This is a genomic window from Streptomyces changchenzhani, from assembly GCF_039766235.1.
Taxonomy (GTDB): domain Bacteria; phylum Actinomycetota; class Actinomycetes; order Streptomycetales; family Streptomycetaceae; genus Streptomyces.
Genome location: NZ_JBDHNH010000004.1, coordinates 515,488 through 572,324, shown reverse-complemented (window position 1 = coordinate 572,324; position 56,837 = coordinate 515,488). Strand labels below are relative to the sequence as shown.

Sequence of the window (56,837 nt, the reverse complement as noted above, 5' to 3'; positions counted from 1 at the left end):
CAGTGCCACGGCGAGCAGCAGCGAGGCGATGATGCCCGCGCTGGCCAGGACGGCGAAGACGGACTGTCCGCGGTGAGCCCGGAGGTCAGCGTGCGCCCAGCGCAGTGTGGCCCGCACGCTCAGTCCTTCAGTTCGAGCACGCCGGAGACTCCACGGCCGGTGGGGCGCTGCCCCTCGCCGAGTGAGGCGTCGTCGGCTATCCGCCCGTCGAAGAAGCTGATGACCCGGTCGGCCGCACTGGCCATCCGAGCGTCATGGGTGACCAGCAGGATCGTTTGGCCGCGCTGGTGGAAGCGGGAGAGCAGCCGGAGTACCTCCCGGGTGCCCTTGCTGTCGAGGCTGCCGGCCGGTTCGTCGGCGAGCAGCAGCGCGGGATGGTTCACCAGGGCCCTGGCCAGGGCGACGCGCTGCTGTTCGCCGCCGGAGAGTTCGCCCGGCATGGAACGTTCCCTGCCTTCGAGGCCGAGGTCGGCGAGCAGTTCGGCCCGGCTTTCGCGGGCTGCCTTGGGTGAGGCGCCCGCGAGCAGCGCGGGCAGTTCGACGTTGTCGGCGACGGTGAGGTCCGAGACCAGGTTGAAGAACTGGAAGACGATGCCGATACTGCGGCGGCGCAGCACCGCCCAGCGGGCCTCGCGGTACGCGTCCACCCGGTGGCCGTCGAGCCAGAGGCTGCCGCTGTCGGACCGCTGGAGGCCGCCGATCAGGTGGAGCAGAGTGGACTTGCCGGCGCCGGAGGGGCCGGTGATGGCAACGAACTCCCCGGGCTGGACGGTCAGATCCACTCCGCGTACGGCGTGTACGGGCGTGCCTTCGCCGTGATGGGTCTTGGTCAGTTTCTCGGCGCGCACGATTGGCACCGGGTCGCCCTGCACGGGAGTGCTCGGCGCGGCAGGAGCGGTGTCGTCGCTCATTCCAGCTCCTCCTGACAGCGTTCCAGCCACTCGAGGTCGGCCTGCAAGTGCAGCATCGCGCCCTCGATCAGCAGCTGGGAGACCCTGTTGTCCCGGTCCTCTGCGGCGGCCAGTTTCGACAGGTCACGCATGGTGTTCAGATACTGCCGTCGCTGTTTGTTGATCAGCGTGATCGGGTCGGCCAGCCCGGACTCAGGTGCCAGGGCCATCTTCATGAAGAACTCGTCGCGGACCCGCGGCTCGTCCGTGGTCTCGTCGAACCAGGCCAGTACGGCCTCACGCCCGGCGTCAGTGAGCCGGTAGGTGCGCTTGTTGGGTCTGTCCAACTGCTCGACGTCCTCGCCGCCGATCAGACCGGCCTTTTCCAGCCGTCCGAGGGTGACATAGATCTGGCCGACGTTGGGCTGAGGGTACGCGGCGCCCAGGAGCTTCTCAAGGCCCTGCTTGAGTTCGTATCCGTGCGCCGGGCCACGGGTGAGGAGTGCCAGGAGCGGCAGCCGCACGCGCTCTCTCCCTCCCCGGTCCCATTAGTTTCTTGTTCGGCTCGGGTACTGGTTGTGGCTTGCGCCACCAGTGCTCTCCGCCTCGACGTCTAGTATCGCCCATGCCTAACAGGTATACATAGGCCGCAGCGGTCGGCGGCGTGGCCGGATCGGTGCACCGGGAGGAACCTATGCGGTGGATACATGCCGCGGGTAGAGGGCTCCTCGTCGTCGCGGTGCTGCTCACGGGATACACGGGATTCGCCGCCCCGCCCGGGACCGCCCCCACAGGACGCGGCCCCATGACGCTGGTGACGGCGGGCGATCTGACCGATTATCTCGGCCCGCTGCTCGACGACTGGAACCGCAGCCGTCCCGACGAGCGGGTCACCGTCGTGGAGCTGCCCGACTCCGCGGACGAGACCCGCGCCCAGATGATCAGTGAACTGCGCTCCGGCAGCGACCGGTTCGACGTGCTGAACATCGATGTGGCCTGGACTTCTGAGTTCGCGGCGGCGGGCTGGATCTCCCCGTTGCGGCGGGACCGGTTCCCGCTGGACGCCTTCCTGGCGCCGGTGGTGGACACGGCCACCTTTGACGGGCAGTTGTATGCCGTCCCGTATGTCACCAACGCGGGGCTGCTCTACTACCGCAAGGACATCCTGGACCGGGCCGGCGAACGGCCGCCGCGCACCTGGGCCGAGCTGGCCCGGCAGGCCCGGACCATCGCTCCCCGGTACGGCATGGACGGCTATGCCGGCCAGTTCCTGCCGTACGAGGGACTGACGGTCAATGCCACCGAGGCAGTGCATTCGGCGGGCGGCTCGATCCTGCGGGACGACGGCTCACGGGTCACGGTGGACTCGGCCGCCGCCCGGGCCGGGCTGGAGTTCCTGGCCGGCGGTGTACGGCAGGGCTGGATCTCCCCCAAGGCGCTCGGCTACAAGGAGGAGGAGTCCCGGCAGGCCTTCCAGGACGGCCGGCTGCTCTTTTTGCGGAACTGGCCCTATGTCTACTCGGCGGCCAACGCACCGGGTTCAAAGGTGGCCGGCAAGTTCGGTGCGGTGCCGCTCCCGGGCCCGTCCGGGCCGGGCACGAGCGTGCTGGGCGGCTCCAACCTCGCGGTCAGCAGACACTCCCGGCACCCGGAGTCGGCGGCCGATCTGATCACCTATCTCACCAGCGAGCGTGTCCAGCGGCAGGTGCTCACCCAGGGGTCGCTGCCACCGGTGCGGGCCGCGCTCTACGAGGACCCCGCGCTGATCCGGGCCTACCCGTATCTGCCGACGCTGCGGCAGAGCGTGCTGGCGGCCGAGCCGCGCCCCAAGAGCCCCCGCTACGAGCAGGTGAGCCTCGTCGTGCAGGCCGTCGTGCAGGCCGTCCTGGCGCTGCGGCAGACGCCGCAGGAGGCCGTGGCACGGCTCTCGCGCGAGCTGGGAGCCATCGCCCGCAAGGGCTGAATTCACTGCCGTACACCACAGCCCCCTACTTACACGTTAAGTAGGGGGCTGTGGTGTACACCGTCACACATAGGGACAAACTCGGGCCACTTTGCGCACCTTCATTGACACCTGCTGGTTACTCCTACTTAACATGCATGCATAACAGCGCACCCGCTCTGGGGGCGCTCTCGCATCCAGCAGGAACAGGTCACCGCGAGATGCTCACAACCCTTCCGGCCGCCCTCGGCCCCGCCTCCCGCACAGCCACCGCATGGTGGCGCAATGCGGTGATCTACCAGGTGTACGTCCGCAGCTTCCTCGACAGCACCGGTGACGGCATCGGAGATCTGGCCGGCGTCCGCGCCGGACTTCCGTACCTCAGGAAGCTCGGCGTCGACGGCATCTGGCTCAGCCCGTTCTACCCCTCCCCCCAGCACGACCATGGTTACGACGTCGCCGACTACTGCGACGTCGACCCCGTCTACGGCGACCTGGCCGAGTTCGACCTGCTGACGGCTGACGCCCGCCGGCTCGGGCTGAAACTGCTCCTGGACATCGTCCCCAACCACTGCTCCAGCGAGCACCCGTGGTTCCGCGAAGCACTCGGCGCCGCACCAGGCGGCGGGGCTCGCACGCGGTTCCACTTCGCCGACGGCCGCGGCCCGGACGGGGCAGAGCCCCCCAACAACTGGCGGGCGATGTTCGGCGGCCCCGCCTGGAGCCGGATCACCGAATCCGACGGCACCCCCGGACAGTGGTATCTGCACCTGTTCACACCAGAGCAGCCCGACCTGAACTGGCGCAACCCCGAGGTCGGCGACTCCTTCGAGCGGGTGCTCCGGTTCTGGCTGGACCGTGGCGTGGACGGCTTTCGCATCGATGTCGCAGCCGGCCTCTTCAAACACCCGGAGCTGCCCGACTCGGCCGACCCGGAGGCCGACGAGCGCTCCCGCGATTCGGTCAACCCGCTGGCATGGAACCAGTTGGAAGTCCATGACGTGTGGCGACGCTGGCGGTCGGTGTGCGAGGAGTACGCAGCCGCGGACGGCACGCAGCGGCTGCTGGTCGGCGAGGTCTCCGTGCCGACCATGCGGGAACACGCCCTGTACGTACGGCCCGACGAGTTGCACCAGGCGTTCTTCTTCGACCTGCTCAGCGCGCCCTGGGACGCCGAGGCCTTCCGGGCGACCATCACCGGGGCGATACGCGACATCGCCGGGACCGGGTCCACCGTCACCTGGGTGCTCAACAACCACGACCAGGTGCGCGCGGTCACCCGGTACGCGGGCGAGCCCGGCGTCGAGGCCAGCGGAGTCGGTGCGGCCCGTGCCCGCGCGGCCGCCCTCCTGATGCTGGCGCTGCCCGGAGCCGCGTACATCTACCAGGGCGAGGAGCTCGGCCTCCCCGAGGTTCTGGACCTGCCGGACGAGGTGCTCACCGACCCGATCTTCCACCGCACCGGCAGTCGCGCGCGCATCCGGGACGGCTGCCGGGTGCCGTTGCCCTGGTCCGGACACACCTCGCCCTTCGGCTTCAGCCAGGGGGCGGCCGCCGCACGGCCGTGGCTGCCGCAGCCCGAGTGGTTCGCCGAGCACGCCACCGACCGGGCGCTGGCCGACACCCGCTCCTTCTGGCACCTCTACCGCGATGGGCTTCAACTGCGGCGCAGTCTGCCCCAGTTGGGCGAGGGAAGCCTGCGCTGGCTGGAGACTCCCCCGCAGGTCCTGGCCATGGTCCGCGGCGACGGGCTGATCTGCGCCGTCAACTTCGGCACCGACCCCGTGGCCGCCCCGGTCACCGGCACTCCGCTCCTCTCCAGCGGCCCCTGCCCGGACGGGGTGCTCCCCGGAGCGACCGCCGCCTGGTGGACCGGCGGCTCCCTCACCCCCTGCCCCCCGCCCCTCTCCTAGAAGGACTCCCAACATGCGACGACCCATCACCACCCGACGGACCACGGCGGCCGCATCGGCCGCGATAGCCCTCGCCCTCGGCGCGACGGCCTGCGGCGGCTCCTCCCCCGGTGCGGAAAGCGGCCAGGAACTCAGCGGCCAGACCGTGGCCGTGGCCGGAGTCTGGACCGGCAGCGAGCAGAAAAACTTCCGCAAGGTGCTGGACGCCTTCACCGAGCAGACCGGCGCCAAGACGGTCTTCGTGCCCAGCGGCGACAACGTCTCCACCTACATCGGCAGCAAGATCGAGGGCGGCAATGCCCCGGACGTGGTGATGGTGCCCCAGGTCGGCGTGCTCCAGCAGTTCGCCAAGGAGGGCTGGCTCGCCCCGCTGTCGAAGAAGACCGCAACGACCGCCGGGGCCAACCTCGCCGACGTCTGGAAGAACTACGGCACCGTCGGCAAGACGTACTACGGCCTCTACTTCAAGGCGGCCCACAAGTCGACCGTCTGGTACAGCCCGAGCGCCTTCGAGCAGGCCGGCGCGGTGGAGCCCAAGACGTATGCCGACATGCTCAAGACGGGCCGCACACTCGCCGACTCGGGGCTGCCGGCCTTCTCCGTCGCCGGTGAGGACGGCTGGACTCTCACCGACTGGTTCGAGAACATCTATCTCTCCCAGGCCGGACCCGAGAAGTACGACCAGCTCGCCGCTCACACCCTGCCCTGGACCGACGCCAGTGTGGTCAGGGCGCTGACCACACTCGGCGAGGTATTCAAGGACAAGCAGCTCGTCGCCGGAGGCTCCGCCGCCGCGCTGCGCACCGACTTTCCGGGCTCGATCGCGCAGGTCTTCGGGCCCGAGCCCAAGGCCGCCATGGTCTACGAGGGCGACTTCGTCGGCGGCATGGCCAAGGACGACTTCGGCAAGAAGCTCGGCGAGGACGCCAAGTTCTTCCCGTTCCCCCCCGTCGGCAACGGCAAGGCGCCGGTGGTCAGCGGCGGTGACGCGGCCGTAGTGCTCAAGGAAGGCAAGAACCAGAAGGCGGCCCAGCGGCTGCTGGAGTTCCTGGCCACCCCCGAAGCGGCCTCGGTGTGGGCCGGTGCGGGCGGCTTCCTCTCCCCCAACAAGGACGTTGAGCTCTCCTCGTACGCCGACGACACCACCCGCACCACGGCCAAGTCGCTCGTGAATGCCGGTGACACGGTCCGCTTCGACATGTCCGACCAGGCCCCGGCCGCGTTCGGCGGCACCAAGGGCGCTGGCGAGTGGAAGCTCCTCCAGGACTTCCTGCGCGACGCCTCGGACCCCAGGGCCACCGCGGCCAAGCTCGAAACCGCGGCCGCCAAGGCGTACAAGAACTGAGGCCGCACACCATGGCTGTCACCACATCCGCCGCTGCCACCAATCCGCGGCAGCGGGAACGACGCAGGCGGCGGAACATCGCGCTGCTTTTTGTCCTGCCCGCCCTACTGCTGCTCGGCGCCCTGGTCGTCTACCCGGTGGTGTTCTCCGCCGGCCGCAGCCTCTTCGACGCGAGCGGCGAACGCTTCGTCGGCGGCGAGAACTACAGCGAGATATTCCGCGATCCCGCAACACTCAAAGCGATCCGCAACAGCACCATCTGGGTGGTCGTGGCCCCGCTGCTACTCACCGGCCTCGGCCTGGTGCTCGCAGTGCTCACCGAGAAGGTGCGCTGGGCGACCGCCTTCAAACTGGTGCTCTTCCTCCCCATGGCGGTGTCGTTCCTCGCCGCCGGCATCATCTTCCGGCTCACCTACGAGGAGGACCCGAACCGCGGCGTGCTCAACGCGGTGGCCGTCGGAGTCCATGACACCTTCGACGACCGGTCCGCCTACCCCACCGCCCGGGCCCGCGACGGCCAGGGCCTGACCGAACAACCCGGTGGCGCCTACGGTACGACCGACACCGTCACCCCCGGCACATCGGTCAGCCTCGGCTTCGTGGGCGTGGCACCGGACAAGATGCCGTCCGGGGCCCGGCCCGCGCAGGCCGCTGCCTCGACCGCGGCAGCCGACGACGAGGTCAGGGGTGTGGTCTACCTCGACTTCACGCCCGGCGGAGGCGGCAAGCCGGGCACGGTCGACCCGGCCGAGAAGGGCCTGCCAGGAATATCGGTCGAGGCGGTACGCGACGGACAGGTGGCCGCGAAGGCCACCACCGCGGCGAACGGATCGTTCAACATCTCCCAACTGCCGGCCGGTTCCTACACCATCCGACTCCCGGCCGAGAACTTCGCGGCCCCCTACCAGGGCATCTCCTGGCTCGGCCCCGCTCTGGTCACTCCGGCGATCATCGGCGCCTACCTGTGGATCTGGACCGGCTTCTCGATGGTGCTGATCGGGGCAGGACTTGCCGCCCTCCCCCGGGATGTCCTTGAGGCAGCCCGGATGGACGGCGCGACCGAGCTGCAGATCTTCCGGAAGATCACAGTGCCGCTGCTCGCCCCGGTCCTGACCGTGGTCTTCGTGACCCTGGTGATCAATGTGATGAAGGTCTTCGACCTCGTCTACATCATCGCGCCGGGACCGGTCCAGGAAGAAGCCGGCGTCCTGGCGACCCGGATGTGGCTGGTGTCCTTCGGCGGCGGCAACAACCAGGGACTCGGCAGCGCGCTGAGCATGCTGCTGCTGCTACTGGTCGTACCCGCCATGATCTTCAACGTCCGGCGTTTCCGAAGGAGCGGAGCATGAGCAGTCACAGCACCATCGAGCGCAGCCCGTCCCGGCCAGTCGCCAAGGCCCCCGTGCCGGTCCGGGCGCCACGCCCGCGTCGCGGAGGCCGCCTGGCCAAGTGGCTGGGCAACGGGCTGGTCCAGGCCGTCCTGATCGTCGTCGCACTCGTCTGGATCACACCGCTGGCCGGGCTGCTGCTGTCGTCGATGCGCGCCGAGCGGGACAACGCGTCCGAAGGCTGGTGGACAGCACTCACGGATCCCGGGCAGCTGTCCCTGGACAACTACCTGGCGCTGTTCAAGGATTCCGGAATCACGCAGGCCTTCTGGAACACGGTCCTGATCTCGGTGCCCGCCACCGCGCTGGTCGTTGCCATCGCGGCCCTGGCCGCATACGCCTTCGCCTGGATGGAGTTCCCTGGCCGCGATGCCATCTTCCTGGTGGTCGTGGGGCTTCTGGTGGTTCCGGTACAGATCGGGCTGCTGCCCGTGGCCAAACTATTCGGCGCCGTCGGGCTATTCGGCACGATCCCGGGTGTGATCCTCTTCCATGTCTCCTACGGACTCCCGTTCGCGATCTTCCTGCTCCGCAACTACTTCGCGGAGATCCCCCGAGAGCTCCTGGAGGCCGCCCGGATGGACGGCGGCACAGAGTGGCGGATCTTCTCCCGCCTGGTGCTGCCCCTGGGCCGGCCGGCCCTGGCCAGCCTGGCCATCTTCCAGTTCCTCTGGGTGTGGAACGACATGCTGGTCGCGCTGCTCTTCGCCGACAGCGAGGCCCAGCCGCTCACTGTCGCCCTCCAGTCGGAAATGCGGCAGTTCGGCAGCAACATCGAGGTGCTGGCCCCGGGCGCCTTCCTCTCCCTGGTGGTACCGCTGGTCGTATTCCTCGCCTTCCAGCGGCACTTCGTCCAGGGGGTAATGGCAGGCTCTGTCAAATAGCCGGGCAGCCCACCCCAAAAGCGCAGGCCGCCACATCGCCGCCGCCAACTCGCCCACCGCCGACCCGCACCAGACCCTGTCGGTGCCGGTCGGCTGCGGCGCGACCTTGGTCACCAACCATGCCGGCTGCGCACCGCATTCGGCTTCCGCGTTTCCTAGGCCGGGTTGTGCGGCATCAGCCACACCCGGCCGGCCTCGCACCGCAGTCGTTTCACCGTGGCCTCACCGTCCAGCAGAGCAGCCACATTCTATGGGGTTCCCGAAGGTGTGGCGTGACGTGGTGCGAGTCCTCTTCGTTGGTGTGAAGACGCTCGTACTCGGGGGGTGTGGCTCTGTGGCGGGTTGTTGCATTTAGCCGTCAGAGCACCGGAGAGAGACATGCGGGCATTTCCCGTGACCCTGCCCTCGGGCACGCGCTACTGGACCGTCGTGGATGACGAGCTCCAAGTCGTCCCTGTCGCCGATCAGTGGGCGCGGTACCAGCGCTTCGGCAAGAGCCGCGCCGAACTCACCACGAGGACGAACGCCGGCGGGGCGGCGCTCTATCTGCGTTGGTGCCGTGCGACGGCGCGGGACTGGCGCAAGGCGCCCCGCGACCTGGGCCTGTTCATGGTCTGGCTGAAGCATGTTCCCTCACGGCCGGACAGTCGCGGCGCTCTCGTCAGCGGCCCGGGGGGTAAGCCGGTGCGGCAGGAGCGCAGGATCAACGTCGTGCTGTCGGCCACCCGCGGGCTCCTGTCGTACGCGGTCTCGGTGGACGAGGCGCCGCGGAGCGTGCTGGGGCAGATCTATGAGCTGGCCGACAGCCGGGACCTGCCGGTGGAGGCCCAGGGGGAGGACTCCGGGCTCTCGTACCGGCTTCGGGGCCCGCCACCGCGCCCAGGAGCCGGAGTCGGTGGTGGACCGCGCTTCTGACGACGAGCTCGTCAGCATGTTCCTGGAGTGCCGCTGCGCGCGGGACCGGCTCGTCGTCGTACTGCTGGGGCGGGCGGGCCTCCGGCGGGGCCAGGCCGCAGGTCTTCGCCGGTCCGACTGCCACATGCTGCCGGACTCGCGCGCGCTCGGCTGCGACTACAAGGGGCCTCACCTGCACGTCCGGCGCCGCGACAACGCCAACGGCGCCTGGTCCAAGTCGCGCGCCGCGTGGATTCAGCCGGTGGACTTCCTGGTGGTGCAGGCGTTCGACCAGTACATCGACGAGCGCTACGAACTGCTGGGGGCCGGCGGCAGCGACTTCCTGCTGGTGAACCTCTTCCGGGGGGAGATCGGTGCGCCGATGAAGCCGGAGGCGATCTACGAGCTGTTCGAGCGGTTGACGCGGCGGGCGAAGCTGCCGCGGGCGGTGGTTCCGCACATGGCCCGTCGGGCGTTCGGGAGCAACGTGTCGGATGCCGGCGGTCGGCTGGACGAGGTGCAGGCCCTGCTCGGGCAGAAGAACCCGGAGTCGGCGCGGCCCTATGTGATTCCGGACCAGGCGCGGCTGCGCGAGGCGGTCGAGCGGGTTCCCTCCCCGCGGGAGTTGCACGGGCGTGGTGAGCGGTGATGGCGGCGATCGCTCTGCCGGTGCGGCCTGCGCAGCCGGACGCGAGGACGCTTGAGCTGGTCGGGGCCCTGGACCCGGAGTTCCTCGGCCTCGTCAGCTGGGACTGGGACTTGGGCGTCTTCTTCTACCCGCGGGTTCATCCGGTGATCGGGATGCAGGAGTGCCAGGTGGACGGGTGCGACAAGGGCTTCGAGCGCAGCGGGCCGCTGTGCTCAGGGTGCCGGTTGCGGTGGAACAAGTCGGGGCTGGGCATGGAGGAGTTCCTCGGGGCCGCGACGCGGTACAACGCCCAGCACGTAACCCAGTCGCTATGCCGTTTCCCGGCGTGCGGGCGGCCGTGGCGGAGCCCGACCGCGGCCTTGTGCCAGAACCACCACTACCAGCGGACACAGCGTCTGAAGGTCTCGCTGGAGGAGTTCCTGGTCCACCCGGTGCCGGTCCCGCTGCCTGGGTACAGAGGCTGCGAGGTCGCGGCGTGCCATCGCTATCGGGTCAGAGCGACGAGCCTGTACTGCGACGCTCACCGCCAGCGGCTGAGCAAGGCGAAGTTCTCGGGGACCTTCGACGGCGATGTGGAGGCGTGGCGGCTGACCACCGCGCCGGTCTCCATGAGCAACGAGGTCAGCATGCGGGGGCTGCCGCGGCGGCTCGTCGCCGAGCTGCTGTACTGCGTGCAGGCGCGGACGGCGAACGGGGTGAAGACGTACGGGTTCTGGCTGCGCACGTTGTGCGAGCGGCTGCGGGCTCTGCGGTGCGAGAGCCTCGACGGGCTCGGAGATCCACAGGCGGCGCGACTGCGCGGTCAGACGGCGACCCTGGTCCTGACTATGCGGAAGACCTTGAGCCGGCTCGGGGCGAGTCCGGAGGTGGAGGCCCGCAAGGATGTGTGGGACCTGGCCGTGTTCGGGTTCAGCGGCACGGCGAACTTCACGAAGATCCACCAGAGCGCCTTGCGGGAGGCGACGAAACTCTGGGCGGCCGATGACCTGCCCCGCCGCCGGGGAAAGGCCGGCGGCCGGGGGCCGCAGGGGAGGATCAACGCGGTCGCGGAGCTCTCGCAGAGCCTGCGGCTCCAGCGCGAGGACGGCGGCCACGTGGTGGCGCTCCTTGACCGCGGCGACATCACCGCGTTCTGCACCCGCCTCGCGTTCAAGGCGGAGGCCGGGCAGCTCAGCGTTCACCAGTGGCTGCGGATCGCGCGCACGGTCCGCACGGTGCTGAACCGGTGGCGGACCCTGGGGCTCACAGCCAGGGGCCAGGTCCTCGAAGGGCTCCGGGCGGACTTCGTGATGGGCGCCGAGGACATCCCGGACGAGCCCGAGGACAGCGAAGCTGGCAAGGACCTCCCCGACGAGGTGATGCGGGAACTCTGCGACAACCTGGACCTGCTCGAAGAGATGAGCGGGGTGGAGGTACGGGTCTGCACGGAGCTGCTGATCGACACGGGCCGCCGCCCCGACGAGGTCTGCCAGCTGCCCCTGGACTGCCTGGAGCGCGCCCCGGACGGCAGCCTCGTCCTGCTCTACGACAACCACAAGGCGTACCGTCTGGGCCGCCGTCTTCCGATCGCCAAGGCCACCGGGGCGGTGATCATCGCTCAACAGATCGGCGAGGTCGCCACCGCATACCGCGTCTGCAAGGAGCCTACGAACGTGGCCGCGGGAGGCCAGAGCTGCCCGCTGAGGTCCGCTGCCTGGGCTGCGAGCACTACACCACGGACATCTCCTACCTGCCGGACCTGGAGGCGTACCTCGCCGCCCTCCTACGCAGCCGCGAGAAGCTGATGTCGGCCTTCGAGGCGGACGACTGGGCGCGCAGCGAGGCCATGCCCTCGGAGGAGGAGATCCGCCGGGTCCGGCGGCTGATCAGCCGTGTCAGGGCGGACCTGGACGATCTGGGCGCGGAGGAGCGGGCCCAGATCGAGCAGGCCGTCTCGGTGGTGCGCCGCGGGCGCGGCGTGACGCTGGGCATGCCCGGCATGCCCCGGGTCGGTCAGCCCCTGCCCGATGTCCGGCCGAGGAGGACGGCGTGAGCGCGGCGATGAGCGACGGCCGCAAGGCCGACTCCGCCCGGCGCCGGCAGCGTGTGGTCAAGGCGATCAACGCCGCTGCCCAGGGCGCAGGCCGGATCAGCGTGTCCGCCATTGCCCGGCACGCCGGGGTGGACCGGACCTTCCTCTACCGGCATCCGGACCTCCTCGCGCTGGTCCACGCCGCCGAGGCGGAGCCGGCGCAACGGGGCTCGGGATCCGAAGCCGCGACGGTAAGCCGGGCATCACTGCAGGCCGACCTCGCGCACGCCCAGGCCCGGAACGCCCGGCTCGCCGCGCGGATCCAGCTCCTGGAGAAGCGGCTGTCCAGCGAGCTGGGCGAGCAGGCATGGCGGGAGTCAGGACTCGGCGTGCCCACCGACATCGACGACCTCCAGCGCCGGCTCACCGCCCTGGAGCAGCACAACCTCGAACTGGCCGCTGCTCTTGAGGAGTCCCAAGCGGACCTGGGCGCAGCCCGGGAAGCCAACCGCGATCTGACCCGGGCGCTCAACCAGCGTGGGTAGGCAGGCGCCGCAGAACCTGACCGTGAGCATGCCGGTTCTCCCGGGTGCCTGCGTCAGAGGGTGCGCATCACGGCGACGACCTTGCCCAGAATGACGGCGTCTCGGCCGCGACCGGGGCGAGCCTGTCGTTGTGCGGGACCAGCCAGGCGTGGCCGCATCGCGCGCGAACCGCTTGACTGTGGCCTCGCCGTCCAGCATGGCGGCGACGATGTCGCCGGGCTCGGCAGTTTGCTGCCGGCGGACGGTGACCACGTCGCCGTCGCAGATAGCCGCCTCCATCATGCTCTCCCCGACCACCTGAAACCGACGAGTTCGCCGAATCTCAGAGGACTCTGCCCGGGAACCGGCGGCGATTCTTCGCTTTCACGGCGAGTCCGGCGTGGGTTCGGCTCGGATGCCTGGGCGAAACCGGCGACCGCAAAGCACTGCCGGCTCAGGGAACCGGGCGCAGGCCGTCGAGGGTGACGGCGACCAGGCGGGTCATAGCGGCCTGGGAAGGCAGGGTGGCCGCCGCGGTCAGGGCGTGAAGGCAGTACTGGGCGAGCTCGGCGGGCGGGACGTCGCTACGCAGATCACCGGCTTCGGCTGCTTCGGCGAGGAGGTGCTGGAGCATGTCGTGCAGGTGCCGCTCGGCATGCGAGACGTGCTCGCCCTGGTGTAGGAGGGCGGCGAGCTCGCCGCCGTGCCGCTGCCGGGCGATGCCTGCGTACGCCTCCAGCACCGCCTTCAGGCGCTCCACGGCGGTGCCGGTCTGGTCGCGGATGCCCGCGAGCTCTTGGAGGTGGGCGGTGACCTGGCGCTCGCGCCAGGCCAGCAGGACGGCTTCGACGTCGGAGAAGTACTTGTAGAGCGTCGCGCGGCCGATGCCGGTCTGCTCGGCGATTTGCGACATGGTCACCGACCGCAGGCCGCTCTGGGCCACCAGCTTTGCGGTGGTGTCCAGGATCGCCTCGCGCACGGCGGCGCGGTGCGCGTCGATCGTCTCGTTCCACAGCTTCGGCACCCACCCAGGATACGGACGTCCACAGGGCATACACTCAGTTTCAGATAGAGACACAGTGTCTCGAAAAAATGGGAGGCGACATGGCAGGCTCACCGGACCGTCACGATGACAACGAGGCGGGGGCGCCGCGCTGGGTGAAGGTGTCCGCGATCGCCGTCATCCTGATCGTGGTGTTCGTGATCGTGCACCTAGCCGGCGGCGGCATGGCGGGGCACGCGCCGTGACCCCGTTCCCGCCGCGGCTGCGCAAGCTGACCCTCACGCTCCACGTCACCTCCTCGGTCGGCTGGCTGGGCGCGGTCGCGGCCTTCCTCGCCCTCGCCGTCGCCGGTCTGACCAGCACCTCACCCCAGACCGTGCGGGGCGCCTACCTGGCCATGGACGTGATCGGCTGGTACGTGATCGTCCCGTTCAGCGTCGCCTCCCTGCTGACCGGCCTGGTGCAGTCGCTCGGCACGGTGTGGGGGCTGCTGCGGCACTACTGGGTCATCGCGAAACTTCTGATCACCGTGGGCGCGACCGTTCTGCTGCTGGTCCACATGCAGCCGGTCGGCCACCTCGCCGACGCGGCCGCCCGGGCGGCGCTCGCCGACGGCGAGCTTCAGGGCATGCGCATCCAGCTGATCGCGGACGCGGCCGCCGCCTGCTGGTGCTGCTCACGGCGGCCGCCCTGTCGGTGTTCAAGCCGCGCGGGGTGACCCGCTACGGACGCCGCCGCCAGCGCGAGCAGGTCCCACAGCCGCGCTGACCCCCGCCGCCGGGCGCCTACATTGCCTGCGCGCAGCAATGCGGGCGCCGACAGGGCCGCCTCAGGTCTGGCAGCGGATCAATCCGCTCACCGACTGGTCAGACACTGGGGCTGCGCTGTCTCACACTGCCGGATTTCGTTCTGACTGTCTTCTGACGGCGGAGCACACTGGCTCAGTGCTGGTGTCCGTCGTCGTGCCCGGGCTCTTTGCTGGGGTGGGTGGCGTTCGGAGGGGCGGTGGGCTGGGAGGTCGGATTGGTGCTGTCGCTGCCGTGGCCGCCCTCCTTGCCTTCGTCGCTTCCCTTCTCGGGCACGACATCGCCGTGGCTATGTCCTCCGGACTCGGCCATGGTGGGAGCGATGTGGCGCAGGCCCAGGAAGGTAAGGGCCGTCACGACGAGAATTGCCAGGCCCATGAGGCCGAAGATGCGCCGCCATGGCCTCTTGGCCTCCTTCAGGAAGAAGGCGACGAAGGACAGGACGATGCCCAGCGGTATCAGCACGGCACAGCGTTCGGGCAGGTCTGCGAAGTGCTGCATACCGCCGCTGAGCATGCCCAGGCCGAACGAGAGCATCGTCGAGGTACCGAGCACGCGCAATATGCGTGACAGGGGCTGCCTCTCGGACGCCAGGATGATGTCGTTGAGGACGGTCGCGAGCAGGAAGACCAGTACGCCGGACGCGGCGATCATCGAGTAGCGGGCGGGGGCCATGGGGTGGTGGACAACCGCTCCGCTGATGAGGCCGGCACCCACGTAGTAGCCGACGTAGCCGAGATAGCGCCACGGGAGGGAGGCGCCTTCCCGTCTGCTGTTGGAGCGGCGTTGGCTGCGGGTCGGCTGCGACGGGGTCGGAGGCGGGGTCGTCGTGGCGAGACTGGGTGACGAAGACAAAGCGGACCCTTCAAGGGAAGTTCAGTGGAGGCCTGGGGCTCTCAACGAGGCAGGCGGGCAGGACGGGGCCGAAGATCGGACTCGCTGGGAACAGCGCAACGTGAGCTGGCCACGGCTCCGCGCCGCACGCCACCTCATGGCAGCCACAAGGCGCATCGCAAGGCATGGCCGAGCCGCCGCTGGTGCACTGGCGGAGATGGCTCACGGGTGTGCCCGACAGGTCGTCGACCGGTTGGCGGGCGTCAGGGCCTAGATGCGCAGGATCGCTGAGTCCGGCACGGGGGCAGATGCCAAGAGGGCCGTGACAGGTCGAGCGGCGCCGACTGCATATGCGTAAGGAGGCCGATGAATGACCTGGGCCTCACACGGGACGGGCAGCGCGGCGCCCTGTTGGGGCTGGCCGGACACACACTGGTGAGCCGCGTGATCGGGCTCGGGAGCATCCTGGTGGTTGGGGTGCCCCTGGCCGGAGTGCGGGTCGGGCGCCTCGTGACTGTGCCCGGCGGAACCCGGGTCCTGAGCGTTCAGGGCTGCCGTGTTGGTCGGCGCCCCGAGATGGGCGTGGCCCGCGGCGCTCTCCGCGCTGACACCGTGGCTGTACATCAGCGTCAGGAGAAGCACGGCGAGCACCCACGTTCGCCACGGGCCCGCTGCACGAGAGCGGGACCGCGGCGCGCTACGGGTCGCCCGGGCCACAACCATGCCGGGGAGCATAGCGTCACCTCGGCCGTGGACCTCCTGTGGGGCGTGTTTTCCCTCGGACGAGTGGGTCCGTGGCTCCCGACCTGCGGGCCGGGATTTCGACTTTCGACCGGAACGGATGACGGGGCGAGCGTCAGCCGAGCGCGCCGAGGAGTTCGTTGCACGCCTGCTCGCAGGAGCGGCAGGCTTCGGCGCAGATACGGCAGTGCTCGTGCATGTCCGCGTGCCGTCCGCATTCGTCGGCGCACGCCTTGCAGACCATGGCGCACGCCTTCAGGATCGCGGCGGTGATGTTGGCCTCGTAACCGGTATGCCGCGAGAGGACCGCGGCGGTGGCGGTGCAGATGTCGGCGCAGTCCATGTCGGTACGGATGCACTTGGCCAGGTCACCCACCATGTCCCTCGGACAGGCAGGCGTCCGCACACGCCGTACACGCCTGCGCACAGGTGATGCACTCCTCGATACAGGCGGTGAGCTTGGCCTGGTCGATGTCGCCGAGGTCGGCCGGGTAGGTGGCGAGCATGTCCTTGACGGTGCTGGACATCGTCGGTGCCTCCGTTCCCCGCGAGGCCGGCGGATCCGGGGCGGCCGCCATCGAAGCCCCCGGTACCTCCAGCTAACGCCCCTGGACGCGACGGCGCCCGGCAGCACCGTACGGGTGCGGCCGGGCGCGGTGCCGTACGGCTGGGTCAGTGGTAGGCGTGGACGACGGCGTGGCCCTTGCCGCGGCCGATCATCCACTTGTTCACCGGCGTCGTGATCACGAAGGCCACGGCAAAGCCCCCCAGCAGCGCCGTCCAGAACAGCGCGTCCGACAGATGGGCGTCCATCGCACCGGGTGTCAGGGCGATGATGCCGTTGTCGACGAGCTCCATCACCGCGATGGAGACGGTGTCGGCGGCCAGCGCCACCTTGATCGCGCTCTTCCAGTCCAGGCCGGCCCGGCGGACCGCGAACAGGGTGAAGGAGTAGCCGAACACGAATGCCAGGGTGATCGCCAGGATCATCGTCTGGACGTTGCCCCACATCAGGGCGGTACCGATCACCATGCCAAGGATCTCGCCGATCGCACATCCGGTCAGGCAGTGCAGCGTCGCCCTCGCTGCGGCCCCCCAGGTCACCGAGCCCATCTGGTGCCCGGCATGTCCGGCGTGCGCCTGGTGCGCAGTGTGGTCGTGAGCGGCGCTGGTGTGGTGTGCGCTGTGGTCCATGACCGTCATCCCCAATCCCGTCCAGTCTGATGCCGCTCCCGCGGACTCACACCACAACCGTATACCCCCCAGGGGTATTAAGGACTATTTCTGGTCGCTGCATCCCGGCGCCTGATGCGCCGCACCTCCTGATCAGTTCATTCGGCTTGGGCGCCCTGGGACACGTCCATGGAGGTACGGATCGCGTGCGGGTGTACGCCGGGATGGCGCGCCGGGGGAGTTGCGCGCCTGTTCCCTTTGCGTTCTGGCGCTCCGGTCCGACGGGGCGGCGAGGCCGAGGGCGGGGCCGACCTGGTAGGTGGTGTTGACGATTCCCGAGGCGAGGCTGGCCTGCTCCGGCGGGGCGGCGGACATGGCCTCCCGCCTCATACCCCGTAGGGGGTATGGCTTCGATTGCACCAGCAATATGCCCCCAGGGGTATTCTTCAACGGATAATCATCCCGGCCCTCGCCTCGCCGTCCGCGAACGAGTCCGCTTACGATGCGGACATGGACGAGCAGGTGAAGCGAGCGATGCAGCCCTTTGGGCTGCGCTCGTACCTGCTCCTCGTCCTCGCCGTGCTCACGGGCCTGGTGGCCATGCACGGCCTGGGACCGGGAGCCGCCGTCCCGGTCGGCGCACACGCAGCGGCCACTTCCCACCGCGCGTCGGCCGCCGGCCACGAGAAGGCGATCGCCTTCGATGCCCCGTGCCACGACGGGTGCATCCACGCCGACGATCCGTCCGACGGCGGACGTGGCGGGCACGCCGAGCATGCCGATGCGACCTGCGCCGCCGCCGGCACAGCAGGCGCCCCAGTCCTGCCAGCCCCCGCGGTCCTGCCCGGCCGTGCCGACACCCAGGCGATCCCCGCGCACGGGATCACCCCCGGCGCCACTGCCTGCGGACGGGCACCGCCGTCACTGAGCGAACTGCAACTCCTGCGCATATAGGGCAGCCCCGGCATGCCCGGCTCCCAGACGGCCGGCAAGCCCCTCGGCCCCGCCCTACTTCCGCACCAACGCGCGCGTGCCCCACAGCAGGAGTTGCACCATGACCACGAAGCGTTCCCTGATCCGTCGCGCCAGTGCCGTGGCCGCGGCCGCCACCGCCGCCCTCGTCCTCGCTGCCTGCGGCGGCAACGGCAATGACAGCGGCTCGGCCCACAACGGCCACGACACCGCCGCCTCGCCCTCCGCCAGCGCACCGGTCGCGCAGGACGACCACAACGCGGCCGACACCGCCTTCGCCCAGGGGATGATCCCCCACCACCGCCAGGCCATCGAGATGGCCGACCTCGCCGCGACCCGCGCCGAGTCCCCCGAGGTGAAGAAGCTCGCTGACGAGATCAAGAAGGCCCAGGACCCGGAGATCAAGACGCTCTCCGGTTGGCTGACGTCCTGGGGCGAGCAGGTTCCGTCCGAGGGCGAGGGCCACGGCGGGCACGACATGTCCGGGATGATGACGGCCGAGGAGATGAAGCAGCTGGAATCCTCCTCGGGCAAGGCGTTCGACACCGCCTTCCTCCAGCTGATGGTCAAGCACCACGAGGGCGCCGTCACCATGGCCAAGACCGAGCAGTCCGAGGGCACGTACCAGCCCGCCAAGGACATGGCCCAGGCGATCATCACCTCCCAGAGCTCCGAGATCGCCCGGATGAACACCCTCCTCGGCAAGAGCTGAGCTGCAACAACACACCCCGTGCGGGCAGCCGGCAACGGCTGCCCGCCCCCGGGCAGACCAGCCTCTCCTCTACGCCGCCGGACACCTCGGCGTTTCCGCCTCACCCCCACCGGCGCCGTACGGATCGCCGACCGCTACCAGGACACGATGGGCTTCACCGTCACCGGCCCGCGCACCTTCCTCGCCAGCGGCCGTCCCTCACCGGCCGACCCCACCGCGGCCTCACCTCATCTGGGCCTGATCCGCAGCACCGACGCCGGACAGATCTGAACCACCCTCCCCGCCGCAGGCGAAGCCGACTTCCACTCCCTCCAGCAGTCCGGCCCGGTGCTCTATGGCCTCGACAGCCAGACCTCCAAGATCTGGGCAGCACAGACGCCGGCGCCACCTGGGAGCGGCGCGCGAAGATCCCGGCCGGCAACCTCGCCTCCCACGGCGGGACGCCACCCGGCGCACCGCCCCTGGCCGCCGTGGAGCGGCCGACCCCTGACCAGCCCCGGCCAGTGCGCAGCCCGCCGTACTGACCGCGGCAACGGCCACCCACCCCCCACAGCACACTGACCCACCCGAAGCCAGCTACACGAGCCCTCGGAGGGAACCCAGCAGGGACCGCCCTGTAGGCCGCCATGGGGCCCAGGCACCGGGCACCGGGCACCGATCCGAGGACTACGCCACCGGCGGCTCGGCGCGGCGGCGCTGCCCGGCACCGCCGAGCAGAACGGCCAGCAGCCGCCCGGTGGTCGCCTTCGCGTCCGCTCCCCGCCCAGGTATGCGCGTCATCAGCAGATGGTGGGTCGTGCCGACGACCGCGAGCGCGATGGTGGCAGCGTCGGCGCCGGCGGGCAGCCGGCCACCGCGCTGCTCCGCCTGAAGGTAGGCGGTGAACGCGTGCTGGATCGCATCGAACGCGGGCGCCCCGGACTGAAAACCCTCACGAGTGTGCAGCGCGGCTGCCGGACGAGTCATCGCCAGCCCCACCACAGCCGGAGGCAGCGCCTCCAGCAGTGCGAGCACAACGTCCTGCAGATTGTCCGCCACCGTGCCCTCGCCCACCCTGGCTTCCAGCGCCTGGGCCTGGCGGGCGCTGCGCGCGAACCGGTCCATGAGCAGCTCGGCGACGAACTCGTCCAGGCCAGCGAAGTGCGTGTGCAGGACGCCCTTGGCGCAGTCCGCCTCCACGGTGATCGCGCGGCTGGTCAGAGCCGCCGCGCCGTCGCGGGCCACCACCCGCTCCGCGGCCGCGAACAGCCGCTCCCGCAAGTGCGGAATCGCCACTCCACGAGGTGACACAACCGCCCCTTCCCTCAACCCCATTGCAAGTATGGGCATCCGCCCATACTGTTTGGGCACATGCCCATACTAGTGCCGGGGCGGTGTTACGCCCCCGGCCGGAGGGAGTTCACCCATGGATCGACTCGTCAACACCGCGCAGGCCGAGGCGTGGAACGGCTACGAGGGCGAGCAGTGGGCCCGCAGCCAGGACCGCTGGGACGCCGTCAACGACGGCTTCAACCAGCCCCTCCTGGACGCCGCGGGCATCGCGGACACCGATTACGTGCTGGACGTCGGCTGCGGGGCCGGCCGCACCACACGCCTCGCAGCCCGGCGCGCCAACCGGGGGAACGCGCTCGGCCTGGACCTGTCCGGGCCCATGCTGGAGAAGGCCCGCGACAGCGCCCTGCGCGAAGGGGTGGAGAACATCTCCTTCGTCCAGGGCGACGCCCAGGTTCACGCCTTCGATGCTGAGGGCTTCGATGCGGTCATCAGCCGGTACGGCGTGACCTTCTTCGCCGACCCCGTCGCCGCGTTCGCCAACCTCCATCGCGCGCTGCGGTCCGGCGGCCAGCTGGCGTTCATCTGCGCGGCCGAAGCAGAGGCCAACGAGTGGCTTGAGGCGCTGGCCTCACTGGAGGGCATCCTGCCGCTCGGCGGTTTCGGTCGGCCCGGCGGCCCCGGCATGTTCTCGCTCACCGATCCCGACCGCATCCGCACCCTGGTCACCGCGGGCGGGTTCGCCGAAGTCGACGTACAGCGCATCGCAGTGCCGGGGAAGTGGGGTGCCGACGCGGCAGATGCCGCGGCATTCCTGCTGGGCTCCGGCCCCGGACGTCACCTGCTCAGCCAGGTCGGCCCGCAGCAGCAGACCCAGGCGCGCCAGGCGCTGACGGCCACCCTGCGCCGTCACGAGGCGGACGGGGCGGTGTGGCTGCGCAGCAGCTCCTGGCTGGTCACCGCCGTACGCGGAGGAGCCGCACAGCACTGACAGCCGCCCCGGCCGGGCCGTTGTCAGCCACTCAGGAGCGGACCATGCGGTCCTCCAGCCGGACGGTGACCGGGTTCGACCACAGCGCGGCGACCTTGCTCAGGGATGGGCTGAAGCCGACCTCCCGGAAGGCCGCCTGCAGCTGGGTCGGGCGCCAGATGTCGCGCTTGGCCGCGGCCCAGCGCAGGTTCCACTTCCACGGATCACGCCTCCGTGCTCAGCCGGCGAACCGCTCGCCGGGAAGAGTCCGCCCGCTCCGGGTCGCCCTTCGCGGTCGCGAGGTAGCCGATCGTGGTGGATGCCCAGACATACGTGGTGGTGGCATGGGCCCGTCGGCGTGGGCCGTGTCTGGCCGGGCGCGTGTGCGCCGGCCGCCAGGGGGAGGTGGCAGCCAGCGCAGGGGCCGCCAGCTGTGATCCGGAGCTCTCAGCGCTGCGGGCGCGGTGTCCCGCCACTCGCGTGCTGCCGCTGATTCGCTCGATCTAGCGATAGCACCACACCTGTTGCGCGCGCTATCGTCGTCCGCATCGCCGCTGAGCTGCAGCGATCCCGGCGGGAACGTGTTGCGCCACACTCCTGCCCCAGAGAAGCGACCATATCGCTGTGGTTGGCCGTGTCCTGGCGTCGTACGGTGACGATGTCGCCCTCCAGTATGGCCGTGTCAATCATGCTCTGACCCACTACTTGAAACCGACGGGTTCGCCGAATCTCGGAGGGCTCCGCCTGGGAACCCGGAGGTGATTCTTCCCTATCGCGTTGAATCTGGCTTGGGTTCGCTCGCTGGACAGAGCCGGGGCTGACGGATACCGGGCTGGTCGGGGACCCGCCCCCCGGAGAGGAACGAAGAAGCACTCAACCAGCCAGAAACGTCCCGAAGGCACCGCTCGGCCAAGAGCGTGGCGATCCGCCCCCCGGCCCGGACACCCGAGGGTCCTCCCCCGTTCCTTGAAAGTGACTCCGCGGCAGTCCACTGTGTCGCCCGGCGATAACGCCCCGAGCACCTGGTGTTGTTGCTCGGTTCCAGGTGTGCCTGGCACCGGTCCCACCGGTGGATCGAAACGTACGCCGCCGGGTCGGGGCAGGGTCAGGGTCATGGCTGCCCGGCCGCCAGTGCGGCCTGCAGCCGGGGCACCGACTTCGCTGCCGTGCCAGTGTCCTTGCGGTCGGCCGCACCGCGCAGTTCACGCAACGTGCTGTCGATCTGCGTTGCTTTGCCGGCATCCGTGCTCTGCCGGACTCGTTCCCAGGTGAGTTCGAGGCTGGTGACGTCCCCGGCAACCGCACCCGCGTCCCCGGCGGCTGCGTCCACCTTCAACTGCTTTGCCCACAGATCCATCCGGTCCGCCTCGACCGTGGCGAGCGGTTCGTAGCGCAGATGCAGATCGAGATCGTTCTGCGCGACCCTCAGCACCGCTCCGCGTGCGAGTTCCGCATCGCGCGCCTTGACGGCCGCGGCGAGCGAGTCGAGATCGCGGTTCATCTGCTGGGTGAGCTGCTGCGGCACACGATCCGCCGTCCGGTACGCATCCCAGGCGGCACGCACCTTCCGAACCGCCGCTGGGTCCGTCGTCCCGTCGTGTGCCGTACGCACGGCGGCCGACAGGTCCGCCAGCCTGCCCGGCACCGGGCCGGGCTTCGCGTCGGTGGGGACGGCCAGCGAGACGGCCTCCAGGTCGGCGCCCGCCTTGCCGGTGGAGAATTCCCCGTACCCCGGGGCGAAGACCTTGTCCTCGCGGGTGCCGTCCATGTGGAGCTCGGTCACCGTGATCGCGCCCTTGACGGGCCCGTACGGACCGGGGACGGTCTGCCCGACCGCCTTGACCGTGACCTCCTCGAAGACGGTCTCCGGCACATTCTCCGGCCGATACACGTCTCCGGTCTTCGGGTGCGCCGGCATGATCATCGCGGCGGGTCCGGTCTTTCCCGCCAGCCAGGTGCCGTCGGTGTCGGCGACGACACCATCCTGGTAGTTGAAGACGTCCTCGCCGAGGTACCAGACGGAACCGTCGTCGGCCTGCGCGAACCAGTCGAGCGCGACCTCCTCGATCCGCCCGTCGGACAGCGCCATGTACTGGAGCGTGCGGACCTTGACCTGCTCGCCCTTGATGGTGATGGACTTGGCGCCGGGCAGCAGCGTGAACTCGGTGCGGAACGGCTTGCCGCCGACCTGACCGCCGTAGATCACCTGCTGGATCTGTGAGCTGGGGTGGAGTGGGTTGGTGATGGACGTCGGCCGGGAAAAAGTCGGCTTGCCCACGTCGACCCGGTCCTTCTCCGGCGCGAGCGGCATGCACTTGCTCGTCTTCTTGCCGGTGGCGCCGTCCACGATCCGTACGCAGTCCGTACGCTCTTCCTTGCCTCCCGCGCTGCCGCTGCACCCGCCGGTCGCGAGCGTCGCGGCCAGCACCACCCCCACCGCTGCCACGAGCTTCCTGCTGTCCATGACGCGCCTCCTTCTCAGTTACGGAAACCGTGGCAGCTGGGCGCTGAAAGGACCCTGAACAAAACTGAACGGGCCTTCAGGAACGGCCTTCAGCGACAGGGGAGCGACACCTCGAAGCGGGCCCCGCCCAGGGGGCTTTCGGACACTGTGGCCGTGCCGCCGTGCGCCGCCACCAGCTCCGCGACGATCGCGAGCCCCAGCCCGCTGCCGCCGGCCCTCTCCCCGGACCGGGCCCGCGCGTCGTCAAGGCGAACGAACCGTTCGAAGACCCGTTCCCGGTCGGCGGCCAGCACCCCGGGGCCGTCGTCCTCGACCCCGAGCACGATCCGGCCGTCCTGTGTCTCGGTGAGGTCGAAGGCCACCTGGGAGCGGGCGTGCCTGGCCGCGTTGTCGCCGAGGTTGCGCAGCACCCGCCGCAGGCCCTGCGCGTCCGCGTTCAGCCGCGCCGCGGACACTTCGGCCGTGCCGATCCGCAGCGCTGCCGCAGTCGATCGCAGCCGCCGCGCCTCGTCGAGGACCAGATCGTCGACGTCGACCGGCTGGAGGCGCGGCCGCAGTGCGTTCTCGTCGGCCCGTGCCAGCAGCAGCAGGTCGTCGACCAGGCGCTGGATCCGCAGATCCTCCGCCAGTACGGTGGCGGCCAGCTCCTGCGGTGTCGTCCGGCCGGGATGGGCGAGCGCGACCTCGGCGTGCTGGCGGATCGACGCCACGGGGGAGCGCAGTTCGTGCGAGGCGTCGGAGATGAAGCGCCGCTGGGCGGTCTGGGACCGTTCCAGGCGGTCCAGCATGTGGTTCATGGTCGCCGCGAGCCGCGCGATCTGGTCGCGGCCGCGCGGCAGCGGCACCCGGCGGTGCAGCTCGGCGGAGGAGATCGCCTCGACCTCGGCGCGCATCGCCGAAACCGGCGCGAGCGCCCGCCCGACCGCCATCCAGGTGGCCGCCGCGGCCAGCAGGAGGAGCAGCGGCAGTCCCGCCAGCAACAGCCGGATGACAATCTGCGTCGATTCGGCGACCGCGATGAGCGCCCGCCCGACCAGCACCGTCTTCTGTCCGTCGGGCCCGTCGGCGGCCACGGCCACCACCAGGAACTCGTCCTCGTCCAGCGGGGTGGTGATCCTGGACTCGCCGTCCGTGTCCGGGCGAGCCAGTGCCGGCAGTTCCTCGACGTTCCCGCTGCCGGCCACCACGGCGCCTTTTGCGTCCAGGACCTGGATGAACTGCTCGTCACGCTCGGCCACCGCCAGCGACGGCACTCCGCGCCCGGACTCGATGACGGCGGCCACCTGCTCCGCGCGGGCGCGTGACGCCTGCCGTACGTCGTCGGTCAGCTCGGCCCGCAGCAGCGCAACCAGGGCCACCGCTCCCACGAGCAGTCCCGCCGCGACGACGAGGACGGCCGCCACGGTCGACCGGACTCTAATCCCCATCGCTAACCTCCATCGGAGGCCAGCCGGTAGCCGCAGCCGCGCACGGTCTCGATCGAGGCCCGCCCGAAGGGCCGGTCGAGCTTGTTGCGCAGATGGCGGACGTAAACCTCGACGATGTTCGGGTCGCCCTCGAAGTCGTTGTCCCAGACATGCGCGAGGATCTCCCGCTTGGACACGGTCTCGCCGCGTCTGCGCAGCAGGAACTCCAGCAACGCCAGCTCGCGGGCGGTCAACTCGACCGCGACGCCGCTGCGCGAGACCTCCTTGGCCGCCGGGTCCAGCCGCAGATCACCGGCGGTGAGTGCGACAGGCCGCTCGCGGGGGTCGCGGCGCAGCAGCGCCCGCAGCCGGGCCAGCAGGACGGCGTACGAGAAGGGCTTGGTCAGGTAGTCGTCGGCGCCGGTGTCCAGCCCCTCCACCTCGTCCCATTCGCCCTCTTTGGCGGTGAGCATCAGGATCGGCGTCCAGTTGCCCTCGGCGCGCAGGGCCGCACAGACGCGGTAGCCGTTCAGGCCCGGCAGCATGATGTCGAGGACAATCGCGTCGTACGGGTTCTCGCGGGCCCGCCACAGGCCGTCCGTACCGTCGAGCGCGACATCGACGGCGAAGCCCTCCGCCTCCAGGCCGTTTCGCAGCCCTTCGGCGAAACGGCCCTCGTCCTCGACAACCAGAATCCGCATGCCCCGATTGTGGTCCTCAGTACCTGAATCGGAGCTGAACCCACACCGGCGAGGGTCATGGAACCCGACGGGACGCTCTTCTGCGCTGGCACGACCGTCCCCCGCCGCAGTGGATCGGCGGGTCGAGCAGTACGGCTGGAGCTGGCCGGGTGGGGCAAGCCTCTCCGGGGGCCGGCGGTCGTCACGTCAGGGTCGGGACCGTGCCTCCCCGCTGGAACGTGGCGCTGATCGAGCGCACGCCGCCGTTGTGGCGGGAGGTGCCGGCCATGTACTCCCAGACGTAGACGCATGGCTCTTCGCGGCGCCGCTGCCGGCGGTGGCGAGGTCGGCGTCACGGCGGGGGTTGCCGATCGCCTCAAGAACACAGATGCCACAAGTTGCTTTTCGGCCGGGGATCAGGGCCGCCTGTAGGGGTGGCACAGCAAGTCTTTGAAATTTCCGTCGTCGAGGCAGACGCGCACGAGCCCGGCTCCGCCGGGGACGTCGGCCGGAACGGTGAAGCTGAAGTTCTTGGACGTGCCGCATGCTGTGTCAGCGGACTCAGAGCCCTTCGAGCCCAGCTTTGCAGTGTCAGAGGCGTTGTACGTGTACGCCCAGGTGAGCCGGCAGTATGCCGAGCCGGCCGCGCTCACCGACTTGTGCGTCCCCTTCACGACGACCGACCGGTTCTGCCAGGTCAACGTGCCCTTCGTCCAGGTGTTCCCGACAGTGACGTTGAACTCGGTGACGGGGAAGGCGGCGGCGTCAGCTGCGGCAGGAGCTGCCAGCAATGTGCCCGCGGTCAGCACGACGGTACCGAGGGCAGCGGCGAAGTGAGTGCGCATGCGATCTCCACGATGTGAGCCGGTTGCGGCTTCACATCCTGTGGGATCCGGGCAGTTGCAGGCCAAGCTCTTACTGGCTGTTGCTCATTCGGCCGTGATGCTTGACGGTCGAACGGGAGTGCCAGCCGGATCCACCTTCGCGTGATCATTTAGCGGTCCGCGCATGAAAGCAGGGCCTCCTGCACAGCTCGGGGATGTCGAAGTCCAACGAGCAGGAGGAGACCCTGGTGCTCCAGTCTGTCGCGCCCGCCGCCGCGACGTCCAACTCCGGCGTGTCGCGGTGCGATTGCCTGGCTCACCGATTCGGGAACGCCGGCGACCACCCTGACCGGGCAGCGCGCTATCCATCCGATACGACCGACACCGAATGGGCGATCGTGCGCGCGGCCATGCCGGTCCCGGCCTGGCTGGAGAGCCGGCGCGGACGCCCGGAGTCCTACTGCCACCGCCAGATGCTCGACGCCGTCTTCTACCTCCTGGACGGCGGCATCAAGTGGCGTGCGATGCCTCTCGACTTCCCGCCCTGGGACCGCGTCTACGCCTTCTTCCGCCGCTGGCGGGACCGCGGATGGACCATCGAACTGCACGACCGGCTGCGCGCGCAGGTACGCGAGGACGCCGGCCGCGACCCCGAGCCGACCGCCGCCATCATCGATTCGCAGACCATCCGCTCCACCCCCACCATCCCGGTGGCCACCTCCGGCTACGACGGCAACAAGAAGACGGTCGGCCGCAAACGCCACCTGCTGACCGACACCATCGGCATGCTGCTGGCCGTCACCGTCACCCGCGCCGATGTCGGGGACCGCGACGCCGGCCAGCACCTGATCGAACGTGCCGGCGCACGCCACCACCGCATCCGGCTCATCTGGGCCGACGGCGGATACACCGGCTTCCTCGTGTCGTGGTGCGTGGCCGTACTCGGCCTGACACTTCAGATCGTCAAGCGCAGTGACGACGCGGAAGGCTTCCAGATCCTGCCGCGCCGCTGGGTAGTGGAACGCACCAACGCGTGGCTGTGCCGCACCCGCCGCCTGGGCCGCGACTACGAGCGGCGCCCCGACTCGTCCGAGGCGATGATCTACTGGTCGATGGTCATGCTGATGCGGCGCCGGCTGGCCCGTCGGCCAGGGTGAACTTCCCCGCCGAGGTCTGGGTCAGCCAGCCGCGCTCAGCCAGGCGGCGGGCCCGGGAGCGCACCACTCCCTCGATCTTCGACGGCGTCAGCTCGACGCCCATCGCCGTGGCGATCTGCCTACAGGCCATCGGCTCCTCGCTGCGGCGCCGGGCGTCGGCCAGAACGGCAAGGATGCGCTGGTAGTCCACCGCGAGCGCTCCAGGATCGGCACCAGGACTCCACGGCGGCAGGATCGATCCGGGGCGCGCGGCAACGACGGCTGCAGAGCCCGACTCGCGGCCCGCCACCGGAGCTTCCAGCTCTCCCGCCGCCTGCCCGCCAGCGTCGTCCTGATGCTGCCCGGCCAGGACCCGGCCGACCCGCTGCTGGGCGATGACCAGCTCCTGCCAGTCGGTCTCGGACTCGTGCAACTCAGCCAGCAGCCGGTCCGTCTGCTCACGCAGCACCTCCACCCGCTGCCGGGCGGCGCGTTCTTCGGCTTCCAACAGTCCCATCACCGACGGCATCGGCAGCATCCTCCCTCTCGGCAGCAACATGCTGGAAAAGTTCTGCCGCACCACCCGGGCGCCTATGCCTGACCTGCGGAAACCAGCCGGTCACACTCGAAAGAACAACAGCCAGTTAAGCCAGAACTTAAAGGGGCTGCGGGCCCGCCCGCCCTCGCCAACCGCACAGGAGGCCCTACGCTCGTTGTCCTGCGGGATGACTGTGAACCTCATCGGTCAACCGGAGAACCCGGGCCCACTTGGAGCCGGGCCTCAGGGATGTCGTGGCTGATCCTCCAGGACACTCTCAGGTACCGCCCAGCAGTTCCCGGCCCAGGGCGGTCGTGATGTGCAGCACGGATCCACCGCGGCGGCTGGTGGTGATGAGACCCGCACCGCGCAGCGTCTTCGCGTGCTGACTGGCCGCTGCCGGGGTGACGCCAAGCCGCCTGGCAAGCTCGGTGGTGCCGCAGCCATCCGCGGCAAGGCGCAGCGCAGCGGCTCGGGTGCGCCCCAGCAGGGCGCCCAAGGCGTCGTCGTCGGCCGGGCTCTGGCCGCACAACGCGATACCGGAGGCCAGGTCAGTCACCACCGGTACGGTGAGCCGCGGCACCGACTCGTCGTCATACGGGTCGTACAGCAAGCTGAGCTCGCGCCAGGAGAACACGGTCGGCATGAGGATCAGCCCTCGTCCGCCCAGGTGGATTTCGACCGGGCGGGGATGCCGAACCTCCAGCACGGGCGAGCACCAGCGCACCATCGGCGGACACACCGAGGCCAGCAGGCCCTCGACGCCTTCCTCCAGCAACGTACGGGAGTAATGCGCGCGTACCGCGTCCAGGCGCGGCCGGGAGGCGGACCAGTACGTGCCGACGGTCACGCGGTGACAGGCCGCGAGAGCACTCGCCAGCTGTCGTCGGGCCTCCATTCCTCCCTCGGCGACGCTTCGCGCCCAAGATGAATGGGCGGAGTCAAAGGCGACTGCCTCCAGTTCGCGGCGTATGCGCGTGCGCGGTGCCCGCAGCAGCGTCTCGACAGCGTGGTCGATATCGGGCGAGTCTCCGGCCAGCGCCAGCAGGTCGAGCCCGGGGCCACGGGCCGGCAGCAGCGCGGTGAGCGGCCTGGTGTCCTCCGTCAATCGCCCGGCCACTGCCGCGCGCCATCTGTGGAAGGGCAGCGCGCACGAGCGCCTGCCCAGCATCTCCAGGCTGTAATACGTCTCCGCTGCGGCCCCCACCGTCGTGGCCACTCGGGTGCGGGCGAGATCATCCGCGGTGAAGTGAATACGCAGCACCACTGCCCCCGTCACGATGCGGCAACACCATCAGTGCCACGCGCGGCAGCCGCTTCCGCAACGCGGAGCAAATCTTCCGGTGTTCTCGGCGGCTCTTCAATGGCATTTCCGGACATGCCGCGCATCGGTGATCCGGTCGGCCGCAGCCCGCACTCTACGGCCCAGATGTTCCCGCGTAAGCGCCGGCTACCGCGCCGAGGCGTGGCAGGCCGACGCGACACCGCTCACGGATGTGTTCACCGGGCAGCTGGCGACGTTCGCTCCGGAGGACAACGGGCGTACGTACACGATCAGTACCAGCGGGGTGCGGTGGCGCCGCCGCGACTATGCCGCGGTCCGGCGGCGCACCGTGTCGATCGAGGACGACGGGGTCACCGTCGTCCTCGATTAGCTCTTCGGCCGGCCCTGACTCCCGCTCACAGCATCACGTGTTTGACCTGGGTGTAGTCGAGCAGCCCGGCCATGGACAGGTCAGTGCCGTACCCGGAGTGCTTGACTCCGCCGTGTGGCATCTCGGAGACAGTCGTGCCATGCGTGTTGACCCAGACGATCCCGGCGTGCAATGCACGGGTCGCGCGCATGGCGCGGTCGTGATCGGCGGTCCACACGCCGGCCGCGAGTCCGAAGCGCACGTCGTTCGCCAGCCGGAGCGCTTCGTCCTCGTCGGCGAACCGTTGCACGGTGACGACCGGTCCGAAGGTCTCCTCCTGCACGATCTCGTCGCACTGGCGGACGCCGACGACCACGGTGGCCTGGTGGAAGTAGCCGGCGCGCTGGATCCTGCACCCGCCGGTGACGATCTCGGCGTGCCCCGGGAGTCTGCTCAACAGGCCTTCCACCAAGGCGAGTTGAGCGGAACTGTTGAGGGGGTCGAAGTCGGTGCCCGCCCGCTGTTTCTCCGCGTGGGCAGCGAAGCACTCCACGAACGCGTCGTGCACCTCGGCGTGGACCAGGATCCGGGTCGGGGCGGTGCAGTCCTGGCCCGCGTTGCAGTACGCGACCGCAGCGAGCTCCGCGGCCACGGACTCGATGTCCACGTCGTCGTGGATGATGACCGGGGCGTTGCCGCCGAGTTCCAGATGGACGCGCTTGAGGTCGGCCGCAGCGGCGGCCGCGATCTCTCTCCCGGCTCGGACGCTGCCGGTGACCGCGATGAGCCGCACCGCCGGGTGGGCGCTGAGCGCCCGGCCGGTGTCGCGGTCGCCGCAGAGGATGTTCAGTACACCCGGCGGCAGGTGTTCGGCGGCGATCCGGGCCAGCAGGTCGGATGAGGAGGGTGTGGTGTCGGCCGGTTTGAGTACGGTTGTGTTGCCGGCCGCCAGAGCCGGGGCGATCTTCCACGCCGCCATCATCAAGGGGTAGTTCCAGGGAGTGATCTGGGCGCAGACGCCGACCGGTTCGCGGCGGAGCAGCGAGGTGCGCCCCTCGGTGTACTCGGTCGCGGCAGTGCCCGGCAGATTGCGCGATGCTCCCGCGAAGTAGCGGAAGGTGTCGGTGATCGCGGGCAGTTCGTCACAGCGGAATAGATCGGCCGGCTTGCCGGTGTCACCCACTTCGGCCGCCACCAGGTCGTCGGCGTGTTCCTCCAGCACGCCGGTGTCTCGACAGCGCTGCTCCACTACCACTTCGAAAACCGCGAGAAACTGTTCGCGGAAGCCATGACACACTCCTTCGCCCAGACAGGCACCGAACTCGAACGCGACGGCACAGCCTCCTCCCCACCGACCCCGAACTCCGCCAGGACTGGAGACTCTGGCAGGAACTATGGGTACGGGCCCTGCGCGACGCCACCGCGCAACACCTCGCCGTCGATCTCTACGACCAGCTCCACACATGGGTCAGCCAGGCACTGAAACGCGGCATCGACTCCGGCGAATTCGCCCACTGCGACATCGACGCCACAAGCGCACTCCTGCTCGCCCTCTGCGACGGTTTCGGCATCCGCCTGATGCTGGGCGACCCGAAGATCGACCTCGACAGTGCACAGGCCGCCCTCTGGGGGGCCGTAGCCCCGACCCTCGAAGTGCCACCGGACTTCCCCGCACTCTGACACCGAACCAGCCGACCCGCGAACCCGCCACCGAAGTCACGGAAGCGACCTCCCACGAAACAGCAGCCCTCCCCGACCACTTGACTGTAGACCCCCACCCGCTCAAGTCACCCTCACCACACCAACTACGTACCCCGGAGTCACACCTGGTGGAGTCGGGCGCCTTGGGATCGCCCGGTGGTCTGGTCGGCAGCACTCTGAGCCCCTCAGCGGTGGGCGCCGCGGCCGCGGCGCGCCTGTGGCGCCGCTCTCGCCCCACCCGCCTGGACATGAACGCGTTCATCCCGGCATGGTCGCGGTGGCGCACCGGGCGCTCGTTCCCACGACGGCGAAGTACCGTGTGCGCATGGCTTCAACAGGCCGAAGACGGGGGTCTCAACGATGACGAACGGGGTTCGGGCGCAGCAGCGGGAGCAGACGCGTCTTACCTTGCTGCGGGAGAGCCGACGCCTCTTCTCGACCCTGGGTTACGCCTCTGTGGGTCTGTCGGAGATCGTCCGGGCCGCCGGGGTGACCAAGGGCGCTCTGTACCACCACTTCGACAGCAAGGCCGAGCTGTTCCGGGCCGTGCTGGAACAGGCGCAGCAAGAGGTCGCCGCGTACATCGCGGCGACGGCGGACGCCCAGGAAGAGGCTTGGGACCAGCTCACCTTTGGCTGCCAGGCGTTCCTCAGCGCCTCCACCGACCCCGCGCTCCAGCGCATCATGCTCGTCGACGGGCCGGCGGTGCTCGGCTGGCGGGAGTGGAGAGCGATGAACGAGGCCACATCCGGCCGCCACCTGGCCCAGGCGCTCACCGTCCTGATCCACGAGGGCACCATCCCCGCGCAGCCGGTCGCGCCGCTCACGCATCTGTTGTCGGGGGCGATGAACGAGGCGGCGCTGTGGCTGGCGGCGTCGGAGGATTCCGCCGATCTCGCGGTCACTCGGCAGGCGCTGGCACGGATGCTGGATGCGCTGCGGGCGAGGTGACCGCGGGCGCGCCCGTCGGGCGGCCGCGCCTTGGGCATTGCCCGGGCCGGGGGGGGCCGGGCCGCACGAGAGGTCGGGCGGCCCGGCCGCTGCACTGCCGATGCCCGGCCTACCGGGCGCGCCCCGCGCAGGTCAGGCAACCGCCTTGCCCACGGCGTACGTTGTTGAGGGTGGGCGCGCCGACCTGGCCGCACCGCAAGCACCGGCACTTCCACGGGTCGCGCACCCGGCCCGGGAAGGGTTCCAGCGGCTGCATACCGATCGCGCCCATATCCGCCTCGGCGACGGCCGGGTCCACCGGGGCCCGTCCGGCACAGGCCTGGCAGCCACCGCCGGCCCGTATCCTGAACAGCCGCGGATGGACGATGCGCCCGCAGGCCAGGTGGCGGCAGCGCCATCTGCCCCCGGCGCCCGGATAGGGCTCCAGTGGCTCGAAGCCCGCACCGTGCAGGTCCGCCTCGGCCCGCTCACCGGCGGCGGCCCGGCCGCACCGGCGGCACCCGGAGATGATGCCGGAGCGCACCGAGCCAAAGGTGGGCGCAACCATGTGCGCGCTCTTCAGAAGCCGTAGTTCAATCGATCATGTGGCCTGGCGGTCGATCTGATGTTCCTCGCGTCGATCCCGGATAGGTGATCTTCATGGGGCGGGGCATGAAAGCAGGGCCTCTTGGAAGCGAGTGGTTGTCGAGATCACCGTTTCCAGGAGGCCCTGTTGTTCCAGTTCACCGCATCGATGGGGCCGGTGGCCAGTGGTTCGGCGCGGTCGTGTGACTGTCTCGCGCACGTGTACGGAAACGCGGCCGATCAGCCCGGCCGTGAGCGTCGGTACCCGACGGACATGACGGACGCGGAGTGGGCGCGGGTGCGCCCGTTGCTGCCGGTCCCGGCGTGGCTGGGCAAGCAGGCGGGCCGGCCGGAGTCTTATTGCCACCGGCAGATGGTCGACGCGGTGCGCTACGTCGTCGACAACGGTGTCAAGTGGCGGGCGATGCCCGCAGACTTCCCCTGCTGGGAGCGGGTGTACGCGTTCTTCCGCCGGTGGCGGGAGCAGGGGTTGATCGCGGAGTTCCACGACCGGCTGCGCGAGCAGGTGAGGGCGCGGGCGGGCAGGAACGTGGAGCCGAGCGCGGGAATCGTGGACTCACAGTCGGTGAAGGCCGCCGCCAACGTTCCGGCCGCCTCACGGGGTTACGACGGAAACAAGAAGATCAACGGGAGGCGTCGGCACATTGTGACCGACGTCCTGGGTCTGCTGCTGAGCGTCCACGTCGCCCCTGCTGACATCGGTGACCGTGACGCGTTCCAGGCCCTCCTGCCCTTCCTGAGCAAGAGATTTCACCGGCTCCGTCTCATCTGGGCCGACGGCGGCTATACCGGCCCTGTCCTCGCCGGTGCGGCGAAGGCGCTGAACATCGTGCTGGAGGTCGTCAAGCGCAGTGACGACACCAAGGGCTTCAAGATCCTTCCCCGCCGCTGGGTGGTGGAACGGTCTTTCGGCTGGCTGATGCGCTCGCGCCGTCTGGCCCGCGACTTCGAGACCACGACCGTCAGCGCCGAAGCGATGATCCTGTGGTCGATGACCATGGTCATGAGCCGTCGCCTCGCTGGCCGTCCGCGAGCGTGAACCGTCCCGCCCGCACCTCGGTCAGCCATCCACGGGCCACCATCTTCTTCGCCTTCGACCGCACCCCCTCCACCTTCGCCGGCACCAACTCCAGGCCCAGCCCACCGGCGATCTCCCTGCAGATCATCGACCGGTCACCATCCGCCCCGCCGGCCTCCCGGCCGACCAGAACACCGATGATGCGCTGATAGTCCGGCGGGAGCGCGGAGGCCGACAGGTCCGCCCGCCATTGCGGCACCATCGAACCCGACACCGTCACCGACGGGTCGGGCCGCGACTCCCCTCCCACCTCGACCGCCACGGACCCGTGGTCCACGCTCAAGGCGTCATCGAGCTCTTCCAACGCGACGACCTTCCGTTCCCAGAACGTCTCGGCCTCCCGCAGCGCGGCCAGGACCCGCTCGGCCTCCTCGCGCAGCAGTTCCACCCGCTGCCTCGCCGCACGTTCCCGCTCCTCGAACAGCCCTTTCACCGACGGCATCCCCGCACCTCCACGCTCGGACAATCATGACGCCCGAACCCTTCCGCGCTCAGCCCACTTCATACCTGACCAGCGGAAACGCAACCCTCAAGACCCTTTTAGCAACAGCTTCTCAGGCAGCGGCAGTTCCAGGCCGCACTCGACCCGGGATAAGGCTCCAGCGGTTCGAGTCCGGCGGCACGCATGATCGCGGCCGCCACGTCGGGATCGATTCTTCTGGGCACGGCGCGACTTCTCCCTTCGACGAGCGGTCCCAGCAGTCTCCAACTGGTCAGGTCGGCGCGACGACGTCGATCCGGACCCCGTTGGGATCCGTGACGACGAGGTGTCTCTGATCCGGGCGCCCCACCGCCCCAAGGGCGGCGAGCCGCTCCCACTCCTCTGCCCGGTCGTCCACCGCAAGGGTGATCCGCACCACGCGCACCGGCCGCCGGAGCGCCTCGGGCAGTGCGGGATGGGCGTGGTCGAGGAGAGCGAGCTCGTGGTGTCGCCGCCCGGGCCGGCTGAGGCCGGCGTACCACTGGGTCGTGTACGTGGCGGTGAAACCGAACAGTCTGCTGTAGAAGCCGCGGGATTCCGCCAGCTTCGAGGTGCAGATCACCGGACAGAAACTGGTCAGCATGGGGGGCCATCTCCACTCACGTACCAACGGTATGCGAGCCGAACCTAATGACATACCGTCGGCATGTCAACATGGCTCCCTTCCTCCAACGAGTAGGCGCCGCCCAGGACATGCTCATACACCGACCAGTTCAGTTCACACAGTCCAGTGGGCCCCCGCACCCCCGCGGGAACGGCCAGCGCCGCGGCATGCGTGCCGTTCTGCGGACCGCAGGACAGGTTGGCGACGGTCCAGCCTGCCGGCCACCCCGCTCCCCCGGCTCCGAGGTAGTCCCGGTCCAGCCCCCTGCTGAGCCCTGTCCCCAACGCCTTCAGGTAGGCCTCCTTTCGTGTCCACAGCCGGCAGAACCACAGGGGCCGCTCCGCCGGAGGCATCCGGAGCAGCTCGTCCCGCTCCCGTGGATGTAGCCGCGTCAGGCACAGTTCGACGGTCCGGCGGCTGGGCAGCCGCTCCGCGTCAACCCCTAGAGGCGCGCCGGCCACGCCGATGAGCGTGATGCCGGCGCAGTGGGAGAGGGAGAAGTGCAGGCCCCCCGAGCCGTTGAGGAGGACCGGTCGGCCGTGCGGCCCGCCGCAGTGCGCGCACCGGTCACGGCCGAACCGGAGCTCCCGGGGATGGATACCGAGCCGGTCGCCCAGCAACAGCCGCAGCCCGGCATGCGCCGCGAGGTAGGTCGACCGGTCGCGCTGGTGGGTGAAGGAGGCCGCCTTGGTCCTCTCCTCCGCATCGAGCAGAGAGAGCAACAGCCCTTCCCGCCAGGGGGGTGCCTGCCGCACCGCCCATACCCGGGCTTCACCCAACGGGTGTACCGCCGATGCCATGTCCACCTGCCTTCGATCCGGCGGACGTGACGCACGGGCGCATGCCTCGTTGGTACGAAACGACCGTATGCCCGTCCCAGAAAGGTGTTGTGATGACGTCCTCTGCCGTGACCAGCTTCTATCCCGTGCTCTGCACCCAGCAGCTCAGTGAATCCGTGGCGTTCTACACGACGCTGTTCGGATTCGAGACGACCTACACGAACGACTGGTACGTCAGCCTGCGGCGGCCCGAGCCGCCGCACTACGAGCTGGCCCTGGTCCTCGCGGGGCACGAGACGGTGCCGGAGGCCTTCCGTCGGCCGGCTCAGGGCCTGCTCCTCAACTTCGAGGTGGCCGACGTCGACGCCGAGTACGCTCGCCTCGTGACGGGCGCCGGCCTGAAGCCCGAACTCTCCCTGCGCAGCGAAGCGTTCGGCCAGCGGCACTTCATCGTGGCCGCCCCCGACGGCGTACTGATCGACATCATCACCCCCGTCGCCCCCACGGCCGCCTACGCCGCCGCCTACCAGGACCGGCCCGACGCCGAGGTCTGACGGGTGCGGCCCGCGTCGCGAGACGCGGGCCGCACCGACCGCCGGCCTGCCACGGCAGGAGTGGTGAGGCGCGTTATCCCTTCACATCGACGGCGGGCACAACGCTGTCGGCCGAATCTTCGGAGCCGGCGGAGTCCCCGCCTGCTCCCGTGGCCGGAATCTTGATGACCACCGCCACCAGCACGGCAGAGGCAAGCGCGACGAACGCCCCGATGCCTCCAATGACGTTCATGCCTTCGGTGAACGCCTCCCGGGCGGAGTCGAGCAGGGCCGCCGCCACTTCCGAGGACAGGCCGTGCGTCGCCTCGACTGCCCCGGCGAGCGTGTCACCGGCGCCCCCCGGCACCCCCGCGGGAACCTCCACCCCGCTGCGGTACACGGCAGCCCCGAGGCTGCCGAGCACGGCCACGCCCAGCGCCATGCCGAGTTCGGTGCTGGTCTCCGAGACGGCCGCAGCGGACCCGGCCTGCTCGGGCTGGGCCGATCCGACGACGATGTCCGTCCCCAGGGCGATGAGCGGGCCACCGCCGGCGTAGACGAACGCGAAGCCCGTCACCACCTGAGCGATGCCCGACGAGCTGTCGGCCATGCTCAGCATCAGGTGACCGATACCCGACACGGCCAGCCCCGCGGCGACCACGTACGCGGGACGGAACCTGCCGGCCGCCATCGGGGACACCACGGCAGTCACGATCAGCGCGAAGGCCGCCGGCAGCAGGTACAGGCCGGCCTTCATGGGGGACAATCCGCCGACGAGCTGGAGGTACTGCGTCACCATCAGATACGTGCCGCCGGCCACCAGCATGCTGAGCAGCAGCGTCACCAGCGCGGTGCGGAGCGTGGGGTTGGTGAAGAGGCCGAAGTCCAGCAGCGGGCTCTCCAGCGTGCGCTGCCGGCGGACGAACAGCAGGCCGACAACCAGGCCCACGACGAGCGCCAGGACCGGGATCAGGCCGACCCCGTCGTTGGCGAACTCCTTCAGGCCGTAGATCACCGGGAGGATCGCGGCGAGCGACAGCGCCACGCTGGTCAGGTCGAGCCGGCCGGCCTCCTCGTCACGGTACTCCGGCAGCAGGATCGGGCCGGCCACCAGCAGCAGCCCCATGATGGGCACGCCGAGCAGGAAGACCGAACCCCACCAGAAGTACTCCAGCATGGCGCCGCCGACCACCGGGCCGAGCGCGATGCCCACGGAGAACATGGTGACCCAGACGGCGATCGCCACGCCGCGCTGCCGCGCGTCGCGGAACATGTTGATGATCAGGGCGAGGGTCGAGGGCATCAGCGTGGCTCCGGCGATACCCATCGCCGCCCGCGCCGCTATCAGTGTGGCCGGGTCGTCGGCGAAGACGGCGGCCAGGGAGGCGAAGCCGAACGCGGCGGCGCCGATCAGGAGCAGCTTCCGGCGACCGATGCGGTCGCCCAGGGTCCCCATGGTCACCAGGAAGCCGGCGATCAGGAACCCGTAGATGTCGATGATCCACAGCATCTGGGAGGCGGAGGGGTCCAGGCTCTCGCTGATGTGCGGTACGGCCAGGTGCAGCACGCTCACATCGATGGACAGCAGCAGTGTCGGCAGCGCCAGTACAGCCAGGCCCAGCCACTCACGGGGTCCGGCCTGCTCGGTGGTGTCGGCGGTGGTACTCATACGGTTCCTTTCGGGGGTGGTGCTGATTGGTGCCCGACACGGTCATCGGGCGAGGGGTGTGGGAGGAGCGGCTCCGACCGGGGGTCGTCGGCGCCGGGCACCAGACGGGCGGCGACCGCCGCCGCGTTGGCGGGTATGTAGAGGTAGAAGTGGCCGCCGGTGAAGGTCTGCCGGCCGAAGCCGCCCGAGGTCTCCAGCGACCACAGGTGCATCCGGTCGTCGATAACAACCGGGTCGTCCACCGCGCCGAGCGCCAGGATGGGGACACGGGTGCCGGACAGCGGCCGCCGGTAGGTCTCCATCGCCTCCAGGTCGGCTCGGATCGCGCGGAGCGACGGCCGCATCAGGTCGGCGCGGTCCATCAGCCCCGGGGACATCCCGCCGATGTCCGTCAGGTGCTCCAGCAACTCCGTGTCACTGCGGAGGTGGGCGAACGGCGGCTCGCTGGGGAAGCACGGCGGCTGGCGCGCCGACACGGCCAGCAGGGTGGGAGGCAGTCCCTTCTGCTCCATGGCGCGGGTGAGTTCGTATCCGAGCACACTGCCGAAGCTGTGCCCGATGACGACATACGGCAGCGGCTCCAGCTCCGCCAGGCCTCGGCTGAGGGCGTCGACCAGCGGCTCGACGCGGGTCAGCAGCGGCTCGTTGATGCGCGCGCCCCGGCCGGGCAGCTGGGCGACGACGCACTCGACGTCCTCGGGCAGCACCTGCCACCAGGAGCGGAACGCGGACGGCCACCCGCCGGCATGCGGGAGCGCCACGACCCGGAACCGCGGACGCGTCCGGGGCCCGGGCCCCGGGCCGGTGCCGGCCACCCGGCGCGCACCGTTCCCCACTGTCATCCACCAGCCGCTCATCACGGCCCCCCGTCCGCGGGTGCGGGCCGCCGGGAGACCCCGGTCGGCCCGGACCGGCCGACCACGGGTGACGAGCCGGCCAGCAGCGGGTGATGGTCCTCCAGGTGTGTGATCACCCGGTCCTGGTGACGCTGGAGGCGCTGGCCGGGAAGGTGCTCGAGCGCGTGCAGGAACGGGTCCTGAGGGGCCGGCAGGCCGGCGATCGCGCTCGCCGTGCCCAGCACCAGCATCGGCTGGTACCACGCCGAGTAGCCGCCCTCGTGGGCGAAGACGATCCTCCCCCCGGTCAGTTCGTCCGCGAGCTGGCACATCATCGATGTCATGGCGTGGAAGGTGCGGCTGGTGCACAGCATCCGGCCCATCGGATCGTGGCCGCTCGCGTCGACGCCCGCCGCCACCAGGATCAGATCGGGGGCGAAGGCACGGGCCGCCGGCTCCACGATCCGGTCCATCACGGCGAGATAGGCGCCGTGGCCCGAGCCGGCGGGCAGCGGCACGTTGAGTGTGCTGCCCGCCCCCGCCCCCGCGCCGGTCTCCAGCACGAGACCGGACGCCGCCGGGAACAGCCCCTCCTGGTGCACCGAGATGTACAGCACGTCGGGATCCTCGTAGAAGGTCCGCTGGATGCCGTTGCCGTGGTGCACGTCCCAGTCCAGGATCAGCACCCGGCGCGCCCCGTGACGTTGCGCCGCACGGGCAGCCACCGCCACGTTGTTGTACAGGCACAGCGCCATCGCCCGGTCCGGCTCCGCATGGTGGCCGGGCGGCCGCACCAGGCAGTACGCCCGGTCGAACCGGCCCTCCATGACGCCCGTGGCGGCCTGCACGCAGGCCCCGACGGCAAGCCTCGCGGCCTGTGCACTGTGGTAGTTGACGTGGGCGTACACACCGGCATCGCCCGCGCCGGCCGCCGAGGCCGCCTCGACCCGCTCGATGTGCTCGGGTACGTGGACAAGCAGCAGGTCCTCGTCCGAGGCCGGAGTCGGCGTGAGGCCGGTGAACCGGTCCATCACGCCGGACGCCTTGACCAGCCCTTCGGCACGCCGGAGGTCCGGGTCGACCGCGAACTGGCGCAGCGGCTCGACGCCCGGCCCGACCGGCACGTACCCCGATCCGGGACCGGGGTCGTGCCAGAAACAGATCTCGTGGCTGTACCACGCGAGACGGGAGGTGTTCACCAGCCGGACACGCCCAGCGAGGCCCGGCTGATCCCGGAGACCTTCTCGATGTACTGGAGGTAGTACTCGCGTTCCTCGTCCGGCGTGCGCTTGGTGTGCAGCGTCGTTTCCAGCAGACCGAGCACCTCCCCGGCCTCGGTGGAGGTCAGCCGCCGGTCGCCGATGTCCTTCTCGACCGTGCGGATCCGCGCGGTCGGCTCCAGCACCCCGGACGCGTACTCGCCCTGGTCGGTGCCGTGGTTGCGGGTCGAGGCGATGGTCTTCAGAACCGCTCCGAAGAACGCCGTGGTGTCGACATCGGTCATGCTCGATTCCCCCTTGGTTGCCATGCGGTGGTCGGCGCATGGTGGTGTCCGGTCCTGTGGACCGCTCCGCCCGGTCAGTGCTCAGTGGATGACGCCACAGGCACGCCCGGCCTTCTCCAGCGTCACGACGGCCGCGTCCAGGTCGGCGTCGGAGTGGCTGAGGTTGACGATGGTCCGCAGACGGGGCAGCGTCCGCGGCACGGCCGGGTAGACGATCGGCTGGACGAAGAGCCCGTCGAGCTGGCACAGCCGGGCCATCGCCCCCGCCTGCTCGGCACTGGTGCAGATGATCGGCACCACCGGCGTCTCACTGGCCAGCGTGTTGAAGCCCAGGGCGCGCAGCTGCTCGCGGTACCGGGTCGTCTTGGTCCGCAGCTCTCGGGTGAGGGACGGGGCGGCCGCCATCACCTCGACCGCGGCCTTGGCCGCCGCCATCTGAGGGGGAGTGGCGGCCGCCGAGAACATCCAGCCCCGGGCGTTGTTCTTCAGCGCGAAGACCAGGTCCCTGGACCCGGCGACGTAACCGCCCGCGCTCGGCACCGTCTTGGAGAGCGTGCCCATCTTGACGTCGACCCGTGCCGGGTCGATGCCGAAGTGCTCGGTGATGCCGCGGCCGGTGTCACCGAGCACACCCAGGCTGTGCGCCTCGTCGACCATCAGCGGGGCGTCGTACCGCTCGCACAGTTCCACGATGCCGGGCAGGTCGGCCACGTCGCCGTCCATGCTGAACACGGCGTCGGTGACCACCAGGCGGCCCGCATCGCCCACCTTGCGCAGGGCGCGTTCCAGGTCGGCGAGGTCGTTGTGGGCGTAGGTGATGACCGACGCGCCGGACAGCCGGTACCCGTCCAGGATGCTGGCGTGGTTGTAGACGTCGCCGATGACGAAGTCGCCGGGGCCGACGAGGGCGCCGACCGTCGCCACGTTCGCCATGTAGCCGCTGGAGAAGACGATGGCGTCCTCGGTGCCCAGGAAGCGGGCGAGCGCCAGTTCCAGCTCCCGGTGCAGGTGCAGGGTGCCCGCCAGCAGCCGCACCCCGTGGGCGCCGGTGCCGTGCCGCTCGACGGCGCGCAGGGCCTCGTCGTTGATGTAGCCGTGCCCGATGAGTCCGAGGTAGCTGTAGGAGGCGAAGTTCAGGAACCAGCGGCCGTCGAACTTGATCCGGGGGCCCGTTGCCTCCTCGATGACGGGCTCGTAGAAGTACTCGTCCTTGGCGACGATCAGGCGGTCCTCCGCCGACAGGGCGTCGATGCGGCGATCGAGGAACCTGCCGTGGGGTGCGTCGGCCAGCCGGCCCGGCAGGGTCCGCCGCGGTATCCGGTCGGCCGCCGGGGCGGAGGTGGGGGCGGGGGCGGGCGCGGGAGCTGCGCCCGGTGCTGGAGCCGGGGTCGCGGCGGTGGCCGGTGCCACCACCGGGGTCGCCGGGGCGTGCGGCACGTCCCTGTAGCGGTCCCAGTCGGGGACGAAGGAGTCGGCGCCGCGGGCCGTGGCGGCCGCCGGCCGGTCCACCGCCGCAGCCGGCCGCTGCTGCGGCACCGCGACGCGCGACGCCCCCGCCGGAGCTGCCGCGGGCACCTCCCGGACCGAGGTGGGGAGGGGCACCGGCGCGGGAGCGAAGGTGGGCGCGGAAGCCGGGGCGGGAAGGCTGCGTGGGAGCGATTCGAGGTGGGCGAGCAGCGCGCCGACGTTGGTGCGCTCGAAGAACACCATCGGGTCGATGTCGAGCCCGTCGGCGGTCAGCGACGCGGCCAGTTCGACCGCCATCATCGAGTCGAGGCCCAGCTCCAGCAGATCGTCCTCGGCGGCCACGCCGTCGACGAGCAGGACCTTGCTGATCGCGTGGGTGAGCGACGGCCACAGTCCGGTTTCGGGCGTGACAGCAGTCATGGGTGCATCCTTCGCTTTCGCGGCGGCGGACAGAACGTAGTGCGCGGGTGGTTGTCCCAGGGCCGTACGGAGGAGGGCGATGCCGTCGTCCGCGGTGAGGGCAGGGATGCCGTGCGCGGCGGCCTTCGGGGCGATGGACTCACCCATGCCGACGGTCCACAGGCCCCAGCCGAGGCTGTACCAGGGCCGGCCCTCGGCACGTTGGCGGGCGGCGTAGCCGTCCAGGTAGGCGTTGGCCGCGGCGTAGGCGCTCTGGCCGAGGTTCGCCCGTACCGCCGCGACCGAGGAGAACAGGGCGACGAATGCGGGCTGTTCGTACCCGGACACCAGGTCGGCGACCGCGTGCGCGCCGCCGATCTTGGGTCCGAGTACGGCATCCACCTGATCCGGGGTCAGGCCGCGTGCCAGTCCGTCGCGCAGCACTCCGGCGGCGTGGAACACCCCGTCGTAGCGTGCGGCGCCGGGCAGTGCCTCGCGCAGCGTGCGGACGTCCGCCGCGACGACCGCCAGGTCGCAGAGTTCCGCCAGTCGGTCGAGGCGTTCCCGGGCCTCTCCCCGGTCCGGCACGGTCCGCCCGACCAGGGTCAGATGGGCACAGCCCGCTTCCGCGAGGTACTCCGCGACGCGCAGGCCGATGCCGCCCATACCGCCGGTGATCAGGAAGCGGCCGTCCCGGTAGCGCGCCTGGCCGGTGGCGCCCGCGGGCTCCACCGGGCGTAAGGAGGGTTCGTACCAGGCGTCGCCGCGCCGGGCGAGTTCCGGCCGGTCCTGGCCGAGCGCCTCCCACAGGGCAGGGGCACCGTCGCCCTCCGGGCCGGCCGGATCGCCGGGGGCGGGGCCGAGTTCGAGGTCGAGCAGGCGGACCCTGGTGCGGGGATGCTCAACCTGGAGCGTACGGCCGAGACCCCACAGAGCGGTCATGAAGGGGTCGACGGTGTCCTGCGCCGCCACCTGGTGGGCGGCGGTGGTGACGATCAGCAGGGCGGGCATCGGCGGGCGGGCCGCGAGCCGGCGCACCAGCGCGAAGACGTCCTGCAGGGCCTGCGTCACCTGCGCCTCGCCGGTGAGCCCGCCTGGTGCCACGTACACCACGTCCCGGAAGACGGTGTCGGCCGGCAGTGTGTCCAGGCCCCCTGCGGAGAGCTGCGCCGGCGTCAGGTGCAGGACGGACCGGCCCGCCGGGGGACGGAGGGCGTGCGCGGACACGACCAGCACGGGGCCCTCGGCCGCGGACGCCTGTGCGGGAGCCGGGTCCGCTTTCCGCCAGACGACGGTTTCGATCGACGCGACCGCCGGCGGCGCCTGCCCCGGCTCGGCCGCCCGGGCGGGTACTGCGGGTACTGCGGCCACCCTGGCAGTGGTGGACGCCGCGGGTTCCGCGGATGCTGCGGGTCCGGCGGCCTTGAGGGTGATGCGGTCCAGTTCCAGCAGGACCTCCCCCTGCTGGTTGCAGACCATGGCCCGTCCCCGTACGGCACCGCCCCGGCCCCCGACGTCGGCCGGATCGTCCCGCTCGACCAGGGCGATCACCGTGCCGGATATCCGGCGACGGGCCACCAGCCGGCCGATGTACCAGGGTAGGCACGCCCCGGCCGCACCGCCGTCGAGCATGCCGAGCGCCTGGAAGACGCTGTCGAGCAGCGGCGGCGGCACGAAGGGGGGCGCCGACGCCGCGTTCGGATCGTCCGCGGCCCGGAGCATCAGCAGCATCCGGCCAGGGCCCCGGTGCGCCGACCGGATCGCCCGGTACGCCGGTCCGTACGCGATCCCGCTCGACTCGCGCCACGCGGCCACGTCCGACAGCGGCACCTGCTCCGTGCAGCCGGCCCGCAGCGCTGCCACGTCGACGTAGCGGGGCGGCGGCAGCGGGCTGCCGGTCGCCCGGGCGGTGCTGTGCTCGACCGGTACGCCGTCGTCTCCGGGTTGCACGGAGCGGAGGGTGCACCGGCCGTCCTCGGCCGTACGGACCTCGATCTCGGCCCCGACTCCCGTCACGAGCAGCGGTGCCCGGAAGGCGACTTGCTCCAACGCCCACCAGCAGTCGGGGCGCCCGGCATCGCAGGCTGACAGTAACGCGTCGATCTGCGCGGCGGCGGGGACGACGGGGATGCCGCCGATCCGGTGGTCGGAGATGAACGGATCAGCGGCGCTGAGGAGTGATCTGTGGCCGCTCATGTGTGGAGGTCGAATCGTTCGGTGGCCTGGACGAGACCGTTCACCTGGATGTCGACCGTGTGCTCGCCCGCGTAGTACCGGCGCGTCTGCACCTCCTTGATCGTGTGCGTCTTCTCCAGGGACCGCCGTTCGCCGGCGCCGAGTTCGAGGGTAGTCAGCTTGAAGACCTTCGGAATGGTGCGCCCGTTCTTGCGCACGTGGTGCACCACGTAGTCGACGGCGATGTTGTGCGGCCGGTCGTCGGTGTTCTCGATGTCGAAGTTGATGACGAGGGTGTCCCCGATGGTCACCGACCCGGGGGTGATCCGCAGCCGGGGCACCCTGAGGTGCTCGCCGCCCGTGGCCCCGAGGATGGCGAGGGACTGCTGGTCGCCCTTCTTCACGAGGGTGCGCAGCCCATGCTTGACGATCCAGTTGGTCTCGGGGGTGGGGCTCTCCTCCAGCCAGCGCAGCGCGGTCGCGAGCGCGACCTCGGGGCTGTCCTTGGAGATGTCGTTGAGGTTGTTGGCGACGGACTTCCGCACGTACTCGGAGGGGTCGCTGCGCAGTGGTTCGAGGATCTCCAGGACCGGCAGCGGGTCCTTGACGAACACGGTCAGGGTCCGGGCCCAGGGCAGTCGAGAGCGGATGCCCTCGGTCGCCAGGCGCCGTACGTTGTGGCTCGGGCTCTGGGCCCATTTCCCGACGCGCTCCATCGTCAGCGCGTGGTGCTGTACGAGGTAGGGGCGGATGGCGTACTCGCCCGTGTGCCGCTTGGTGATCTCCTCGATGGCATCCAGCGACGCGTCGGGGTGGTCCAGGCCGTACTCCTCGACGAAGCGGGCGACCGGCATGAGGAACCAGCTGGCGTTGAACATGCCCTCCCCCTCGGCCAGTTCGTTGCCGAGGACGGACAGGAGGATCGGCAGGGCGTCGGGGTAGTCCGCGGGCAGGCGGGTGCGTAGCCCTTCGGCCAGGACGAGGACGCGGTCCTTCAGTTCCTTGCCGGGAATGCGCGCCTCGACCTCTGCCGCGTAGCCCTCCACATCGAACTCGAGGTGGACGGTGCGGATCTTGTCACCGATCAGGCGTGCCGCTTCGCCGTTGAAGTGTCGCTTCAGTCCGTATTCGCTAGCCATGGTTCTGATGCCTCTTCGTCTCGTTCTTGTTGTTCGTCGTCGTCGTGTCGTGCGGGCCGGCGGATATCCAGAACCGCTGTCGGTTGAAGGGGTAGGTGGGGATGGTGATCGTCCGCTGCCCCTTGCCCTGATGCAGACCCGACCAGTCCAGATCGGCCGACGTCCCGTTCACAAACGCAGCCACCGCCGCATGCACCTCAACCTGATCCACACCATCCCGCCGCAGAGTGCTCAACCACACCGGCTGCGACTCACCCCACGAAGCCCGCGCCAACGACGTCAACTGCGGATGAGAACCGATCTCCCACACCGCCCCCGCACCCAACCCACCCAACGCCGCAACCGCCTCACCGAACCGCACCGGCTCACGAATCGCCCGACCCCAATACCCCGGATCCACCACCGACTCAGCCGAATGCCACCCACCCAACACCGACGACACAAACGCCACCACCGGAGCCGAAAGCACCACCCCCGCCACCGCCTCCGCGAACGGCACAACCGCACCCTCCATCAGAACCGAATGAAACGCATGACTCACCACCAACGGCGCAGTCCGCAACCCCGAACCCCCACAGAACCCCGCCACCGCCTCCACCGGCCCCGAAACCGTCACCACCCGCGGCGCATTGAACGCCGCAACCTCCACACCCGCAAACCCCGGCAAAACCGCCAGCACACTCCCCGCATCCGCATACACCACAGCCATAGCCCCCCGACCCGGCTGCGACTCCATCAACCCCCCACGCAACACCGCCAAACGCAACAGATCCGCCAGCCCCAGCACACCCGACGCCCACGCAGCCGTCAGCTCACCCAGACTGTGACCCACCACCACATCCGCACACACCCCCACCGACTCCAACCAGCGCACCAACCCCACCTGCACCGACACAATCCCCACCTGCGCATACCGCGTCCGGTCCAACCGCCCCCGCACATCACCGAACAACACATCCAGCAACGGCACATCAAGATGCGGCACCAACAACTCGGCACACTCATCCAACGCAGCCCGGAACACCGGCTCCGTCACATACAAACCACGACCCATACCCGCATACTGCGAACCCTGACCCGAAAACATGAACACATTCGGAGCCGAAACACCCCCCCTACGAGAAACCACACCCCCACCCGCCGCAACACCCCTCAAACCAGCAGCCAACTCCCCCCCATCAACACCCCGCACCACCGCACGGAAACGATGCCCAGCACGCCCCACATTCGCCGTGAAAGCAAAATCCCCCACCACCTCCCCGGACGCACCGACCAACTCATCCGCATACCCCCCGGCCAAAGACCGCAACGCCCCCTCATCAGCCGCACTCACCCGCACCACATACGAATCCTGAACCGGCACACCACGCGCCGCCACAACAGGAGGCTCCTCGACAATCACATGAGCATTCACCCCACCCATACCAAACGCACTCACCGCAGCCCGCCGCGGCCCACCACCCCGCGGCCACACCACCGCACGATCCGCCAGATAAAACGGCGTCTCCTCAAACCGAATATGATCATTCGGCCGCACCACATGCAACGACGGCGGAACCACCCCATGCTCCATCGCCAACAACACCTTCACCAACCCCGCCAAACCCGCAGCCGGCTCCAGATGACCCACATTCCCCTTCAACGAACCCACCGCACAAAACTGCGACCGCCCCGTCACCCCACGCCACGCACGCGACAAACCCTCAATCTCAATCGGATCACCCAACCCCGTCCCCGTCCCATGAGCCTCCACCAAACCAATCGACTCCACAGACACCCCCGCATCCCCCAACGCCGCAGAGATGACGTCCGCTTGCGCGCGCGGGCTGGGTGCGGAGTAGCGGGTGGTGCGTCCGCCGTGGTTGACGGCCGCTCCCTTGACCACGCCCCGGATCCGGTCACCGTCCCGCAGGGCGTCGTCGTACCTCCGCAGGACCACGGCCACGGCTCCCTCTCCCGGGACGAAGCCGTCCGCGGTGCTGTCGAAGGCGCGGCTGCGGTGCCGGGGTGACAGGGCCATGAGGTCGCCCATCGACCGGAAGTACTCCGGGCTGATGCCGGCGTGCACGGCCCCGATCACCGCGGTGTCGATGTCGCCGGTGCGCAGGTGCTGGAGTGCCGAGTGCAGGGCGACCAGCGAGGACGAGCAGAGGGTGTTCACCAGTCCGCTCGGCCCGTGCCAGTCCATCAGGTAGGACAGCCGGTTGGCGATCATCGCCTCCAGCCCGAGGCCTCGTCCGTCGGGTACGCCGAGGCGCACGCGCTCCTCGTGGTAATGGTCGTGGCTGTAGGCGATCCACAGGCCCGTGCTGCCGTGGGCCCGGGTGCCGATCCGGCCGCCGTCCTCCAGGGCCTCCCAGATCGTCTCGTAGACGATCCGCGCCTGCGGATCGATCAGGGGGGCTTCGCGGGCCGAGATCCGGAAGGGAGCCGGATCGAACTCGTCCACGCGGTCCAGGAACGAGGCGTACGGGACCGGCCCGTCTACGTTCTGCCAACGGCCCTCGGGCAGCGGGCGGACCGTGTCCCGGCCTTCTACCAGCAGCTCGGCGAAGGCGGTCAGGTTGCTCGCGGTGGGCAGCCTGACGGCGGCGCCCACGACTGCGATGTCGCGCGGCCGGGGTGCCGGTGCTACCGCGGGGTGCTCGGCCGCGTGCGCGGCTTCGGGCGTTCGCGGAGTGACGGTGACGGTTGCCCGCGCCACCGGTGTGGGCTCCGCCGACGCGGCCGGGACCGCGGGTTCCGGAGACACCTTGGGTTCCGGAGCCACCTCTGGCGCCTGGTCTGCCGGGGCCGCCGAGGCCGCCATCGTGTCGACGAGCCCCGGTGCTTCCTCCAGGAGGAACTCGGCGAACTGCCGTGGTGTCGGGTACTCGAAGAAGACCGTCGGGTAGAGGGACAGGCCGTGCTCCTGAGAGATGCGCTCGCTCAGCGTGACCAGCCCGACCGAGTCGAAGCCGGCGGACAGGAACTCCGTATCGGCGTGTTCCTCGGGAGTGCCCGTCAGGGCCAGGAACCAGGCGAGCGCCCGCACGGACCGCGAGGCGGCAGGGGCCGTGGGAGCCGCCGGGACAACGGGGACCGCCGGGGCTACGGGAACCACTGGGGCCACGGGACGAGGTGGCGTCGGAACGGGCGCGGGCGGCTGCGGTGTCAGCGGCGCTACGGACGCGGCCGGCGCGGACGCCTCCCCCGCGCTGAACGCCTGGACGGGAACCCGCTTGGACGACATGTCGCCGAAGACCAGCAGGGGCGTGCCCGCCTCATCGGTGACGGTCTGGGTGACCCGGCAGGCCTCGTCGTTCCAGAAAGCGATCTCCGTCCGCACGTAGGCGGCGTCGCCCAGCGGTCCGAAGACGTCCAGCCGGCCCACCGAGAGCGGGATGAACGCGGAGGCGTCCGCCGTGCCGAACACCGGGTTGGCCGGATCGATCGCCGCGACCGTCACGCTGTCCAGGAGCCCGGGGAACAGTTGCACGCCGGGCGGGTTCATCTCCCGCTGCCGGGTGCCCTCGATCCGGGCGAGCGTGCCGCCGTCGGGGAGGCTCGCCACCCAGGAGATGTTCCGGTAGTAGCGGCCGTGGTGGTAGCCGATCCGGCGCAGCCACCGGTAGAGGCCCGAGCCGGCGTGCACGGCGGAGCTGGCGCAGTCGGCCAGCAGGGCATCAAGGGGGACGGGGAGCGGCGGCTCGGGCAGGTGCCCGGCGGCGAGCCGGCCGGTGACGTAGGGCTCCCCGCTCTCGGCGTCCTCGACCCTGAGCCGGCCGTCCGCGACGACCCGGCCGACGACCCGGCGGGCCCCGGACGCGATGAGCGGGCGGTGGAAGAGGATGTCCCGAGCCCCGTGGAAGGGTTCGCCGCGCAGGGCGGCGCCTTCGCGCATGAAGTCGAACCACGCCACACCCGGGAGCATGAGCGTGCCGTACACGGCGTGCTGGGCGATGGGCGCCTCGGCCGGTCCGAACACGCGGGAGAAGGTGTACCCGGCCGCCCCCTCGTCCGACACCAGCTCCGCAGGCGCACCGGGTTCGGCCGAGCGGCGGGGCTCGGCGAGGTTCAGGGCCCGGCCGCGCGGCTGAGCGAAAGGCAGCACGCGCTTGGTCCACGCCGTGCCCGTGGCCTTCTGGAATGCCGCCCAGTCGATGTCCTGGCCGGCCTGGAAGAGCTCGGCGGCGATCGCGGCGAGCACCGTGGCAACCTCCTGCTCGTCGCGGGCTTCGGCCAGCCGTGCGCTGACGTCGTGGCCGTCGGCACCACCACCGCCCCGGGCGCCGTGCGCCGGGTCGCTGTCACGCCGCAGGACGTCGGCCACCGCCTGCTCCAGCGGGACGCGTCCTCGTACAAAGTCCCCGACCGCCTCCCAGCCCGGGGGCAGGTCCACCGCACCTTCGGGCACTCCCAGGTCACGCAGCGCGATCGCGAGGGAGACCCCGGACAAGATCCGCAGCAGCTCGCCGGAGAACTCGGCCAGCCGGATGCCGGTGGCCGCTTCGAACAGGCCGACGACCTCGTGTACAGCCTGCGTGGAACGGTCGAGGGCCGACAGCCATGCGGTCGGGGCCGCGGCCGCCTCGGGACGTACGGATACGGCACTGCGGGGACTGCCGAAGGCACCGGCGTCCTGTGCGCCGCTCCTCAGGAGCCATGCGCGCAGAGCGGTGGTCAGTTGATCCGCGTCCGTCCCGACGACGGCCATCCGCTCGGTACGGTGCGGCCGTGCCAGCCGCGCCGTGGCGCATACGTCGCCGAGCTCGCCGGGGCTGTCCGCCGGTGTCGGCAGGAACGACAGCCACTGGGCGACCAGTTCGCGCAGCGCGTACGGGCTGTCGGCGGACAGCGGCAGCACGTAGACCGGCCCGGGCTGCCCGCCGACCCCCACCGGCCCGGCGGGGGTGCCGGCCGTGCGGGGGGCGGCCTCGGCCACCACATGGGCGTTGGTGCCGCCGAATCCGAATCCGCTCACCGCGGCCCGGCACACCGGCGCGTCCGGCCAGGGGAGGCTGGTGGCGGGCAGATGGAACGGGCTTTCGGCGAGGTTGAGGCGCGGGTTGGGCGAGTCCACCGCCACGGCCGGGATGGTGCCCTCGCGCAGCGCGACGATGATCTTCGCGAGTCCGGCCAGGCCCGACGCCGAGTGCAGATGGCCGATCCGGCGCTTGATCGAACCGAGCGCCACGGAGTTCCGCGGGACGCCATGACGGGCGAACACCTCGGTGAGCGCCCGTACCTCGATCGGGTCGCCGATGGCGGTGCCGGTGCCGTGCGCCTCCACGTACTGGACGGTCGCCGGGTCGATCGTCTTGTACACCTTGTCCAGCAGGTCGATCTGGGCTTCCAGGTTCGGTGTGGTGACGCCCATGGTGCGGCCGTCGTTGTTGACCGCGACCCCGCTGATGGCTCCGAGGATCAGGTCGCCGTCGGCCAGCGCCGTCGGCATGGGCTTCAGCACCAGGGCGGCGGCTCCCTCCCCGGGCACATAGCCGTTGGCCTTGCTGTCGAAGGTGTGGCACAGCCCGTCCGGGGAGAGCGCCCCGGTGCGGGAGAGGAGTACGAACGTCAGCGGGTCGATCAGCAGGTCGACCGCGCCGACCAGGGCGAGCTCGCAGGCCCCGGCCGCCAGGCTCTGGCAGGCGAGCCAGACCGCCGACAGCGAGGACGAGCAGGCGGTGTCGACCACCAGGCTCGGGCCCGCCAGGTCGAAGCGGTCCGACAGCCAGGCCGCCGTGAAGTTCTGCGACCGCCCCCACAGGGCGGCGGGCCCGGGCCCGCCGGCGGAGCCCGGCGCGGCGGGCGGAACCAGCCCCCGGCCCTGGTCGAATCCGTACCCGTTCATGCGCGCGCCGACGAACACGCCGGCGTCGAGCCTGCGGCGCACCCCCAGGTACCCCGCATCCTCCAGGGCACGAGCGCCGACCTCCAGCATCACCCGCTGCTGGGGATCGAGGAACACGGCTTCCTCGGCGGTCAGGCCGAACGCCTCGTTGTCGAACGAGAACGGGTCCACCAGGAACGCGCCGCGGTGGTGCGTGCCCTGGTGGGGCCCCTCGCCCCGGTACAGCTCGCGGGCCCACCGGCTCGACGGGACCTCACCGACCTCGCCCCCGTCGCGGCCCAGCAGGGCCGTCAGGTCGACGACGTCCTCGGCGCCCGGGAGCCGTACCGCAAGGCCGATCACGGCGATGCGGGTGTCGAACTCGCTCACAGCAGTCCTTTCGTTCGACGCGCCGGTCATGCCCGGCCCGATGGTCACCGCTGCCCGTCCCGCTGGAGCAGCGGACGCAGCAGGGCACTCAAAGGGGAGGCGGGGATGTCGTCGTGGTCGGGAGTGGGCGGACGGTGGGGGGCCGGCGCCTCGTGGGCGGCGAGTCCGGCCGCGATGTCGTCGGCTGTGCGGGCCCGCATCAGCAGCGACGGATCGACGGTCAGGCCAGTGCGCTGTTCGAGTGCCGTGGTCAGCTCGGCAATCACCAGGGAGTCCAGCCCCAGCCCCGGCAGCAGGCGCTCTCCGGGGTCCTCCCCCAGCACCTGGACGAAGGCGTCCCGGACCCGGGCGCGCATCCCCGCGCCGTCGTGCCCGGCGCGCACCGGTGCGGGAACGACGGGGGCCTCGGCCCGCGCCTCCACCGGCGCGGCCCCGACGGCCCCGACGGCCCCGACGGCTCCGACGGACTCGACGGGCTCCGCGGCCTCCGCGGCCTCCGCCGGGTTGGCGGGAGTGCTTCCCGGGAAGATCACGGCGCCGCCCGACCGCAGGTGGTCGAAGAAGGCGTCCAGCGCCTGCTCGGCGCCGATCGAGTGGGCGGCGGAGAAGGACGCGTCCGCCTTCATCCCGATGCCCGTCCAGTTGGGCCACGCGTGCGCCGTGACCGTGGTGACGGCGTCGTTCTCCCGCTCGGCGAGCGCCAACTGGTAGGCGTTGGCGAGGCTGTAGTCGACCAGCCCCCGGCCGGCCAGGGCCTGCGTACCCGCGATCGAGGACACCAGGACCGCGAAGTCGGCGCCCTCCTCCTTGGCCAGCCGTACGACGTTCAGCGAGCCGGGGACCTTGGGGGCGAGCACCTTCTCGGCGTCGCTCCACGGCCGGCGGTGCATCGCCCCGAACGGGTTGACCCCGCCGGAGGAGTGCACGACGCCGACCAGCCTTCCCCAACGCCGGCCCAGCTGCCCGGCGACCGCGGCGAGCGCCGCGGGGTCGGACACGTCGCAGGGCACGTACTCGACCTCGGCCCGCGCCGCCAGCTCCCGCAGAGGGGCGGAGTGCGCGGGGTCGACGACCGACCGGCCGATGATGCCGATGCGCTTGGCTCCCCGGTCGATCAGCCGCTCGGTCAGGCGCAGTCCTACGGCGCCCAGTCCGCCGGTGACCAGGCAGTACCCGTCGATGGGCAGGGCGTACGGCGCGCCGGGCGGCGCGGGCACGTAGTGCGGCGTGTACCGGACGCCCCGCCGGTAGGCGACGACGACCGTGCCGCCGTCGGCCTCGGCGGCCGCGCCGGCCCCCGGGGCGGCGTACTCGGCGGCGAGGTGGTCGGCCAGTACCTCGGCCGGGTCGGCCGGGTCCAGGTGAACGATCGCGGTGGGCTTGCGGCCCTCGGCCCCGGCGGCCCGTACGGCCATTGCCATGGCGGCCCGTTCGGGGCGCAGGCTGCCGCGCTCGTCGGGGTGGACGGACGCGTCGTGGAAACCGGCCCAGAGCAGCGTCCCGTGCACGGGCAGCGTCGTCATCAGGCCGCTCAACTCGGCCCAGAAGCCGCTCAGGTCGAGGGGGCGGCTGCTGCGGCTGCCCGGGGCGTCGATCACGATGGCCGCGTCCGCCTGCCGACCGGGCTCGACGACGGTCACGCCCCGGTCCCGGAGGGTCTTCGTCAGCGCGTGCCCGATCTCGGGGTCGGCGGTGACCACGCGTACCGCGGCCGGTCCTGTGGCCGGCACGGGCGCCGGTTCCCGGACGCGCCACTCGACGCGTACCGCCTTGGCACCGGCCGGTAACGGGCCGGGCACGGCGACCTCACGGTCGGCGGTGTGCCAGTACGACCCCCGCGCGAACGGATAGGTGGAGAGGTCCGTGACGCGGGCACCCGTGGCGGAGAGCGCCGGCCAGTCGATGTGCGCGTAGCCGGCCCCGGCCAGTTCGGCGGCGCCGGCGGGTCGGTGCGGCGCCGCGGCCGACCCGGTGCGTATCGCCGCCGCTTCGGCGGTCAGGTCGATGTCGACGCGGGCGGGCGGAATGCTGCCGGCGGCGACGGAGCGCAGCGCGGTGGCGAGTTCGGCGGCCGTCCGTCCGTGGACGGCGGTCTGGAACTCCAGCGGGGAGCGGCCGGTGTTGGCGGTGTGGCAGAGGTCGGCGGTCTCCCAGTCGTCGCGTGCCGCGTCGAACCGGTCGGCGTACGCGCCGGCCAGGGACCGCAGCGCCGCCTCGTCGGCCGCACTCACCCGCACCACATGCGAATCCTGAACCGGCACACCACGCGCCGCCAGGACCGGGGGTTCCTCGACAATGACATGGGCATTCACCCCACCCATACCAAACGCACTCACCGCAGCCCGCCGCGGCCCACCACCCCGCGGCCACACCACCGCACGATCCGCCAAATAGAACGGCGTCTCCTCAAACCGAATATGATCATTCGGCCGCACCACATGCAACGACGGCGGAACCACCCCATGCTCCATCGCCAACAACACCTTCACCAACCCCGCCAAACCCGCAGCCGGCTCCAGATGACCCACATTCCCCTTCAACGAACCCACCGCACAAAACTGCGACCGCCCCGTCACCCCACGCCACGCACGCGACAAACCCTCAATCTCAATCGGATCACCCAACCCCGTCCCCGTCCCATGAGCCTCCACCAAACCAATCGACTCCACAGACACCCCCGCATCCCCCAACGCCGCAGAGATCACCTCCTGCTGCGCCGCACTGCTCGGAACCGTCAACCCACTCGTACGACCACCGTGATTGACCGCACTCCCCTTGATCACACCCCGAATCCGGTCACCGTCACGCAACGCAGCCCGCAACGGCTTCACCACCACCGTCACCACCCCCTCCCCCGGAACAAAACCATCCGCACCCGCATCAAACGGCCGAGAGGCACCCGAAGGTGACAGGGCGCGCAGGTTTCGCATCGCCACGTAGTGCAGCGGGGACATGGCGACCCGGACGCCGGCGACGATCGCCTGCTCGCACTCGCCGTTCCGGATGCTGCGCACCGCCGTGTGCAGGGCGACCAGCGACGACGAGCACAACGTGTCGATCGTCATGCTCGGCCCGTGCAGATCCATGAAATAGCTCACCCGGTTGGCCAGGAACGCGTTGTGGTTGCCCAAGCCGCTGGGGGCGTCCAGTTCCGGCGCGATGTTGTAGTCCTTGTAGTGCTGGTAACTGGCGCCCACGAACACGCCGGTGGAGGAGGACAACTGTTTCGGCGGCAGGCCGGCCGACTCCAGTGCCTCCCAGGTCGTGCGGAGCAACCAACGAGCCTGCGGATCGAGGACCTCCGCCTGCTTGGGGAAGAAGTCGAAGAACCGGGCGTCGAACTCCTCCACGTTGTCGAGGAATCCGCCCACGTCGGGCTCGTGACCGCCCGCGTACCGGCCCCAGCGGTGGGCCGGAGCCGGGCGGATCTCCTCGCCCGAGCCGACGAGCAGCGACCACAGCCGTTCCGGGTCCGGGGCGCCGGGGAGCGCCAGGGCCAGGCCGATGACGGCCATGTCCTCGGCGGCCGCGGTGTCCTCGGGCGCCGCGGTGTCCTCGGGGGCTGCAACGGCGTCGCAGGCCTTGGTCGGGGCGAACACGCCGTCGGCCGCCAGTTCGGCGACGTGCGCGGCGAGGGTGCGGCAGTCCGCGGCGTCCAGGACGTCCGTCGGGCTCAGCTGCACCCCGTACTCCGCCTCGACGTCGGCCGCGATGGCCGTCGCCAGCATGGAGTCGAGACCCGCGGCGGACAGTGAGGTGGTCGCGGTGACACCCGGGTCGTGGAGGATGTTCCGCACCACCGCGACGATCGCCGCCTCCGACGCCGCGGCCTGCGGCGTACGGCGGGCGGGAGCGGACGGGGAGCCCTCGTTCCCGGTCACCGTCCGGTACTCGACCTCGTCGAGCCGGACCAGCACCCGGCCATCGGCGGCGAACAGGATCGCGTCGCCGCGCCGCGTGCCGTCGCTGCCGGGCTCGGCACCTTCGAGCAGCACCCACGCCGTCCGTGCCGGATCCGCCCAACGGGTCACCCGGCCGATGGAGACCGGCAGGTACGTGGCCGACGGGGCTGCGGGATCCGCCAGCGTGAGGACGGCCATGACCTGGAGCGCGGCGTCGATCGCCACCACCTCGGCCTCCAGCGGGCTGCCGGCCGGGACGTCGATCCGCGCGAGCACCCGGCCGGGCCCGTAGTGCACCTCGGCGATGGACCGCAGCGGGGCAGTGAGCTCCATGCCCTTCGCTGCGAACCACGCGTAGAGGCCCTCCGGTTGCAGGGTCCGGCCGAGGCCGGCCCGCAGGGCGTCCAGGTCCGCGGCGACGGGCGCCGGGCCCGCCGGGGTGTCGGCGGTGGTGAGCCGGGCGATGACCCGGTCGGCATGCCGGAAGGCAGCCGGCCCGGTGCGGGTGGGGTCGTCAAGGTCGCTGGTGAGGGAATGGGTTCCGGTCCCCCGGCCGGTGAAGACGATCCGGCGCAGGACACCGCTCGACCGCAGGCCGAGGGCCACGGGCAGCGCCCCGGGCACGGTGTCCTCGCCCAGCACCCGGTGGGCACGCGCGAGCCGCCGTACGGCCGCGGCCACATCCTCGGCGACCGGCACGGACGGTGGGGCGGCCTCGGACGGTGGGATCGGCACGGACTGTGGGGCCGACACGGACGGTGGGGCGGCCTCGAGTCTCGCCCCGAAGGGGTAGGGCGGCAGGATACGGTGACGCGCCGGCGGGCCCGGGTACACCGTGGCCCAGTCGACGGTGCCGCCGCCGACGTAGCGGAAGGCCGGGCCGCTGAGGCCGGTCGATGCCCTCTCCAGCACCGATCCGCCACGGACGACGGTGCCGGGTGCCCGGTCCGCCAGGTCCAGCGCCCGGGCCAGTCCAGAGCTGAGCTCGTCGGTCGTGGTTCCCAGGACCGCGACCCGGTAGGCCCGGTGGTCGCGTCCGACGGCACTGGAGCGGCACAGTGCGCTCAGGCTGTCCGCGGTCCCCTGCAGCAGCGGGCGGACGTCCGCCATGCGCCGGAGCAGGGCGTCCGGAGTGTGTGCGGACAGGACCAGCAGGTGCTCGCCCGATACGGCGGCGGCCTTACGCGCGTCCTCGCCGGACTCCCCGTACGGGGGTTCCCCGACGTA

Annotated in this window: 48 protein-coding genes and 4 pseudogenes (2 of these 52 only partly in view); 22 read left to right on the top strand and 30 right to left on the bottom strand. The window is 70.5% G+C overall.

Translation table 11 applies throughout. From position 1 onward, the window contains the following. The 3 genes in view from ABCR94_RS16870 to ABCR94_RS16860 are tightly spaced (at most 2 nt apart) and all read right to left on the bottom strand, a layout consistent with a single transcriptional unit that may run on beyond the window. Positions 1–117: the 5' end (the start) of an ABC transporter permease gene (locus ABCR94_RS16870; RefSeq protein ID WP_347120103.1), read on the bottom strand. The gene continues 2,193 nt to the left of window position 1, outside the view; 117 of the gene's 2,310 nt are visible here — the first part of the coding sequence; its start codon is at positions 115–117; its stop codon lies beyond the left edge, outside the window. Between the two features lie 2 nt (positions 118–119). Further along, a complete protein-coding gene (locus ABCR94_RS16865) occupies positions 120–911 on the bottom strand; it encodes an ABC transporter ATP-binding protein (protein WP_347120102.1) in 792 nt (263 codons plus the stop codon). Then, positions 908–1,414: a PadR family transcriptional regulator gene (locus ABCR94_RS16860; RefSeq protein WP_347120101.1), complete on the bottom strand. Its 507-nt coding sequence runs from the start codon at positions 1,412–1,414 to the stop codon at positions 908–910. The genes ABCR94_RS16865 and ABCR94_RS16860 overlap by 4 nt, the downstream gene beginning before the upstream one ends. 170 nt (positions 1,415–1,584) lie before the next feature. Here ABCR94_RS16860 and ABCR94_RS16855 point away from each other — a divergent pair, with 170 nt between their 5' ends. From ABCR94_RS16855 to ABCR94_RS16835, 5 genes are all read left to right on the top strand, one after another. Continuing rightward, positions 1,585–2,853 carry an ABC transporter substrate-binding protein gene (locus ABCR94_RS16855; protein WP_347120100.1) on the top strand — a complete coding sequence of 423 codons (1,269 nt, stop codon included), beginning with the start codon at positions 1,585–1,587 and terminating at the stop codon, positions 2,851–2,853. 200 nt (positions 2,854–3,053) lie between these two features. Continuing rightward, complete coding sequence (locus ABCR94_RS16850; RefSeq protein WP_347120099.1) at positions 3,054–4,745, top strand: glycoside hydrolase family 13 protein; 1,692 nt, start codon at positions 3,054–3,056, stop codon at positions 4,743–4,745. A gap of 13 nt (positions 4,746–4,758) precedes the next feature. Then, entirely contained in the window at positions 4,759–6,090 is a 1,332-nt protein-coding gene (locus tag ABCR94_RS16845) for an ABC transporter substrate-binding protein (protein WP_347120098.1), read from the top strand. Between the two features lie 11 nt (positions 6,091–6,101). Then, positions 6,102–7,439: an ABC transporter permease subunit gene (locus tag ABCR94_RS16840; RefSeq protein WP_347120097.1), complete on the top strand. Its 1,338-nt coding sequence runs from the start codon at positions 6,102–6,104 to the stop codon at positions 7,437–7,439. Continuing rightward, positions 7,436–8,362, top strand: a complete 927-nt coding sequence (locus ABCR94_RS16835; protein WP_347120096.1) for a carbohydrate ABC transporter permease — start codon at positions 7,436–7,438, stop codon at positions 8,360–8,362. The genes ABCR94_RS16840 and ABCR94_RS16835 overlap by 4 nt, the downstream gene beginning before the upstream one ends. A gap of 158 nt (positions 8,363–8,520) precedes the next feature. Here the strand turns inward: ABCR94_RS16835 and ABCR94_RS16830 are convergent. Continuing rightward, positions 8,521–8,607: pseudogene (locus tag ABCR94_RS16830) on the bottom strand (LexA family protein); the annotation flags it as partial. 133 nt (positions 8,608–8,740) lie between these two features. Here ABCR94_RS16830 and ABCR94_RS16825 point away from each other — a divergent pair. The 5 genes from ABCR94_RS16825 to ABCR94_RS16805 are packed head-to-tail and all read left to right on the top strand — an operon-like array spanning position 8,741 to position 12,461. Then, entirely contained in the window at positions 8,741–9,277 is a 537-nt protein-coding gene (locus ABCR94_RS16825) for a hypothetical protein (protein ID WP_347120095.1), read from the top strand. Next, entirely contained in the window at positions 9,261–9,905 is a 645-nt protein-coding gene (locus ABCR94_RS16820; RefSeq protein WP_347120094.1) for a tyrosine-type recombinase/integrase, read from the top strand. Before ABCR94_RS16825 ends, ABCR94_RS16820 begins: the two co-directional genes overlap by 17 nt. After that, entirely contained in the window at positions 9,905–11,689 is a 1,785-nt protein-coding gene (locus ABCR94_RS16815) for a hypothetical protein (RefSeq protein WP_347120093.1), read from the top strand. The genes ABCR94_RS16820 and ABCR94_RS16815 overlap by 1 nt, the downstream gene beginning before the upstream one ends. Beyond that, positions 11,689–11,937: a transposase gene (locus tag ABCR94_RS16810; protein ID WP_347120092.1), complete on the top strand. Its 249-nt coding sequence runs from the start codon at positions 11,689–11,691 to the stop codon at positions 11,935–11,937. The genes ABCR94_RS16815 and ABCR94_RS16810 overlap by 1 nt, the downstream gene beginning before the upstream one ends. Continuing rightward, the gene (locus tag ABCR94_RS16805) at positions 11,934–12,461 is read left to right on the top strand and encodes a DUF6262 family protein (RefSeq protein WP_347120091.1); all 528 of its coding nucleotides are present in this window, start codon (positions 11,934–11,936) and stop codon (positions 12,459–12,461) included. The genes ABCR94_RS16810 and ABCR94_RS16805 overlap by 4 nt, the downstream gene beginning before the upstream one ends. A 53-nt stretch (positions 12,462–12,514) precedes the next feature. Here ABCR94_RS16805 and ABCR94_RS16800 read toward each other — a convergent pair. Together ABCR94_RS16800 and ABCR94_RS16795 are read right to left on the bottom strand one after the other, a co-directional pair. Then, positions 12,515–12,761: pseudogene (locus ABCR94_RS16800) on the bottom strand (LexA family protein); the annotation flags it as partial. Between the two features lie 133 nt (positions 12,762–12,894). Beyond that, on the bottom strand, positions 12,895–13,464 hold the full coding sequence (locus tag ABCR94_RS16795; protein WP_347120090.1) for a TetR/AcrR family transcriptional regulator: 570 nt from the start codon (positions 13,462–13,464) through the stop codon (positions 12,895–12,897). A gap of 80 nt (positions 13,465–13,544) precedes the next feature. On the opposite strand from ABCR94_RS16795, the gene ABCR94_RS16790 reads away from it, so the two are divergent. After that, positions 13,545–13,688, top strand: coding sequence for a hypothetical protein (locus tag ABCR94_RS16790; RefSeq protein ID WP_347120089.1), 144 nt, complete (start codon positions 13,545–13,547; stop codon positions 13,686–13,688). Continuing rightward, positions 13,685–14,161: a hypothetical protein gene (locus ABCR94_RS16785; protein WP_347120088.1), complete on the top strand. Its 477-nt coding sequence runs from the start codon at positions 13,685–13,687 to the stop codon at positions 14,159–14,161. Before ABCR94_RS16790 ends, ABCR94_RS16785 begins: the two co-directional genes overlap by 4 nt. A gap of 223 nt (positions 14,162–14,384) precedes the next feature. Here the strand turns inward: ABCR94_RS16785 and ABCR94_RS16780 are convergent, their stop codons facing one another. The 3 genes and pseudogenes from ABCR94_RS16780 to ABCR94_RS16770 all read right to left on the bottom strand — a co-directional run bounded on the left by ABCR94_RS16780 (position 14,385) and on the right by ABCR94_RS16770 (position 17,018). Continuing rightward, on the bottom strand, positions 14,385–15,104 hold the full coding sequence (locus ABCR94_RS16780) for a hypothetical protein (RefSeq protein ID WP_347120087.1): 720 nt from the start codon (positions 15,102–15,104) through the stop codon (positions 14,385–14,387). An 835-nt stretch (positions 15,105–15,939) separates the two neighbouring features. Then, positions 15,940–16,351 (bottom strand): annotated as a pseudogene (locus tag ABCR94_RS16775) (four-helix bundle copper-binding protein). A 145-nt stretch (positions 16,352–16,496) separates the two neighbouring features. After that, on the bottom strand, positions 16,497–17,018 hold the full coding sequence (locus ABCR94_RS16770) for a DUF4396 domain-containing protein (protein WP_347120086.1): 522 nt from the start codon (positions 17,016–17,018) through the stop codon (positions 16,497–16,499). A gap of 489 nt (positions 17,019–17,507) precedes the next feature. On the opposite strand from ABCR94_RS16770, the gene ABCR94_RS16765 reads away from it, so the two are divergent. The 3 genes from ABCR94_RS16765 to ABCR94_RS16755 all read left to right on the top strand — a co-directional run bounded on the left by ABCR94_RS16765 (position 17,508) and on the right by ABCR94_RS16755 (position 18,951). After that, positions 17,508–17,951 (top strand): DUF6153 family protein, encoded by a 444-nt coding sequence (locus ABCR94_RS16765; protein WP_347120085.1) that lies wholly within the window; start codon positions 17,508–17,510, stop codon positions 17,949–17,951. Positions 17,952–18,051: 100 nt separating this feature from the next. Continuing rightward, positions 18,052–18,681 carry a DUF305 domain-containing protein gene (locus tag ABCR94_RS16760; RefSeq protein WP_347120084.1) on the top strand — a complete coding sequence of 210 codons (630 nt, stop codon included), beginning with the start codon at positions 18,052–18,054 and terminating at the stop codon, positions 18,679–18,681. Positions 18,682–18,699: 18 nt separating this feature from the next. Further along, a complete protein-coding gene (locus tag ABCR94_RS16755) occupies positions 18,700–18,951 on the top strand; it encodes a hypothetical protein (protein WP_347120083.1) in 252 nt (83 codons plus the stop codon). Between the two features lie 396 nt (positions 18,952–19,347). Here ABCR94_RS16755 and ABCR94_RS16750 read toward each other — a convergent pair whose 3' ends face one another. Further along, positions 19,348–19,971, bottom strand: a complete 624-nt coding sequence (locus ABCR94_RS16750; RefSeq protein ID WP_347120082.1) for a TetR/AcrR family transcriptional regulator — start codon at positions 19,969–19,971, stop codon at positions 19,348–19,350. A 115-nt stretch (positions 19,972–20,086) separates the two neighbouring features. On the opposite strand from ABCR94_RS16750, the gene ABCR94_RS16745 reads away from it, so the two are divergent. Next, positions 20,087–20,944: a class I SAM-dependent methyltransferase gene (locus ABCR94_RS16745; protein WP_347120081.1), complete on the top strand. Its 858-nt coding sequence runs from the start codon at positions 20,087–20,089 to the stop codon at positions 20,942–20,944. Positions 20,945–20,993: 49 nt separating this feature from the next. Here the strand turns inward: ABCR94_RS16745 and ABCR94_RS16740 are convergent. From ABCR94_RS16740 to ABCR94_RS16715, 5 genes and pseudogenes are all read right to left on the bottom strand, one after another. Next, positions 20,994–21,131, bottom strand: a pseudogene (locus ABCR94_RS16740) (helix-turn-helix domain-containing protein); the annotation flags it as partial. A gap of 903 nt (positions 21,132–22,034) precedes the next feature. Next, entirely contained in the window at positions 22,035–23,387 is a 1,353-nt protein-coding gene (locus tag ABCR94_RS16730) for a hypothetical protein (protein ID WP_347120079.1), read from the bottom strand. Between the two features lie 89 nt (positions 23,388–23,476). Beyond that, positions 23,477–24,814, bottom strand: coding sequence for a sensor histidine kinase (locus tag ABCR94_RS16725; RefSeq protein ID WP_347120078.1), 1,338 nt, complete (start codon positions 24,812–24,814; stop codon positions 23,477–23,479). 2 nt (positions 24,815–24,816) lie between these two features. Continuing rightward, a complete protein-coding gene (locus ABCR94_RS16720; RefSeq protein WP_347120077.1) occupies positions 24,817–25,494 on the bottom strand; it encodes a response regulator transcription factor in 678 nt (225 codons plus the stop codon). Positions 25,495–25,889: 395 nt separating this feature from the next. Next, positions 25,890–26,318: a hypothetical protein gene (locus ABCR94_RS16715; protein ID WP_347120076.1), complete on the bottom strand. Its 429-nt coding sequence runs from the start codon at positions 26,316–26,318 to the stop codon at positions 25,890–25,892. Positions 26,319–26,512: 194 nt separating this feature from the next. Here ABCR94_RS16715 and ABCR94_RS16710 point away from each other — a divergent pair, with 194 nt between their 5' ends. Beyond that, positions 26,513–27,454: an IS5 family transposase gene (locus ABCR94_RS16710; protein ID WP_347119407.1), complete on the top strand. Its 942-nt coding sequence runs from the start codon at positions 26,513–26,515 to the stop codon at positions 27,452–27,454. On the opposite strand, the gene ABCR94_RS16705 is transcribed toward ABCR94_RS16710, so the two are convergent. Together ABCR94_RS16705 and ABCR94_RS16700 are read right to left on the bottom strand one after the other, a co-directional pair. Continuing rightward, a complete protein-coding gene (locus ABCR94_RS16705; RefSeq protein ID WP_347119408.1) occupies positions 27,414–27,962 on the bottom strand; it encodes a hypothetical protein in 549 nt (182 codons plus the stop codon). The two genes, ABCR94_RS16710 and ABCR94_RS16705, sit on opposite strands and share 41 nt — an antisense overlap. Before the next feature lie 286 nt (positions 27,963–28,248). After that, positions 28,249–29,250 (bottom strand): transcriptional regulator, encoded by a 1,002-nt coding sequence (locus ABCR94_RS16700; RefSeq protein ID WP_347120075.1) that lies wholly within the window; start codon positions 29,248–29,250, stop codon positions 28,249–28,251. A gap of 217 nt (positions 29,251–29,467) precedes the next feature. Here ABCR94_RS16700 and ABCR94_RS16695 point away from each other — a divergent pair, with 217 nt between their 5' ends. Continuing rightward, positions 29,468–29,626 carry a hypothetical protein gene (locus tag ABCR94_RS16695; protein ID WP_347120074.1) on the top strand — a complete coding sequence of 53 codons (159 nt, stop codon included), beginning with the start codon at positions 29,468–29,470 and terminating at the stop codon, positions 29,624–29,626. Between the two features lie 25 nt (positions 29,627–29,651). On the opposite strand, the gene ABCR94_RS16690 is transcribed toward ABCR94_RS16695, so the two are convergent. Further along, complete coding sequence (locus ABCR94_RS16690) at positions 29,652–30,827, bottom strand: aldehyde dehydrogenase family protein (protein WP_347120073.1); 1,176 nt, start codon at positions 30,825–30,827, stop codon at positions 29,652–29,654. On the opposite strand from ABCR94_RS16690, the gene ABCR94_RS16685 reads away from it, so the two are divergent. Together ABCR94_RS16685 and ABCR94_RS16680 are read left to right on the top strand one after the other, a co-directional pair. Next, a complete protein-coding gene (locus tag ABCR94_RS16685) occupies positions 30,758–31,285 on the top strand; it encodes a TetR family transcriptional regulator C-terminal domain-containing protein (RefSeq protein WP_347120162.1) in 528 nt (175 codons plus the stop codon). The two genes, ABCR94_RS16690 and ABCR94_RS16685, sit on opposite strands and share 70 nt — an antisense overlap. Positions 31,286–31,666: 381 nt before the next feature. Then, on the top strand, positions 31,667–32,257 hold the full coding sequence (locus ABCR94_RS16680) for a TetR/AcrR family transcriptional regulator (RefSeq protein WP_347120072.1): 591 nt from the start codon (positions 31,667–31,669) through the stop codon (positions 32,255–32,257). Between the two features lie 109 nt (positions 32,258–32,366). Here ABCR94_RS16680 and ABCR94_RS16675 read toward each other — a convergent pair whose 3' ends face one another. Continuing rightward, a complete protein-coding gene (locus ABCR94_RS16675) occupies positions 32,367–32,804 on the bottom strand; it encodes a hypothetical protein (protein ID WP_347120071.1) in 438 nt (145 codons plus the stop codon). Between the two features lie 291 nt (positions 32,805–33,095). Here ABCR94_RS16675 and ABCR94_RS16670 point away from each other — a divergent pair, with 291 nt between their 5' ends. Beyond that, positions 33,096–33,881 carry an IS5 family transposase gene (locus ABCR94_RS16670; protein ID WP_347117076.1) on the top strand — a complete coding sequence of 262 codons (786 nt, stop codon included), beginning with the start codon at positions 33,096–33,098 and terminating at the stop codon, positions 33,879–33,881. On the opposite strand, the gene ABCR94_RS16665 is transcribed toward ABCR94_RS16670, so the two are convergent. From ABCR94_RS16665 to ABCR94_RS16655, 3 genes are all read right to left on the bottom strand, one after another. Next, a complete protein-coding gene (locus ABCR94_RS16665) occupies positions 33,844–34,362 on the bottom strand; it encodes a zinc ribbon domain-containing protein (RefSeq protein ID WP_347117077.1) in 519 nt (172 codons plus the stop codon). The two genes, ABCR94_RS16670 and ABCR94_RS16665, sit on opposite strands and share 38 nt — an antisense overlap. Positions 34,363–34,633: 271 nt before the next feature. Further along, positions 34,634–34,984: a VOC family protein gene (locus ABCR94_RS16660; RefSeq protein ID WP_347120070.1), complete on the bottom strand. Its 351-nt coding sequence runs from the start codon at positions 34,982–34,984 to the stop codon at positions 34,634–34,636. Positions 34,985–35,028: 44 nt separating this feature from the next. Continuing rightward, positions 35,029–35,805: a 4'-phosphopantetheinyl transferase family protein gene (locus ABCR94_RS16655; protein WP_347120069.1), complete on the bottom strand. Its 777-nt coding sequence runs from the start codon at positions 35,803–35,805 to the stop codon at positions 35,029–35,031. A gap of 92 nt (positions 35,806–35,897) precedes the next feature. On the opposite strand from ABCR94_RS16655, the gene ABCR94_RS16650 reads away from it, so the two are divergent. Further along, positions 35,898–36,338: a VOC family protein gene (locus tag ABCR94_RS16650; RefSeq protein WP_347120068.1), complete on the top strand. Its 441-nt coding sequence runs from the start codon at positions 35,898–35,900 to the stop codon at positions 36,336–36,338. 73 nt (positions 36,339–36,411) lie between these two features. Here the strand turns inward: ABCR94_RS16650 and ABCR94_RS16645 are convergent, their stop codons facing one another. From ABCR94_RS16645 to ABCR94_RS16610, 8 genes are all read right to left on the bottom strand, one after another. Further along, positions 36,412–37,986 carry an MFS transporter gene (locus tag ABCR94_RS16645; protein WP_347120067.1) on the bottom strand — a complete coding sequence of 525 codons (1,575 nt, stop codon included), beginning with the start codon at positions 37,984–37,986 and terminating at the stop codon, positions 36,412–36,414. After that, positions 37,983–38,747 (bottom strand): thioesterase II family protein, encoded by a 765-nt coding sequence (locus ABCR94_RS16640; RefSeq protein WP_347120066.1) that lies wholly within the window; start codon positions 38,745–38,747, stop codon positions 37,983–37,985. Before ABCR94_RS16640 ends, ABCR94_RS16645 begins: the two co-directional genes overlap by 4 nt. Before the next feature lie 95 nt (positions 38,748–38,842). Next, complete coding sequence (locus ABCR94_RS16635; protein WP_347120065.1) at positions 38,843–40,021, bottom strand: class II histone deacetylase; 1,179 nt, start codon at positions 40,019–40,021, stop codon at positions 38,843–38,845. Continuing rightward, complete coding sequence (locus ABCR94_RS16630; RefSeq protein WP_347120064.1) at positions 40,018–40,326, bottom strand: hypothetical protein; 309 nt, start codon at positions 40,324–40,326, stop codon at positions 40,018–40,020. Before ABCR94_RS16630 ends, ABCR94_RS16635 begins: the two co-directional genes overlap by 4 nt. A gap of 81 nt (positions 40,327–40,407) precedes the next feature. Continuing rightward, on the bottom strand, positions 40,408–44,388 hold the full coding sequence (locus ABCR94_RS16625) for a bifunctional SDR family oxidoreductase/pyridoxal phosphate-dependent aminotransferase family protein (protein ID WP_347120063.1): 3,981 nt from the start codon (positions 44,386–44,388) through the stop codon (positions 40,408–40,410). Beyond that, positions 44,385–45,506: a DNA alkylation repair protein gene (locus ABCR94_RS16620; RefSeq protein WP_347120062.1), complete on the bottom strand. Its 1,122-nt coding sequence runs from the start codon at positions 45,504–45,506 to the stop codon at positions 44,385–44,387. The genes ABCR94_RS16625 and ABCR94_RS16620 overlap by 4 nt, the downstream gene beginning before the upstream one ends. Beyond that, positions 45,499–51,708: a beta-ketoacyl synthase N-terminal-like domain-containing protein gene (locus ABCR94_RS16615; RefSeq protein WP_347120061.1), complete on the bottom strand. Its 6,210-nt coding sequence runs from the start codon at positions 51,706–51,708 to the stop codon at positions 45,499–45,501. The genes ABCR94_RS16620 and ABCR94_RS16615 overlap by 8 nt, the downstream gene beginning before the upstream one ends. A gap of 44 nt (positions 51,709–51,752) precedes the next feature. Further along, positions 51,753–56,837: the 3' portion of an SDR family NAD(P)-dependent oxidoreductase gene (locus tag ABCR94_RS16610; protein WP_347120060.1), read on the bottom strand. 4,002 nt of this gene lie beyond the right edge of the window; 5,085 of the gene's 9,087 nt are visible here — the last part of the coding sequence; its start codon lies off the right edge, out of view — the gene reads right to left on this strand; its stop codon occupies positions 51,753–51,755.

What these genes read in the sequence shown, in the direction of transcription:
- ABCR94_RS16865 (WP_347120102.1), bottom strand. Translation starts at nt 911, where the DNA reads ATGAGCGACGACACCGCTCCTGCCGCGCCGAGCACTCCCGTGCAGGGC.
- ABCR94_RS16855 (WP_347120100.1), top strand. Translation starts at nt 1,585, where the DNA reads ATGCGGTGGATACATGCCGCGGGTAGAGGGCTCCTCGTCGTCGCGGTG.
- ABCR94_RS16850 (WP_347120099.1), top strand. Translation starts at nt 3,054, where the DNA reads ATGCTCACAACCCTTCCGGCCGCCCTCGGCCCCGCCTCCCGCACAGCC.
- ABCR94_RS16845 (WP_347120098.1), top strand. Translation starts at nt 4,759, where the DNA reads ATGCGACGACCCATCACCACCCGACGGACCACGGCGGCCGCATCGGCC.
- ABCR94_RS16840 (WP_347120097.1), top strand. Translation starts at nt 6,102, where the DNA reads ATGGCTGTCACCACATCCGCCGCTGCCACCAATCCGCGGCAGCGGGAA.
- ABCR94_RS16835 (WP_347120096.1), top strand. Translation starts at nt 7,436, where the DNA reads ATGAGCAGTCACAGCACCATCGAGCGCAGCCCGTCCCGGCCAGTCGCC.
- ABCR94_RS16825 (WP_347120095.1), top strand. Translation starts at nt 8,741, where the DNA reads ATGCGGGCATTTCCCGTGACCCTGCCCTCGGGCACGCGCTACTGGACC.
- ABCR94_RS16815 (WP_347120093.1), top strand. Translation starts at nt 9,905, where the DNA reads ATGGCGGCGATCGCTCTGCCGGTGCGGCCTGCGCAGCCGGACGCGAGG.
- ABCR94_RS16810 (WP_347120092.1), top strand. Translation starts at nt 11,689, where the DNA reads ATGTCGGCCTTCGAGGCGGACGACTGGGCGCGCAGCGAGGCCATGCCC.
- ABCR94_RS16790 (WP_347120089.1), top strand. Translation starts at nt 13,545, where the DNA reads ATGGCAGGCTCACCGGACCGTCACGATGACAACGAGGCGGGGGCGCCG.
- ABCR94_RS16770 (WP_347120086.1), bottom strand. Translation starts at nt 17,018, where the DNA reads ATGGACCACAGCGCACACCACACCAGCGCCGCTCACGACCACACTGCG.
- ABCR94_RS16765 (WP_347120085.1), top strand. Translation starts at nt 17,508, where the DNA reads ATGGACGAGCAGGTGAAGCGAGCGATGCAGCCCTTTGGGCTGCGCTCG.
- ABCR94_RS16760 (WP_347120084.1), top strand. Translation starts at nt 18,052, where the DNA reads ATGACCACGAAGCGTTCCCTGATCCGTCGCGCCAGTGCCGTGGCCGCG.
- ABCR94_RS16745 (WP_347120081.1), top strand. Translation starts at nt 20,087, where the DNA reads ATGGATCGACTCGTCAACACCGCGCAGGCCGAGGCGTGGAACGGCTAC.
- ABCR94_RS16730 (WP_347120079.1), bottom strand. Translation starts at nt 23,387, where the DNA reads ATGGACAGCAGGAAGCTCGTGGCAGCGGTGGGGGTGGTGCTGGCCGCG.
- ABCR94_RS16725 (WP_347120078.1), bottom strand. Translation starts at nt 24,814, where the DNA reads ATGGGGATTAGAGTCCGGTCGACCGTGGCGGCCGTCCTCGTCGTCGCG.
- ABCR94_RS16720 (WP_347120077.1), bottom strand. Translation starts at nt 25,494, where the DNA reads ATGCGGATTCTGGTTGTCGAGGACGAGGGCCGTTTCGCCGAAGGGCTG.
- ABCR94_RS16715 (WP_347120076.1), bottom strand. Translation starts at nt 26,318, where the DNA reads ATGCGCACTCACTTCGCCGCTGCCCTCGGTACCGTCGTGCTGACCGCG.
- ABCR94_RS16710 (WP_347119407.1), top strand. Translation starts at nt 26,513, where the DNA reads ATGTCGAAGTCCAACGAGCAGGAGGAGACCCTGGTGCTCCAGTCTGTC.
- ABCR94_RS16705 (WP_347119408.1), bottom strand. Translation starts at nt 27,962, where the DNA reads ATGCCGTCGGTGATGGGACTGTTGGAAGCCGAAGAACGCGCCGCCCGG.
- ABCR94_RS16680 (WP_347120072.1), top strand. Translation starts at nt 31,667, where the DNA reads ATGACGAACGGGGTTCGGGCGCAGCAGCGGGAGCAGACGCGTCTTACC.
- ABCR94_RS16675 (WP_347120071.1), bottom strand. Translation starts at nt 32,804, where the DNA reads ATGGTTGCGCCCACCTTTGGCTCGGTGCGCTCCGGCATCATCTCCGGG.
- ABCR94_RS16670 (WP_347117076.1), top strand. Translation starts at nt 33,096, where the DNA reads ATGACGGACGCGGAGTGGGCGCGGGTGCGCCCGTTGCTGCCGGTCCCG.
- ABCR94_RS16665 (WP_347117077.1), bottom strand. Translation starts at nt 34,362, where the DNA reads ATGCCGTCGGTGAAAGGGCTGTTCGAGGAGCGGGAACGTGCGGCGAGG.
- ABCR94_RS16660 (WP_347120070.1), bottom strand. Translation starts at nt 34,984, where the DNA reads ATGCTGACCAGTTTCTGTCCGGTGATCTGCACCTCGAAGCTGGCGGAA.
- ABCR94_RS16655 (WP_347120069.1), bottom strand. Translation starts at nt 35,805, where the DNA reads ATGGCATCGGCGGTACACCCGTTGGGTGAAGCCCGGGTATGGGCGGTG.
- ABCR94_RS16650 (WP_347120068.1), top strand. Translation starts at nt 35,898, where the DNA reads ATGACGTCCTCTGCCGTGACCAGCTTCTATCCCGTGCTCTGCACCCAG.
- ABCR94_RS16645 (WP_347120067.1), bottom strand. Translation starts at nt 37,986, where the DNA reads ATGAGTACCACCGCCGACACCACCGAGCAGGCCGGACCCCGTGAGTGG.
- ABCR94_RS16630 (WP_347120064.1), bottom strand. Translation starts at nt 40,326, where the DNA reads ATGACCGATGTCGACACCACGGCGTTCTTCGGAGCGGTTCTGAAGACC.
- ABCR94_RS16625 (WP_347120063.1), bottom strand. Translation starts at nt 44,388, where the DNA reads ATGAGCGGCCACAGATCACTCCTCAGCGCCGCTGATCCGTTCATCTCC.
- ABCR94_RS16620 (WP_347120062.1), bottom strand. Translation starts at nt 45,506, where the DNA reads ATGGCTAGCGAATACGGACTGAAGCGACACTTCAACGGCGAAGCGGCA.